At 39.5% G+C, this 45,406-nt stretch carries 36 protein-coding genes (1 of these 36 running past the window's edge); 29 read left to right on the top strand and 7 right to left on the bottom strand.

What is annotated here, in order from left to right; all coding sequences use genetic code 11:
• Window positions 1-718: KxYKxGKxW signal peptide domain-containing protein (locus tag O3670_RS03770; RefSeq protein ID WP_371595808.1), on the bottom strand; the 718-nt coding region annotated here is incomplete at its 3' end.
• A gap of 1,015 nt (window positions 719-1,733) precedes the next feature.
• Between O3670_RS03770 and O3670_RS03765 the strand changes: the two genes are divergently transcribed.
• The 7 genes from O3670_RS03765 (at window position 1,734) to O3670_RS03735 (ending at window position 17,738) form a co-directional block, all read left to right on the top strand.
• Window positions 1,734-6,467, top strand: a complete 4,734-nt coding sequence (locus tag O3670_RS03765; RefSeq protein WP_201061400.1) for a glycoside hydrolase family 70 protein — start codon at window positions 1,734-1,736, stop codon at window positions 6,465-6,467.
• Window positions 6,468-6,948: 481 nt separating this feature from the next.
• Window positions 6,949-8,934, top strand: a complete 1,986-nt coding sequence (locus tag O3670_RS03760; protein ID WP_371595807.1) for a KxYKxGKxW signal peptide domain-containing protein — start codon at window positions 6,949-6,951, stop codon at window positions 8,932-8,934.
• 771 nt (window positions 8,935-9,705) lie between these two features.
• Window positions 9,706-14,472 (top strand): glycoside hydrolase family 70 protein, encoded by a 4,767-nt coding sequence (locus tag O3670_RS03755; RefSeq protein WP_371595806.1) that lies wholly within the window; start codon window positions 9,706-9,708, stop codon window positions 14,470-14,472.
• 128 nt (window positions 14,473-14,600) lie between these two features.
• Window positions 14,601-16,055: an HNH endonuclease gene (locus O3670_RS03750; protein ID WP_371595805.1), complete on the top strand. Its 1,455-nt coding sequence runs from the start codon at window positions 14,601-14,603 to the stop codon at window positions 16,053-16,055.
• On the top strand, window positions 16,055-16,477 hold the full coding sequence (locus O3670_RS03745; RefSeq protein ID WP_371595804.1) for a P-loop NTPase family protein: 423 nt from the start codon (window positions 16,055-16,057) through the stop codon (window positions 16,475-16,477). Before O3670_RS03750 ends, O3670_RS03745 begins: the two co-directional genes overlap by 1 nt.
• Before the next feature lie 191 nt (window positions 16,478-16,668).
• Window positions 16,669-17,085 (top strand): hypothetical protein, encoded by a 417-nt coding sequence (locus O3670_RS03740; RefSeq protein ID WP_371595803.1) that lies wholly within the window; start codon window positions 16,669-16,671, stop codon window positions 17,083-17,085.
• Window positions 17,086-17,111: 26 nt separating this feature from the next.
• Entirely contained in the window at window positions 17,112-17,738 is a 627-nt protein-coding gene (locus tag O3670_RS03735) for an AAA family ATPase (protein ID WP_371595802.1), read from the top strand.
• Window positions 17,739-17,851: 113 nt separating this feature from the next.
• Here the strand turns inward: O3670_RS03735 and O3670_RS03730 are convergent, their stop codons facing one another.
• The 3 genes from O3670_RS03730 to O3670_RS03720 are packed head-to-tail and all read right to left on the bottom strand — an operon-like array spanning window position 17,852 to window position 18,971.
• Window positions 17,852-18,136, bottom strand: a complete 285-nt coding sequence (locus tag O3670_RS03730) for an integrase core domain-containing protein (RefSeq protein WP_371595801.1) — start codon at window positions 18,134-18,136, stop codon at window positions 17,852-17,854.
• A gap of 13 nt (window positions 18,137-18,149) precedes the next feature.
• Window positions 18,150-18,692, bottom strand: coding sequence for a DDE-type integrase/transposase/recombinase (locus O3670_RS03725; protein WP_371595800.1), 543 nt, complete (start codon window positions 18,690-18,692; stop codon window positions 18,150-18,152).
• Window positions 18,693-18,971 (bottom strand): hypothetical protein, encoded by a 279-nt coding sequence (locus tag O3670_RS03720; RefSeq protein ID WP_371595799.1) that lies wholly within the window; start codon window positions 18,969-18,971, stop codon window positions 18,693-18,695. It lies immediately after the preceding gene.
• Window positions 18,972-19,131: 160 nt separating this feature from the next.
• Here O3670_RS03720 and O3670_RS03715 point away from each other — a divergent pair, with 160 nt between their 5' ends.
• The 4 genes from O3670_RS03715 (at window position 19,132) to O3670_RS03700 (ending at window position 22,731) form a co-directional block, all read left to right on the top strand.
• The gene (locus tag O3670_RS03715; RefSeq protein WP_371595798.1) at window positions 19,132-19,299 is read left to right on the top strand and encodes a YlcI/YnfO family protein; all 168 of its coding nucleotides are present in this window, start codon (window positions 19,132-19,134) and stop codon (window positions 19,297-19,299) included.
• 101 nt (window positions 19,300-19,400) lie between these two features.
• Window positions 19,401-20,381, top strand: coding sequence for an ABC-three component system protein (locus O3670_RS03710; RefSeq protein ID WP_371595797.1), 981 nt, complete (start codon window positions 19,401-19,403; stop codon window positions 20,379-20,381).
• Window positions 20,365-20,838: a hypothetical protein gene (locus tag O3670_RS03705; RefSeq protein ID WP_371595796.1), complete on the top strand. Its 474-nt coding sequence runs from the start codon at window positions 20,365-20,367 to the stop codon at window positions 20,836-20,838. The genes O3670_RS03710 and O3670_RS03705 overlap by 17 nt, the downstream gene beginning before the upstream one ends.
• Window positions 20,839-22,731 carry an AAA family ATPase gene (locus tag O3670_RS03700; RefSeq protein ID WP_371595795.1) on the top strand — a complete coding sequence of 631 codons (1,893 nt, stop codon included), beginning with the start codon at window positions 20,839-20,841 and terminating at the stop codon, window positions 22,729-22,731. It begins immediately after the preceding gene.
• Window positions 22,732-22,922: 191 nt separating this feature from the next.
• On the opposite strand, the gene O3670_RS03695 is transcribed toward O3670_RS03700, so the two are convergent.
• Window positions 22,923-24,188, bottom strand: a complete 1,266-nt coding sequence (locus O3670_RS03695) for a threonine/serine exporter family protein (RefSeq protein WP_014632906.1) — start codon at window positions 24,186-24,188, stop codon at window positions 22,923-22,925.
• A gap of 326 nt (window positions 24,189-24,514) precedes the next feature.
• Here O3670_RS03695 and dhaK point away from each other — a divergent pair, with 326 nt between their 5' ends.
• The 6 genes from dhaK (at window position 24,515) to O3670_RS03665 (ending at window position 29,378) form a co-directional block, all read left to right on the top strand.
• Entirely contained in the window at window positions 24,515-25,504 is a 990-nt protein-coding gene (gene dhaK, locus O3670_RS03690; protein ID WP_225745248.1) for a dihydroxyacetone kinase subunit DhaK, read from the top strand.
• Between the two features lie 31 nt (window positions 25,505-25,535).
• Entirely contained in the window at window positions 25,536-26,111 is a 576-nt protein-coding gene (dhaL, locus tag O3670_RS03685) for a dihydroxyacetone kinase subunit DhaL (RefSeq protein WP_155213201.1), read from the top strand.
• 3 nt (window positions 26,112-26,114) lie between these two features.
• Window positions 26,115-26,489, top strand: a complete 375-nt coding sequence (gene dhaM / locus O3670_RS03680) for a dihydroxyacetone kinase phosphoryl donor subunit DhaM (protein WP_013990335.1) — start codon at window positions 26,115-26,117, stop codon at window positions 26,487-26,489.
• 14 nt (window positions 26,490-26,503) lie between these two features.
• Window positions 26,504-27,487, top strand: coding sequence for a Gfo/Idh/MocA family protein (locus tag O3670_RS03675; protein WP_371595794.1), 984 nt, complete (start codon window positions 26,504-26,506; stop codon window positions 27,485-27,487).
• Between the two features lie 152 nt (window positions 27,488-27,639).
• Window positions 27,640-28,731 carry a glycerol dehydrogenase gene (locus O3670_RS03670; RefSeq protein WP_037602248.1) on the top strand — a complete coding sequence of 364 codons (1,092 nt, stop codon included), beginning with the start codon at window positions 27,640-27,642 and terminating at the stop codon, window positions 28,729-28,731.
• 302 nt (window positions 28,732-29,033) lie between these two features.
• Window positions 29,034-29,378: a hypothetical protein gene (locus tag O3670_RS03665; protein ID WP_037602246.1), complete on the top strand. Its 345-nt coding sequence runs from the start codon at window positions 29,034-29,036 to the stop codon at window positions 29,376-29,378.
• Between the two features lie 221 nt (window positions 29,379-29,599).
• On the opposite strand, the gene O3670_RS03660 is transcribed toward O3670_RS03665, so the two are convergent.
• Window positions 29,600-31,084 carry a DUF1846 domain-containing protein gene (locus O3670_RS03660; RefSeq protein ID WP_037602244.1) on the bottom strand — a complete coding sequence of 495 codons (1,485 nt, stop codon included), beginning with the start codon at window positions 31,082-31,084 and terminating at the stop codon, window positions 29,600-29,602.
• 306 nt (window positions 31,085-31,390) lie between these two features.
• On the opposite strand from O3670_RS03660, the gene O3670_RS03655 reads away from it, so the two are divergent.
• The 6 genes from O3670_RS03655 (at window position 31,391) to dexB (ending at window position 38,560) form a co-directional block, all read left to right on the top strand.
• A complete protein-coding gene (locus O3670_RS03655; RefSeq protein ID WP_371595793.1) occupies window positions 31,391-32,650 on the top strand; it encodes an ABC transporter permease in 1,260 nt (419 codons plus the stop codon).
• Window positions 32,651-32,665: 15 nt separating this feature from the next.
• On the top strand, window positions 32,666-33,298 hold the full coding sequence (locus O3670_RS03650) for an ABC transporter ATP-binding protein (RefSeq protein WP_048790034.1): 633 nt from the start codon (window positions 32,666-32,668) through the stop codon (window positions 33,296-33,298).
• Between the two features lie 13 nt (window positions 33,299-33,311).
• Window positions 33,312-34,688, top strand: coding sequence for an ABC transporter permease (locus tag O3670_RS03645; RefSeq protein ID WP_048790035.1), 1,377 nt, complete (start codon window positions 33,312-33,314; stop codon window positions 34,686-34,688).
• 71 nt (window positions 34,689-34,759) lie between these two features.
• Window positions 34,760-35,413 (top strand): response regulator transcription factor, encoded by a 654-nt coding sequence (locus tag O3670_RS03640; RefSeq protein WP_048790036.1) that lies wholly within the window; start codon window positions 34,760-34,762, stop codon window positions 35,411-35,413.
• Window positions 35,410-36,714: a sensor histidine kinase gene (locus O3670_RS03635; protein WP_371595792.1), complete on the top strand. Its 1,305-nt coding sequence runs from the start codon at window positions 35,410-35,412 to the stop codon at window positions 36,712-36,714. Before O3670_RS03640 ends, O3670_RS03635 begins: the two co-directional genes overlap by 4 nt.
• Before the next feature lie 235 nt (window positions 36,715-36,949).
• Complete coding sequence (dexB, locus tag O3670_RS03630) at window positions 36,950-38,560, top strand: glucan 1,6-alpha-glucosidase DexB (protein ID WP_070575686.1); 1,611 nt, start codon at window positions 36,950-36,952, stop codon at window positions 38,558-38,560.
• A 57-nt stretch (window positions 38,561-38,617) separates the two neighbouring features.
• Here the strand turns inward: dexB and O3670_RS03625 are convergent, their stop codons facing one another.
• Window positions 38,618-39,613 carry a LacI family DNA-binding transcriptional regulator gene (locus O3670_RS03625; RefSeq protein WP_073949634.1) on the bottom strand — a complete coding sequence of 332 codons (996 nt, stop codon included), beginning with the start codon at window positions 39,611-39,613 and terminating at the stop codon, window positions 38,618-38,620.
• A gap of 140 nt (window positions 39,614-39,753) precedes the next feature.
• Here O3670_RS03625 and O3670_RS03620 point away from each other — a divergent pair, with 140 nt between their 5' ends.
• From O3670_RS03620 to O3670_RS03595, 6 genes are all read left to right on the top strand, one after another.
• Window positions 39,754-40,920, top strand: coding sequence for a galactokinase (locus O3670_RS03620; protein WP_045768551.1), 1,167 nt, complete (start codon window positions 39,754-39,756; stop codon window positions 40,918-40,920).
• 19 nt (window positions 40,921-40,939) lie between these two features.
• A complete protein-coding gene (gene galT / locus O3670_RS03615) occupies window positions 40,940-42,421 on the top strand; it encodes a UDP-glucose--hexose-1-phosphate uridylyltransferase (RefSeq protein WP_371595791.1) in 1,482 nt (493 codons plus the stop codon).
• A 43-nt stretch (window positions 42,422-42,464) separates the two neighbouring features.
• Window positions 42,465-43,466, top strand: coding sequence for a UDP-glucose 4-epimerase GalE (galE, locus tag O3670_RS03610; protein ID WP_195187497.1), 1,002 nt, complete (start codon window positions 42,465-42,467; stop codon window positions 43,464-43,466).
• A 134-nt stretch (window positions 43,467-43,600) separates the two neighbouring features.
• A complete protein-coding gene (locus tag O3670_RS03605) occupies window positions 43,601-44,443 on the top strand; it encodes an aldo/keto reductase (protein WP_371595790.1) in 843 nt (280 codons plus the stop codon).
• Between the two features lie 104 nt (window positions 44,444-44,547).
• The gene (locus tag O3670_RS03600; protein WP_070849476.1) at window positions 44,548-45,234 is read left to right on the top strand and encodes a DUF1275 family protein; all 687 of its coding nucleotides are present in this window, start codon (window positions 44,548-44,550) and stop codon (window positions 45,232-45,234) included.
• 92 nt (window positions 45,235-45,326) lie between these two features.
• Window positions 45,327-45,406, top strand: partial view of a nitroreductase family protein gene (locus tag O3670_RS03595; RefSeq protein WP_195187495.1) — the beginning only. Its footprint extends 553 nt past the window's final position; 80 of the gene's 633 nt are visible here — the first part of the coding sequence; it begins with the start codon at window positions 45,327-45,329; its stop codon lies off the right edge, out of view.

Below are 45,406 nucleotides of genomic sequence, written 5' to 3'. Positions count from 1 at the left end.
AGTTTCCCTTATATTCTAGATAACGTTTGGTTTGTAGTTGACCAGTATTATCATCAAAATAACGGTATAGTTTGTAATTTACGATTTGTGGTCCTTTAATTTGTTTTCCGTCCTCCCAGAAGGAGACTCTTACGTTATCAATCGTTTGGTCTCCAGTAAGTTTTTTCCCATTAGCATCTTCATAGTACCAATTCCCCTGTTTATCACTGTAGTAGTGACCGCCAGTGATATTATTTTCAGCAGAGGGAACTTGAGAATTAGGGGTATCAGTATCACTAGTTGTTGGTGACGAATTCTCAGTTGTAACACTCTCACTAGTCGTTGCACTTACCTCAGAATGTGTAGTTTCAGAATTAGCTGCTTCCGAACTAGCTGTGCTTGTGACTTCAGAGCTTGGTTTTTCAGAGACTGTTTCTGTTGAAGGAACTTCTAAGGTAGCTACTGGTGCTTCTGATACTGTAGCAGTCTCGCTAGAAGGGGTAGCAGGTGTATTTTCTGTAGGTTTAGTTGTGGCTTCATTACTTGCTGGAGCCTCAACGTCAATAGCGCCTTCTTTGATGATGGCTTCAACAGTTGCTTCATTAACAGGTGTAGGTTGTTCTTCAGCTGAAGCGTAGCTGAGTCCTGCAAAACTCAATCCCAAAGCAAGTCCTGTCACTGCAATAGTTACCCAATGTTTTTTAACTTTGTGAAGTTTAAAATGTACTTTCTTTTCCATGGTAATTCTCCTTTCATTTTAAACTTTTTACATACTGCAAAATAAGGGCTGTCATGAGAGTTTATGAAAAGTGAGCATTGGGGAGGAGTCCCTAACGATGTAAGTTAATCTTTTTGTGACAATCCTTATTTCTCCAAGCCTCCTCAATTTCTATATTACGAGACTGTTCGAGGCAAACATGAGTCCTGACGAAATGATTCTAGAAAAACGAGAGCCGTTCGGAATTTTCCTCCTTTCTAAGCATGGAAGATCTCGTTTATTTTGGGCTTCTAAGACACAAAAAACTAGAGCTTACTAGTATGAGGCGTCCCCTCTAGAGCTCTAGTTTGAAATGATGCTGTATTCTTTTTATGAGCCCTAGTTTGATGGTTCAAAGTGACTCAGGAATGGTTATCCTACTATAATCCTTATTTAGGCATTAGGTAACTAATGTCAATCTTTTAGATAATCCCCCAAGTGTCCTTTAAAGCAAAATTAAAACGCTTACATATTCACCTAGCTTCATTATAATCCTTTTTTAAGAATAAACAACAGAAACTAACGGAATTATCAAAAATGTTAAAGAACTGACATAAAAGATTCTATATTTAGTTTCGTTAGTCAAATAAGAATTCACCTGTGTAAATCATTTATATTTTTAATTTTTGTTCCTCATAGACAGACCACGATCTTAGTCAGATGAAAAAATAGAGTCTTTCTATCTAAAATTTTCTTTTCAGAATTGTCTTTTTAGGGGCTACTTCTCTCATAGTTTTGCTATCTCTTAAGGTTAATTGAAGCTTGCTTTAATCTTCAAAAGCCTTTGAAGATAAGCACTTGAAGGAGTTTGAGAAGCAAAAAAACTCTATTTAGGACCTTACATATGGTGTAAGGTCTCATTTTTACAAATCAAAGTTAATAATAGGAAGCGTCCGGCAGAGATTCATGAAAATAAGATGACTTTTTCCTATTTGTAATTTGTCTGAATATATCATAGAGTAGAGAAAACAATAGAAAAAAAGGATGATTGTTATAGATGGAAAATAAGGTACGTTTTAAACTACATAAGGTTAAGAAAAACTGGGTAACTATCGGGGTGACTACCCTCTCAATGGTTGCCTTGGCGGGTGGAAGCCTCCTAGCTCAAGGAAAAGTAGAGGCCGATGAGACGAGCGCACCTAATGGTGACGGCTTGCAGCAACTGAGTGAGGATGGTACTGCCAGTCTAGTGACGACAACAACTGTTACTGAGCAAGCTAGTGCTCAAGCAAGTGTGGCAGCAGTAGCAACAGCCAGCGTAAGTCACGAAACAAGCTCTCAGGCGACGACAAGTGCGGTCGCTCAAGAGGCAACTGCTCAAGCACAAAGCAGTCAAGTTATCGATCAAGAAGTGGCAGTTTCTTCGCAAACTCAAGCTAGTGCCCAAGAGACACTGACTACGGAACAGGCCTCACAAGGTCAGGCTACGACTCAAGTAGCTGGGCAAACAAGTGCTCAGTCTACTCCAAGTGTGACAGAACAAGCAAGACCTAGAGTCTTGACCAATGCTGCACCAGCAATCGCCACACGCGCTGCTGATAGCACTATTTGTATCAATGCCAACCGTAACACCAACATCACGATTACGGCCAGCGGTACGACACCAAATGTCACCATTATCACAGGGCCAAACACTCCTAAGCCAAACGTGACGGTGACAAGTCCAAATGGCACAAGACCAAATGTGACTATTGTAACGCAGCCAAATCAACCAAACAAACCTGTTCAACCAAGTCAACCGTCTCAACCTAACAAGCCAGTCCAACCAAGTCAGTCAAGTCTTGACTATAAACCAGTAGCTTCCAACTTGAAGACGATTGATGGCAAGCAGTATTATGTTGAAAATGGCGTTGTGAAAAAGAACACAGCGATTGAACTTGATGGTCGTCTTTATTATTTCGATGAGACTGGGGCGATGGTAGATCAAAGTAAACCTTTGTATCGTGCCGATGCCATTCCAAATAACTCTATCTATGCGGTTTATAACCAGGCCTATGATACGTCAAGCAAGAGTTTTGAACACTTGGACAATTTTTTGACGGCTGATAGCTGGTACCGTCCAAAACAGATTTTGAAGGATGGGAAAAATTGGACAGCTTCAACTGAGAAAGATTATCGTCCCCTTTTGATGACTTGGTGGCCAGACAAGGTGACACAGGTCAACTACCTCAACTATATGAGCCAACAAGGGTTTGGTAATAAGACCTATACGACAGATATGATGAGCTATGACTTGGCAGCTGCTGCCGAAACGGTTCAACGAGGAATCGAGGAACGTATTGGTCGTGAGGGCAATACCACTTGGCTTCGCCAGTTGATGTCAGACTTCATCAAAACACAGCCTGGCTGGAACTCTGAGAGTGAGGACAATCTCTTAGTTGGTAAAGACCACTTGCAAGGAGGCGCTCTGACCTTCCTAAATAATAGTGCGACAAGTCATGCCAATTCAGATTTCCGCCTCATGAACCGCACACCGACTAACCAAACGGGGACACGCAAATATCATATTGACCGTTCAAATGGTGGTTACGAGTTGCTCTTGGCTAACGATATCGACAACTCTAACCCAGCTGTTCAGGCAGAGCAACTAAACTGGCTCCACTACATCATGAACATTGGTTCTATCCTTGGCAATGATCCAAGTGCCAACTTTGACGGTGTTCGTATCGATGCGGTGGACAATGTGGATGCGGATCTCTTGCAGATTGCTTCTGATTACTTTAAGGGAAAATACCGTGTGGCTGATAATGAGGCCAACGCCATTGCTCACTTGTCAATCCTTGAAGCTTGGTCTTACAACGATCATCAATACAACAAGGATACCAAGGGTGCTCAGTTGTCTATCGACAATCCACTACGTGAAACGCTTTTGACAACTTTCTTGCGTAAGACCAATTACCGTGGCAGCTTGGAGCGCGTGATTACTAACTCTCTTAACAATCGTTCAAGTGAGCAGAAACACACGCTACGTGATGCCAATTATATTTTCGTGCGAGCCCATGATAGTGAAGTGCAAGCTGTTTTGGCTAATATCATCAGCAAGCAGATTAATCCAAAAACAGATGGTTTCACCTTCACTATGGATGAGCTCAAACAGGCTTTTGAAATCTACAATGCGGACATGCGCAAGGCTGATAAAAAGTACACCCAGTACAATATCCCAGCTGCCTATGCCACAATGTTGACCAACAAGGATAGTATCACTCGTGTTTACTACGGAGATCTCTTTACCGACGATGGCCAATACATGGCTGAAAAATCACCATACTATAATGCCATCGATGCCCTGCTTCGTGCTCGCATTAAATATGTAGCAGGTGGTCAAGACATGAAGGTCACTAAGCTTAATGGCTATGAAATCATGTCATCTGTGCGTTATGGTAAGGGGGCAGAAGAAGCCAACCAGTTTGGTACTGCCGAAACACGCAACCAAGGAATGCTCGTCCTTACAGCCAACCGTCCAGATATGAAGTTGGCAGCTAATGACCGTCTAGTGGTCAATATGGGAGCCGCCCACAAAAATCAGGCTTACCGCCCATTGCTTCTCAGCAAATCGACAGGTCTTGCGACCTACCTCAAGGATTCTGATGTGCCAGCTGGATTGGTTCGCTATACGGATAATCAAGGGAACTTGACCTTCACGGCAGACGATATTGCTGGTCATTCAACCGTTGAAGTTTCAGGTTATTTGGCAGTTTGGGTGCCAGTAGGTGCTTCTGAAAACCAAGATGCCCGCACCAAGGCTTCGACAACTAAGAAGGGTGAGCAGGTCTTTGAATCATCAGCAGCTCTTGATTCACAAGTCATTTACGAAGGTTTCTCAAACTTCCAAGATTTCGTTAAGACACCAAGTCAGTACACCAACCGTGTTATTGCTCAAAATGCCAAACGCTTCAAAGAGTGGGGAATCACTTCCTTTGAATTTGCGCCACAATATGTGTCTAGCCAAGACGGCACTTTCTTGGATTCTATCATTGAAAATGGCTATGCCTTCGAAGACCGTTACGATATTGCCATGAGTAAGAACAACAAATACGGTTCGCTCAAAGACCTCATGGATGCCCTTCGTGCCCTTCACGCAGAAGGTATCTCAGCCATTGCTGACTGGGTTCCAGACCAAATTTACAATCTTCCTGGAAAAGAAGTGGTAACAGCTTCTCGTACCAATAGCTACGGAACGCCACGTCCAAATGCTGAAATCTACAATAGCCTCTACGCAGCTAAAACACGTACCTTTGGAAATGACTTCCAAGGCAAGTACGGTGGTGCCTTCCTTGATGAATTGAAGGCAAAATATCCAGCAATCTTTGAGCGCGTGCAGATTTCAAACGGCCGTAAATTGACTACCAATGAGAAAATCACGCAATGGTCAGCCAAGTATTTCAATGGAAGCAATATCCAAGGTACTGGAGCTCGCTATGTTCTACAAGATAACGCTACAAACCAATACTTCAGCCTTAAGGCAGGTCAAACCTTCCTTCCTAAACAAATGACTGAAATCACAGCAACTGGTTTCCGTAGGGTTGGAGATAAGGTCCAATACTTCTCAACGAGTGGTTACCTTGCCAAGAACACCTTCATTCAAGTCGGTGCCAACCAGTGGTATTACTTTGATAAGAATGGCAACATGGTCACAGGTGAACAGGTCATTGATGGTAAGAAATACTTCTTCCTAGACAATGGTCTCCAGCTACGTCATGTCCTTCGCCAAGGCAGTGATGGTCACGTCTATTACTACGATCCTAAAGGAGCTCAGGCCTTTAACGGATTCTATGACTTTGCGGGTCCTCGCCAAGACGTTCGCTATTTCGATGGCAACGGTCAAATGTATCGTGGCCTCCACGACATGTATGGGACAACCTTCTATTTTGATGAAAAGACTGGTATTCAAGCCAAAGACAAGTTCATCCGTTTTGCGGACGGACGCACGCGTTACTTCATCCCAGATACAGGAAATCTCGCAGTCAACCGTTTTGCGCAAAATCCTGAGAACAAGGCTTGGTATTACCTCGATAGCAACGGTTATGCCGTGACAGGACTCCAAACCATTAACGGTAAGCAGTATTACTTTGACAATGAAGGCCGTCAGGTTAAAGGACACTTTGTCACTATCAATAACCAACGTTACTTCCTTGATGGCGATAGTGGTGAAATTGCCCGTTCACGCTTTGTGACGGAAAACAACAAGTGGTACTATGTCGATGGCAATGGTAAGTTGGTTAAAGGTGCTCAAGTCATTAATGGTAATCACTATTATTTCAACAATGATTATAGCCAAGTCAAGGGTGCCTGGGCCAACGGCCGTTACTATGATGGTGACTCGGGTCAGGCCGTAACCAACCGCTTTGTCCAAGTTGGTGCCAACAAATGGGCTTATCTCAACCAAAATGGTCAAAAGGTAGTTGGTCTCCAACATATCAATGGTAAACTTTACTACTTTGAAGGCAACGGTGTCCAAGCTAAAGGGAAACTTCTGACATACAGAGGCAAGAAATACTACTTTGATGCCAATAGTGGTGAAGCCGTAACCAATCGCTTTATCCAAGTTTCTCGTGGTGTTTGGTATTACTTTAACGCCTCAGGTCAAGCCGTAACGGGTGAGCAAGTCATCAACGGTCAACACCTCTACTTTGACGCTTCTGGCCGTCAGGTCAAAGGCCGTTACGTCTGGGTTAAAGGCCAACGCCGTTACTATGACGCCAATACTGGAGCTTGGGTCAGAAAACGATAAAGGGCAGAAGAAAATGTGATTTTGGGACTATCCTAGATGCTTTTAGATTAAAATTCAGTAGGTACCTTCCCAGTCTCACCGCTTTTAAGCACTTGAAACATTTTGTTTCAAGTGCTTTTCTTTTATTACTATCTCTTGATATGCCAAGCAGATTGTAAGCAAAAAATGAGTTTGATTAAGAGAATCGTCAATAGACTGCTTACTTTAGCTTTAAATTATGCTCAGTCATTCTAATGAAGAAGGTGGTGAAAGTGCTAAAAGTCGGAGTTTCTGTGTGAATTTAAGAAAATCTGAACGTTTTTTGGAAACGGTTTCTAACATATAAAAGCTATAGCTATATATCTTAGGCTTGTTTTTTCAAATAGATTATGGGTAGAAGGTTAGTCTTATGAGACTAGGGTTATGCATCTGTAATTGTATTCGCTCCCAAAATCCCTTAACATAGAATAGAGAAATAAAGTTATATTGAAAGGTGTATGTTATGGAAAAGAAAGTTGGATTTAAGTTGCACAAGGTCAAGAAAAACTGGGTGACTATTGGAGTTAGTACGCTGTCGATGGTTGCACTTGCGGGTGGAGCCCTTTTGGCAGACCAATCGGCACAAGCAGATGAAGTGTCACTACCTAATGGTGATGGTTTTGAACAAACGGATGCTGGGATTGAATCAAGTGCATCATTGATTAATGAAAGCTATTCACCAACCTTAACAGAAGATGCCACTTACGTGTCAGCAGTGCCATCGAACTCTGGAAGTCAAACAAGCACAGGCTACGAGTCGTCATCATCTGTTTCAACAGGAGGCTCATCTCAGACTGTAGTTGGTGGTGGAGCTGGTCAAGTTAGTTCATCACAAACTTCACAAGTAGTAGGAACACAAAACTCTAATTCATCACAAACGGGTTCTGCTTATCAATCAAGTAGCAGTTCGTCATCAGTAAGTGCTAGTGCATCAAGTTCTTCAAGCTCATCAAGCTCTGCTTGGTATTCTTATTCGTCGTCATCATCATGGTCATCATCATCGTCAGCTAGCGGTTTTGCGACAATTACAACGAGTTCGTCTGACTCAAACGGCATTCATTGGAATGGTGGTCGAAACACGACAATCACCATCACGGCTTCAGGAACAACGCCGAATGTTACTATCGTTTCGAATTCTAATAAACTGTTTCCAAACCTGACAGTTGGTCATTCGAACGGTTCAAATGCTAATGTCACTATCATTTCGCAAGGAAATCAGCAAAATAACTCAGGTTACCAAATCATCTCAGGTGAGACTAAGCCAAGTGTTGATTCGAACAATGCCAAGTCTTCATTTGTTCGTGTAGGCGAAAATCAATGGTATTATTACGATCAATATGGTCAAAAGGTCAAAGGCGAAAAGGTTATCGATGGAAAGGCTTATTACTTCCTTGAAAATGGTCTTCAAGCTCGTGACTCCCTTGTTAAAGGTAGCGATGGTTACACCTATTACTATGATAAAAATGGCGTGAAGGCTATCAATGGCTTCTACGATTTTGCAGGTTACCGTAAGGATGTACGCTATTTCGATTGTTATGGTCACATGGCTACTGGTCTCCTTGAAATGGGTAGCACAACCTTCTACTTTGATACACAAACAGGTATCCAAGCTAAAGACAAATTTATTCGCTTCTCAGATGGCCGTATCCGTTACTTCATCCCTGATACTGGTAATATGGCTGTAAATACCTTTGTTCAAAATAAAGAAAACCAAGCTTGGTACTACCTTGATGAACATGGTTACGCTGTGACAGGAAAACGTATCATCAATGGTAAAGAATACTGCTTTGACTCAGAAGGCCGTCAAATCAAAGGTCAGATGATGCAACAAGGCAACAAGCAATACTACATTTCTGCCCAAACAGGTGAAATGGCTGTGTCACGCTTTATCTTTGAAAACAACAACTGGTATTATGCGGATGCTTTTGGTTGCCTCGTTCAAGGTGCCAAAGTGATTGATGGTAAACTCTATTACTTCAACAAAGACCACAGCCAGCTAAAAGGTGGCTGGGCTGAAGGACGTTACTATGATGCCGTCACTGGTCAAGCAGTCATCAACCAATTCATTCAAATTGCGGCTAACCAATGGGCGTACCTTAACCAAGATGGTCACAAAGTGACAGGTCTTCAAAATATTAACAATAAAGTTTACTACTTTGGTAGCAATGGTGCTCAAGTCAAAGGTAAATTGCTCACTGTCCAAGGTAAGAAATGTTACTTTGATGCCCACACTGGTGAGCAAGTGGTAAACCGCTTTGTCGAAGCTGGACGTGGTTGCTGGTATTACTTCAACGCAGCAGGTCAAGCAGTGACTGGAAAACAGGTTATCAATGGCAAACAGCTTTACTTTGACGGTTCAGGTCGTCAAGTGAAAGGACGTTATGTTTATGTAGGTGGCAAACGCCTCTTCTGCGATGCCAAAACTGGTGAATTGAGACAGCGTCGTTAATTACTATGTACTTAAAAATCTAGAGCGAATTTTTCCTTTTCCTATCTAAATTATTATTATTTCCTATCATAACTCTAGATGATTAAATAAATGAAAAAACCAGCTGATGCTGGTTTTTTGAGTTGTTTTAGAGAAACTGTCAGTGTACGCTCAGATGCTTTTTCACGCTTAAATCCTAATAATTTTGTCCCTCTCATATTCACAAGAAGAAGCCATAGCCGTGTTATAATTGGTATTATATTTGCATGTAGGAAATAGAGTTAGAGGTAGTTATGGGGAACTATTTTCATTAAACTCGAGGTGTAATCGACTTTCTAAAGGAGAGAAATCATGCTTATCTTAGCTTTGAGTGTTACTGTCATATTATTTATCTTCATTTCGAATTACTACTTTTATAAAACAGACTTCAGAAAACGAAAATACCCATTACTCTATGCGATTATTGAAACCATAGCTGATTTGTTCACTAGGTAATATCTCTAACCCAAGCCTTTATTTCATCTTAGAAATGAAGGTTTTTTTATTTAAATTTACATTAATTTTGTAGGATGATTCTATCGTCTAAAAAAGTCTAAATCCTAACGATTTTAGTTGGTTTTATGTTATCCTTAGTGCATTTGTTCACAAGGTGTATTTATTAGGCAGATTATTAAAGGACGTTTTCTGAGAAAACGAAGGTAGATACATTAAACTGATATTACAGTTGTGTAATTGTATTCCCTTGTCAAATAGCTTATGATAGAAGTAATATAAGGGAAAAAGGTAAATATTATGGAACAAAAAGTACGCTTTAAACTGCATAAAGTGAAGAAGAATTGGGTAACTATTGGGGTGACAGCACTCTCAATGGTTACTGTTGCTGGTGGAACTTTGTTGGCGGATCAACAGGTTCAGGCCGATGAGCAAAATCCTGCGAATCAGTCAGGTGATAGCAGTCAGAATCTGCTTCAAGAAACGCCAGCTACAACTAATGATGCAGCAACTACAGTAGCACCAACTATCTCAGCAGATGCTAATACTGCGAGCGTGGCTATTCCTGTCGCAGATGCGACTAGCACGACAACCGATGTTACAGATAGGGCAGCGGCACCTGCTGCAAACGCAGCGACAGTGGAAACTAACTCAGGTCAAGCATCACCAAGTACAAATGTGCAAGCAGCTGCAGCTGATACGAGTGCCACAACAACTGATACAAATACAAATACTAACGCTGCAGTAACTGGAACGGATCGTGCAACAGCTACTACAGACCGTGCAGCAACAACTGATACGGCAAATACAGAAGCTCGTACACGTAGCCGTCGTGCCTTGGCAGAAACTCGTGAAGCCAATACCAATACAGCGACTGGTATCCAATGGATTAACGGCAAACAATACTATGTCAATAGTGACGGTAGTGTGCGTAAGAACTTCGTCTTTGAGCAAGATGGTAAGTCATATTATTTTGATGCTGAAACAGGGGCTCTTGCGACTAAGTCACAGGATGAATTTTCAACTAAACCTATCAAGGCGACCGTAGATTTTTCATCTGGAAATCAGCTCTACAAAAACGATAACAAATCTTTGGACCAACTCGACACCTTCATCACTGCGGATGCTTGGTACCGTCCAAAGAGTATTCTCAAGGATGGTAAGACTTGGACAGCTTCAACTGAAGCGGATAAACGTCCACTCTTGATGGTTTGGTGGCCTGACAAATCGACTCAGGTTAACTACCTAAACTACATGCAAAATCAAGGTCTTGGTGCGGGATCATTTTCAACCAACTCTAGCCAGGAAAGTCTAAATCTAGCTGCTAAAGCGGTTCAGACTAAGATTGAAGAGCGTATTGTGCGTGAAGGCAATACCAACTGGTTGCGTACAAGTATCGACCAGTTCATCAAGACTCAGCCAGGTTGGAATAGTAGCACTGAAAATAGTTCATACGACCACTTGCAAGGTGGACAGTTGCTCTTTAACAACAGTAAAGGTGATACTGGTAATCGTACCAACTACGCCAACTCTGATTATCGTCTACTTAACCGCACACCGACTAACCAGACGGGTACACGTAAGTACTTCAAGGACAATTCTATCGGTGGTCTTGAGTTCTTGCTTGCCAACGATATTGATAACTCAAACCCAGCTGTTCAGGCGGAGCAACTTAACTGGCTCCACTTTATGATGAATATCGGAAGTATCATGGCCAACGATCCAACAGCCAACTTTGACGGTTTGCGTGTCGATGCTTTGGACAATGTGGATGCTGACCTTCTCCAAATCGCTTCTGATTACTTCAAAGCAGCCTATGGTGTTGACAAGTCTGAAGCGAATGCAATTAAACACTTGTCATACTTGGAAGCTTGGTCTGCCAACGACCCATATTACAACAAGGATACTAAAGGGGCACAACTGCCGATTGATAATGCCCTTCGTAATGCTCTTACCAATCTTTTGATGCGTGATAAAAATACACGTATGCAGCTTGGAGACATGACTGCTTTTATGAATAGTAGTTTGAATCCACGTGGTGCTAACGATAAAAACGGTGAACGTATGGCCAACTATATTTTCACCCGTGCCCACGATACTGAAGCGCAAACCATTATCCAACGTATCATCCGTGATCGTATCAATCCAAATCTGTTTGGTTACAATTTCACCCGTGATGAAATCAAGAAGGCCTTCGAGATTTACAATGCGGATATCAATACAGCTCACAAGACTTATGCGTCTTACAACTTGCCATCTGTCTATGCCCTCATGTTGACCAACAAGGACTCTGTAACACGTGTTTATTATGGAGACCTCTACCGTGAGGATGGTCACTACATGGCCAAGAAGACGCCTTACTTTGATGCCATCGATACCCTTTTGCGTGCCCGTATCAAGTATGTAGCTGGTGGTCAAGACATGGAAGTGAAGAAAGTCGGAAATGACGGCCTCTTGACATCAGTTCGTTATGGTAAAGGTGCCAATAACAGAACTGATTGGGGAACTGCTGAAACCCGTACGCAAGGGATGGGTGTCATCATGACCAACAACTATGATTTCCGATTGGGTAGCAATGAAACTGTAACGATGAATATGGGTAGAGCCCACCGTAATCAGCTTTACCGTCCATTGCTTTTGACGACTAAGGATGGTCTAGCAACCTACCTCAACGATTCTGATGTCCCTTCAAACCTTCTTAAGCGAACAGATCGAAACGGAAACTTGACCTTCAATGCCAATGATATTTTTGGTGTGGAAAACGTGCAAGTATCAGGTTACCTCGGTGTCTGGGTACCAGTCGGGGCTAAGGCTAACCAAGACGCACGTACACAGCCAAGTAACCGTGCCAATAGTGACGGACAAGTTTATAAGTCTTCAGCAGCTCTTGATTCTCAAGTTATGTATGAAGCCTTCTCAAACTTCCAAGCTTTTGCGGACGATCAGCCAGAACTCTACATGAACCGTGTCTTGGCTAAGAACACTGACTTGCTCAAAGCTTGGGGTATTACGTCTGTTGGACTTCCACCACAGTACGTTTCAAGTAAGGATGGTACCTTCCTTGATTCAACGATTGACAATGGTTATGCCTTTGATGACCGTTATGATATGGCCTTGAGTCAAAATAACAAGTACGGATCACTTGAGGATCTCCTTAACGTCCTTCGAGCTCTGCACAAAGATGGTATTCAAGCCATTGCTGATTGGGTGCCAGACCAAATCTATAACCTTCCTGGTAAAGAAGTAGTTAACGCTACACGTGTAAATGGTTACGGTTATCATCAGGCAGGCTACCAAATTGTTGACCAAGCCTATGTGGCCAATACCCGTACAGATGGTACAGACTATCAAGGCAAGTACGGTGGTGCCTTCCTTGATGAACTAAAAGCTAAGTACCCATCTATTTTCAATCGTGTACAAATCTCAAATGGTAAGCAGTTACCTACGAATGAAAAGATTACCAAATGGTCTGCTAAGTACTTCAACGGAACCAACATCCTTGGACGAGGTATCAACTTTGTCCTTCGTGATGATAAGACCAACCAGTACTTCAATACTTCAGCCAACAGCCAACTCTTGCCAACACCACTTCGTGACACAGGTGCCATCACAAGCACTCAAGTCTTCCAACGTCGTGGACAAGACGTTTACTTCCTTCGTGATAACCAAACCGTTAAGAATGAATTTGTTCAAGATGGTAGTGGTAACTGGTATTACTTCGGTGGTGACGGTAAGATGACCAAGGGTGCTCGAAACATCAATAACAAGGATTACTATTTCTTTGACAATGGTATCCAATTGCGTAACGCCCTTCGTCGTGCTAGCAACGGCTATACCTACTATTACGGTCTAGACGGTGCCATGGTTAAGAATGCCTTCGTTGATTTTGATGACAAGCATAAGCAGGTCCGTGCCTTTACGACTCAAGGAACAATGGTAGTGGGTAACCTTCATTGGAGTGGCCACCATTTCTACTTTGACCGTGAAACGGGTATCCAGGCTAAGGATCGCGTTGTTCGTACAGATGATGGCAAATTGCATTACTATGTTGCTGAAACTGGTGACATGGGACGTAACGTCTTTGCGACAGACAGCAGCACAGGTAAACGTTATTACTTTGACGCTGATGGTAACACTGTGACTGGCTCACGTGTCATTGACGGTAAGACTTATTACTTTAACCAAGATGGTAGTGTCGGTACGGCCTACAGCAATCGTGCAGATTCTATTATCTTTGAAAATGGTAAGGCTCGCTACATCACACCAGCAGGCGAAATCGGACGTAGCATCTTTGTCTACAACCCAGCAACTAAGGCATGGAACTACTTTGATAAAGAAGGTAACCGTGTCACAGGACGCCAATACATTGATGGTCACCTCTATTACTTCAAGGAAGATGGTAGCCAAGCTAAGGGTGAAATTATCGAGGAAAACGGCATTAAGTATTACTATGAGCCAGAATCAGGTATTCTTGCTAGCGGACGCTACCTCCAAGTTGGTGATGACCAGTGGATGTACTTCAAACAAGACGGTTCACTGGCTATCGGCCAAGTTCGTGCTGATCATGGATACCTTAAGTACTTTGATAAAAATGGTATCCAAGTCAAGGGTAAAACCATTGTTGAAGATGGTAAGACTTATTACTATGATGCCCACAGTGGAGCTCTTGTCACAAGCAGCTTTGCTGAGATTGCACCAAACCAATGGTCTTACTTCAATACTGATGGCCAAGCCCTTAAAGGCAAGTGGACTATCAATGGCAAGGAATACTACTTTGACCAAAATGGTATCCAATACAAGGGCAAAGCCGTTAAGGTCGGTAGTCGTTACAAGTACTATGACGAAAACGATGGTCAACCTGTAACCAACCGCTTTGCTCAAATCGAGCCAAACGTTTGGGCTTATTTCGGAGCTGATGGCTATGCCGTAACAGGCGAACAAGTCATCAATGGCCAACACCTTTACTTTGACCAATCAGGTCGCCAAGTTAAAGGAGCCTACGTCACAGTCAATGGCCAACGCCGTTACTACGATGCCAACACTGGCGAATATGTCCCAGGAAGATAAGCAGTAGTAGCTCATGTGACTGACCAGAGAACACACAGCCGAGAATGAGGGAAAATTCTCAAGAAGAAAGATCGTGAAAACGGTCTTTTTTTGATAAAATGGTAAGCAAAAAGAAAGGATAAAAGTGTATGATACCAATTGAAAAGAGTGATGAGAGATTAGTAGGAAGGTATATCTTATCTTCATATAGAATGCTTAAGAAGAATAAGGACTTTTTTAATGAATTGAATAATTTTGTGTATGATCAATTTTGTGGTGTAAAGAGAAGCGATAGTTCAATTATTTTTGAAAACAGAGAGCGGTCTATGTTAAAATTACTGACTTTAAACTATTCAGATTTAAGGTTAATAAAAGATAAAATTGATAGTACGGTTAATAAAGATTTTGAGGTAGTACAAGAAGTTCGTTTAAAAGTAAAAAATGTATTGAAACTAGTATATAAATATTTAGCTAGTAATGTACTTTTAGAGTGTGAAGAGTGGTATGTTAAAAATAAAGATGTATTGACAAAGGAAGTAAGTAAAAATTTTGAAGTAAGCGCAATTATAACAAGTTATGTTAGCGATATTCAATTAAAAAAAATAAGGAAAGCAATACAAGAAGGTCAGATAAGTAACAATAGTGAAATAAACAGCCTACTAAAAAAATTTGAAGATCCGGATAAATATATAAGTTTTTTAGTTGACAATATTGATGAAAATTTTAAAGATACTCTAGATGTTTTTGTAAGATGTAATACTAACGATAGCTACGACTTAACTACTTTTTTAAGATATACCTTAAAAGAACATTCTGGAGTCAATTTATTTAATAATAGCGTTGGAAATTTTTCTTACAAAACTGACCTAAAAAAATATCTGGTTTTTAAATATAAAAAAGAATTTTCTAAAATTTATGACAAGATTGATAAAAAAGAACTTGTAAGAATTACTGGTGTAACGGTCTGCCCATACTGTAATCGTAATTTTGTGAATGTAACGAATGAAGCAAATACAAGTCAATTAGACCATTTCTTTCCTAAGAGTGAGTATCCTCTATTCGCGTTAAGCTTTTATAATCTAATTCCATCGTGTTATGGGTGTAATAATAGAAAGAGTAATAGTCAATTTAATATCTCACCATATGATGAAACAATAGAAAATATGGATGAACTTATTAAATTTACATATGAAATATCAAATGCGGATTTTTTTACGAACAAAAATAGTATTCAGATCATATTAGGATCAGTATCAGAGGTTGAGAATGATTTATTTAATGACAAAAAATTACTTGATTTACCTAATTTATATAGATTACATAATGATGTTGTTCAGGAGATTCTTTGGAAGTCTTCAATATATACAAAAGAATATAGAAATAGTATAGATAGATTACTAAATCCCACGACAGAGGTTATAAGAGAAAATGATGAAGTAATTTCAAAAGATGAGAAAGATAAAATAAAAAAATATATTACAGGTGACGATTTAAATAGAATTATTACTGGAGCATACACTACCTCAAAAGATTTTGGGAAAAGGCCATTGTCAAAGATGATTACAGATATTAGTAAAGAAATTGGTTTAATAGGAGTGGAGTAATGAAGTTAGTTGCACTAATTATTGAAGAATATAAAGAGCTATTTAAACATCAAATAATTAATTTTTCTGATGAGTATGAGGTTGAGTTTGAATTTTATAATGAAAAGCATGATAGTGATGAAGATTATATTCCAAAGTTTACTTTTAAAAAGAGAGACCAGTATATAGAAAATTTTTATCAGTCTAACATAGAGAATTTTTCAATAATTGCTGGAGTTAATGGAACAGGCAAATCAAGTATATTGAATATGCTTATTCATTATGATGTTCTTTACAATATTAAGAGCGATCATAAAAATTTGTCGTACTGCCTTGTATTCAAAGATGGTGATGATGTTTGTTTAGAATATTCTGAACATTTTTTTTCAATAAGACTAAAGCTCAAATTGAGATTGAAGATAATATATTTGAAATACAGCTAGAAAAGAAAAATGGAATTTCAAGATGTTTATCCAATCCTGAATATAATTTTGAAACCAGAATTGGATTTTTAGCTTCCGAATTCGATAAGAATTTTGCAAGGTCAAGTTCTTACGATAGGAATACAAAAGAAATTTTCCCTAGGAAATATGATCCACTCTACCCTATAAATATATTGAGAGCATACTGTCACTTGAAAGAGAGTAGTTTTATTCAATCGGATTTGAGATTGAAGTTAGAGATACGTTGGAAAAATTTCTCAGACATTTTTGAGGATAAAGAAATAACTCAAGAAAATCGGGAAAAGAAAAATAAAGTTTCCATTTCTCAGATGAAATATTTTGAAAAGAATATGCATAAGATTATAGTGGAGAATAGGGAGAAATTTAAAAACGAAACAATTTATAAAGTATGGAAAAATATTGATAAATTATATAGAGAAGGAATGGTCAGTGTTGATCATTATGATAACAATGGAAGTCAGGTTTTTTTAACAACCTATATAGTTTTCAATGGAATAGAAAAACAAAAGTTTTTTGAGGATTTTTTAATTTCATATGGAAACTACTTAGATTATAAAAAAAGAGTGGAGGAAATGAAAAAAGCATAAAAGATTTTCCTGATATTGAAATCAGTATGTCTAAAGGAGAAACGAATGTATTACTACTTATTAGTCAGATTTTACAAATTTTCTCGTATGATAGTGCTTCTGGTGATTATATCGTATTAATTGATGAAATTGAGACAGGTATGCACCTAGAGTGGTCAAGAAGAATCTTAGGATTTGTAGTAAACTATATAAAAAATGAAATCTCTGAAAAAAATTCTAATGTTAGTTTTCAATTTGTTTTTACGACTCATTCACCATTTATGTTATCAGATATTAAACCTGGTAATGTAGTCAGTCTTGAAAAAGAGAAAGGTAAAACGTTTGTTAGAGAACATACAAATACTTTTGCTAAAAATATTCAAGAAATTATGAATGAGGACATGTTAATTTCTAATATTTATGGAGACTTTGCTCTTTTAAAAATTAATTCATTAATTAATAAGTTGAGGGAAGATAAAATAGAAAATAAAGAAGTCTTTCTGAAAGAAATCAAGATGATTAGTGAGCCTATTCTTCGAAATAAACTTTTAGACATGTATCATCAAAAGTTTGATACATCGGAGGATTTGAATCGTACATTACTAGATAAAATGAACTTAACTACTGAAGAACGACAAAAAATTCTAGATATACTTGATAAAAAGAATAATTGATTAGTTGTTATAGTAAATAGTGATATGCCCCCTGTCAAGTAGACAGGTTAAATATCTAATAATAGTGTCTGTTTTATAAGGTCAATCGTACAAAATAAATGTACGGCTGTTTTTTATGCAGACCACTTAGACTTGTACTGTTCAATTTTGTTATTCTTAGCGATTGGGTATGACAAAGGATGTTCTGATGTTAAGGCAGCGTTTCTTACTTCCCAAGGCGTTTTACAGTCGTATCTACTTTGTGGTCGCTCATGACTATAAAAACGGATATAATCTTTGATGGCATATCGGAGGGAATTCTCATCTGAAATCTCATACATCTGATACATTTCTGATTTTATAATTCCCCAAAAACCTTCTATTGGCCCGTTATCAATACAATGGCCTACTCTTGACATGGATGGAATCATATCAGTATCTTTCAGCTTTTTTTTGAAAGTGCTTATTAGTATATTGAAACCCTCTATCGCTGTGAAATATAGGCTTAGCTGTAGGATTTTTTTCAATGGCTTTGTCAAATGTTTTGAAGACTAACCGATTATCATTTCGACCACTTATGACAAAAGCAATAGGATAACGATCATATAAATCAAGTATGGCACTATGATAGAGTTTCTTATGAGAGTTAGGGATCTTAAACTCTGTAACATCTGTTACCCATTTTTTGTTCGGAGCAGTCGTATAGAAGTTCCTTGATAACTTATTTTCTGCAGTTTCTTCAGGCTTAGCAGTCTTATATTTTTTCCTTTTCTTACGGATAAAAGCGTGAATATCGAGTATTTTCATAATTCGGTGAATTCTCTTTCTTGAGTAATTCGTATGATTGAAATGATTGATCCAATCGGTCATTATTCGGTATCCCAAGATATGTGAAAAACGTTCATCATATTCTTTAGTTAATTCCGCATTTCGCTGTTTAATTGTTCCTGTTCTGGAACTATTCGATGTTTCCATTTATAAAATGCAGACCTTGTAATTCCAAGCTTTTTCACTTCGTTCATCTATAGTACCTTGGTAGCGAGCAGCTTGTTCTGCTGGAAATTCTTCATAAATTTTATTTAAGCTTGTCTTGAGTCTTTGTTCTGATAGAGTATTGCCATCTGTTTTACTTGAAGATATTTTAGTTGAACTTTTTTCTACTGAGGTTGCGGAGTTAGGTTTACTTTGACACGCAATTAACAAAGTTTCGGAAGCTAGTAATGTAATACCTAAAAGGAAATGTTTTTTCTTCATAATATTAGCTGACTATGTTTTTATCATTTTGTGCTAGAAAGCCACTTATATTATAACTCATAAGATTGCAAAAAAGAACATGAAACGCAATGCATAACGCAATGCATAATTGTTGTGCAATATGTTTTATTCTATAGATAGAATGAATAGGAGGGAAGATATGGCATTTCAACTAAAATCTAATCGTAAAGAGACTGAGAATAAAACGATTCGTTTTCCTCTTCCACTAATAGAAGAAATTGAAAAGGTTATTCAAAATGAAGATGTCACTTTTTCAAGTTTTGTAATTCAAGCTTGCGAGTATGCACTAAAAGATATGGAAAAATAGACAAGTATTAGTTTGAGATTAAATTTTAGAGTTTTTAGCAATCTAAAAAGGAAATTAACATTGGTAGAAACAGAATTAAAATATTTGGTTGGGGAGGAAATATGGAGTATGATTTTAAATATTTAGTCACTAAGTATGGATTAGCAGGAGCAAGGGAAAAATTTGAAAAGATATGTATTGAGGTATTTCAAGAAGAATTTGGACCTTTAGCGAAGGAGGTTGCGGTATCACAAGGTGATGATGGCATCGATGTTCTAGTTGGCGACTTAGATGACAGACCATCAATTTATCAGTGTAAATTTTTTATTGATGGGATTGGAGATTCACAGAAACAACAAATTAGAGAATCGTTTAGAAAAGTGGTTACCAAGCATCCCAATATTTCTTCTTGGTATTTATGTGTACCACTAGGCCTAAAAATTAATGAGCTATTATGGTGGTCAAGATGGAAAAGTAAAATGAAGGCTGAACATAAAATAAAGATAGAAGTGCTTGATGGAGCTTATTTACTAAAAGAATTTAAGAAATGTGGCAGTTATAAATCAACATTTGATGATGATATCAGAAATGATTTAGAACAGATTAAAGTGTCTATTGAAGCCAGTAATAAAAGGGTTTACGAAGAAATATTGTACGGAGAAGATGAGATAGATGAAATATCAGAAATGTACAATGATACTATATTTGTATCAATGTTGAAAAGTGCAAAAATAACCGAAATTGACGATTTCAAAGTTGATTTTTATAATGCAGAAATTGCTAGACATGAGTCTCTTAGCAAAGATGACATCAATGGGAAAAAACAGTATGATAATTTAAGAAAGAAGATACATTCTATTTGGGAAACCCAATATCGTCTATACAAGCAACCTAACGATGGTAATTGTTTAATAAATCAAACTTATCTTAGAATCGAAGATTTAGATTCTAGCACTTTAGGGAGCCCGATAAGTGATTTTAATTTATTAGCTAAAAAGGGCATTTTACATCAGCTTGCTGATGATAAGAAATTAGGCTGGGTTGATAATTTTATAGCAGTGTTGGAAAAATATATGGAGGGAAATGATGTTGGAGATAATTGAGAATATAAGTTTCCAAGAATATTGTTTGACCCGAAATAGGGTTGCGATACTGTTGAATATTTTAGGAAAAGAGCACAAAAAAGATACAACTCAAGAAAAATTGATTATTAGTGATTTTTTTCTAAAATTTCCAGAATTAATATCTGATGAAATAGAGCTTGGAAGATTTGATATAAAGTACTCTTATTTCCATTGGAAACCTAATTATAAACTGTATAATGCAGTTCTTGCAGATTTATTAGCTAGAAATATTATTACATTTAACTCTTTGAGTAACAGATATTTCATTACAGATAAAGGAGAGAAATTTGTTATTGAACTATTTAGTGAAGAAGGGATAGATTGGAGCAAGATACTACAGTCTTGTGATTTTATAGTTTCTAAAGTGTTAAATAAAACAGTATCAGCTGGACAGACAATGATACAGAATAAATTAGACCGTATACGAGGTAATTAAATGAAATTATTGTTAAAGACACTTAGATTAATAGGTGTGAGGAAAAATTATGAGGTTCATTTTCATAAAGGATTAAATTATATTTCGGGACCAACTTCAACGGGAAAAACTGCAATTTTAGAATTAATAGATTATGCTTTTGGGAAAAAGAATCATAAATCGTATATAGAAATTGGAGAAAGTTGTACGGATGTGGAATTAGAATTTTATATATCAGAGAATCTCTATAAAATTAAAAGACCATTATCAGCTTTTACAGAACCTGTTCTTTTACAGACTTATGATAGTGTCAAAGAAAAATTTGCACAAGCGCGTGCCTTGGAAATTGATATTCCTTCAAATGAAAAATCATTATCATACTTTTTATTATCGAAGCTTAATCTAACTAATTTAACCATTAGAGGGAACGATTTTAGTTTTAGAGATTTATTTAAATTTTCCTATTTAAAACAGACAAAGATTGATAATGAAAATATTCTTAATGAGCAGAGCTGGGTGCATAATGGAAAAGAAAAAGCAACATTTGAGATTATTTTAGATATCTATGATAGTTTTCTAGCTGACCTGCAACAGAGTCTTAAAATTGAAAAAGAGAACTTAAAGGTAAAAGAAATTAGATATGAAGCTGTAAGAGAATTTCTAAAAACTGCAGAGATTGAGAACTATGAAACAGTGCAAGCGAAATCTGTTGACATTGATTCCAAACTAGAGGATATTAATTCTAAAATAGAAAAATATAAATCGGATATTCTGAAAACAGAAGTGGGAAATGATGTCAATGAATTGGTAGTATTTATTAGTGATCAAAAAGAAAAGCTAAGTAATCTAAGAAATAAGTTTTCAGATCAAGAACAGTATATACAAAAATTACAGTTACTAGAAAATCAATATTTTTCAGATATTAAAAAAATTAATGAACAGGTAGCAGGTATCAAAGCTATTAATAAATACGAATACTTGTATTGTCCAAATTGCTTACGACCAATTTCACTTCACGAAGAAGCAAGTTGCTTATTGTGTCATCAGAATATGGATGATATTGTAATTGAAATCAACGATTTGAAAAAGGAGCAAAGAAAACTTACAAAAAAGAAAAATGAGCTTCACAATTATATTGATTCAGAAAAGGAAAAGAATATTAGAGTAGACTTAGAAATAAAAAAATTACAGGATAATATTAACTCAGATGAAGAAAAATTAGATAGTTTAACCAGACAATATATCAATCCCTTAGCTACAGAAATTAGTTTGCTATCAATTAAAAGCGGTCAATTATATGAAGAAAAGAAGTCTTTAAATAAGAGCCTGAAATTTATTGAGGAACTTACAAATTTGGAAATGTTGCTTTCTGAAAAGAGGATAGAAGTTGAGGGGATAAAAGAACAAATTGAACGTCAAAAATATAAAGATGCCAAAGAGGACAAGTTGAAACAACTGTCTGAAACATTTTCAACTATATTATCATCTTTTGAGTTTCCAAATCTATATGAAGCCTATATTGATACAAAGAGTTACTTACCTTATGTGAGGGGACGTAAATACAGTGATTTAGGTAGTTTAGGAGCTGTGACTCTGATAACAATGGCATACTACCTATCAATAATGATTTGTTCAGATGTGCAAACTGGTAACCATTTAGGGTTGTTGATGATTGATACGCCTAGGAAAAACTTAGGGGCTTCCTCGACAAGTACAGAGTTTAGAGACGAAAAAATCTACGAATCTATAATTAATTATTTTCTTCAACTTGGAAAAGAATGTGAAAATGATTTTCAGTTAATTATTGTAAATAATGGTTATCCATCAGATTTTCCACGCGATTATATTGTTAAAGAATTCTCTTTCGATGGTCATGACGGGTTGATTGATGATTATAATGTGACTGATGAATAGAGAAGAGTTTGAGACAGATACCCATAATGGCTGAGAATTCACCCGAAATGCAATGTAATCATAGAAGATTGCGTATAAAAAAATTCCAACCCAAGGAAAACGGATAAGCCCAGTTTAAGATCTTATCCGTTTTTCTAGTTTTCGTGAGACAAAAAAACCACTGGCATACAAAACCACTGGCTTTCAAAAATTTATTTTTTCTTCCCTAGTACAAAATAGCGGCTAGGGATTTGTTGTGTCAAACTGACGGCGATGGCGATGGTAAATGAGGCCAGGAAACAAGCACGTAGGAAGCTGAGGCCTAGGTCTGCATTTCCAATCAAGAGGAAGTAGACAGCACGGTAGAAGCTCATCCCTGGGATGAGTGGGAACATACTTGAGGCTAGGAAGACTGTAGCTGGACATCTACGGTAGTGGGCCAAAAAGCGTGAGGTGATAGTGACTAATAGGGCAGGGAAGAGGATGGCGAGGACCTCGTGATGGGTATTATTCCAAATCAAGAGGTAGAGGAGCCATGAGCCCGCTCCTAGGGTTCCGAGGTCTAAGAAGTATTTCTTAGGCACTCGATAAAGCACGGAGAAGGCTGCTGTCCCTAGTCCTGCCATGAAGGTCTGAATCAAGACCCCCAGCCATGAGGTTGACGGTGTTGAGAACATGCCTGATAACTGTTCCGCAAAGGGAAGAATGGAAATCATGGCAAGAACACCGACAGAGATAGACAGGCAGGTGGAGACCCCTGACAGCATCAGTGCCAGACCACTGTAGTAGTTGTTCTGGGTGAACTCTCGAATGGCATTTACAAAGTAGGCCCCAGGAATCAAAATCATTAGGGTTCCTAGAATAATCACGCTGCGATGTTGCCCGATACCCAAATAATAGAGAATATTAGCTGATAAAGCGGCAATGGCACTAGAGAGGATAATCTGCAAGAAACTGGTATGAATATAATGGGAAAAGATCTGCATACCAATCCCCACAAAAAGTCCCGATATAGCCGCAGCAGTCCCATCAATCCAGCTACTTCCAAGGGCTAGCGAGAAGCTCCCTGCACCAATGACACAGGCTATAATATCCTCTAAAGGACGATAGAAAGTCTTCTGCTCAATGGTTTTCAGCTTTTGAAAAATGCTAGAAACAGGCTGATTTGGCTGTTCTGCCAGTTCTCGAGACAGGCGGTTTACTTCCTCTAGTTTACCTAGATGGATAGACGGGACTGAGGTAGCTAGGACACGAGACTCTTTAAGACCTGAGCGGTTGAGTCCAGAAATCATGACTCCTCGATTGACCACATAAGTGGAGAAGTCTCTGATACCAAGAGACTTGGCCATGTGTCCCATGGTGTCTTCGATACGGTAAATCTCGGCACCGCTCTCCATAAGGACACGGCCTGCCTGAAGGACGGCATCCATTTCATTTTTGGTTTCTATTTCTGTCTCTCTTGGAAAATCGATGGTCATTTGAACCTCCTTATCGCTTAATTCATCATTCCATTATAAGGCTTGAATGGTGGTTTTTCAATAGCTTTGACGACTAAAATAGAACTTTCTATGAGATTTTTCTTCTACTTAATGATAGGGGGCAGGAAAATGGGGGGCTTGCCTTTTGCCTTGCTATTGGTAGAGGCAAATGCTACAATTAAATTATAAAATGTATGCGTTTACATGTTTTTACGCTACCTTTCCTAAAAAGCCTTGCAGTCCTTTATTTATAGAGGTCTTAGCAATTAAAGAAGGGAACAAATGTAAGTGCAAATAGATGATACCTTTGAAAAGGAGGCAATTCCATGAAAAAAATTATCAATAAACCTGAAAATGTTGTGACAGAGATGCTAGATGGTTTGGTTTATGTTCACAGTGATTTGGTGCATCGTGTTGACGGCTTTGACATCATTGTAAGAAATGAGCAGGCTGCTGGTCAAGTTGGTCTCATTTCTGGTGGTGGAAGTGGTCATGAGCCAGCCCATGCTGGCTTTGTAGGTGATGGTATGCTTTCAGCAGCCATCGCAGGTGCAGTGTTCACATCACCAACACCTGATCAAATTTTGGAAGCCATCAAGGAAGCAGATCAAGGGGCTGGTGTCTTCATGATTGTTAAAAATTATTCTGGGGACATCATGAATTTTGAGATGGCTCAAGAATTGGCTGAGATGGAAGGTATCGAAGTTGCCAGTGTTGTTGTGGACGACGATATTGCTGTGGAGAATAGCCTCTATACTCAAGGTCGTCGTGGGGTTGCAGGTACTATTTTCGTGCATAAGATTCTAGGTCATGCGGCTCGCGAAGGTAAGTCTCTGGCTGAAATCAAAGACTTGGCTGACAAGATTGTTCCTAATATCCACACCATTGGTTTGGCCCTTAGTGGTGCGACGGTTCCTGAGGTTGGTAAACCTGGTTTTGTCCTAGCAGAGGATGAAATAGAGTACGGTATTGGTATCCATGGTGAACCAGGCTATCGCAAGGAGTCTATGCAACCTTCTCGACAGTTAGCTGAAGAATTGACAGGGAAGCTCCTTGAAGCCTTTGAGGCTAAGTTAGGTGAACGCTATGCCCTTCTCATCAATGGTATGGGTGCGACACCTCTCATGGAGCAGTATGTCTTTGCTAATGATGTAGCAAGCATTCTTGGAGATGCCGGACTAGATGTGGCATATAAAAAATTAGGTAATTACATGACATCTATTGATATGGCAGGCCTCTCATTGACTCTGATGAAGATTGAAGATGAGACTTGGCTTGAGGCTTTGGAGAGTCCAGTTAAGACTATTGCTTGGTAGTCTGACGTGAGAACTAGAAATTAGGTATATTATGGATAAAACAGTTGCAGTAAAATGGATGCAAGGCTTTGACCAAAAAGTTGAAGCAGAAAAAGACCACTTGTCTGAATTAGACGGTCCTATTGGAGATGGTGATCATGGTGCTAACTTGGCGCGTGGTATGGCAGCAGCCGTTGAAGCTATTAAGAGCACGGAACCACAAAGTGCAGCAGAAGTGTTTAAGGCAGTCTCAATGGCCTTGATTAGCAAGGTTGGTGGTGCCTCAGGTCCGCTTTATGGGTCTGCCTTTATGGGCATGATGAAGGCTGAACAAGCTGGACAGGATTTGGCAGGAGTACTTGAGGCAGGTCTCGAGATGATTAAAAAACGAGGCCATGCACAAGCTGGTGAAAAGACCATGGTGGATGTTTGGCATCCGGTTGTTGAAGCTGTCAAACAAGGTCAACTAACCAATGATGTCATTGACCAAGCTGTTCTTTCAACCAAGGAAGTTGCGGCTACAAAGGGGCGTGCCTCTTATGTCGGTGAGCGTTCAATTGGTCACATTGACCCAGGTTCCTATTCGTCTGGCTTACTCTTCAAAGCCCTACTAGAAGCGGAGGAATAGGACATGCCAGAACTTGGAATTGTGATTGTATCCCACTCTGCTGATATCGCTAAAGGTTTGGTGAGTCTGATTCGTGAAGTTGCGCCAGATATTCCTCTGACGGCTACAGGTGGTCTTGAAGATGGTGGCTTGGGTTCTAGTTTTGACCATGTTCAAGTAGCAGTGGATAGTCAGCCTGCTAACCGTCTCTTGGCCTTTTATGATCTGGGCAGTGCTCGCATGAATTTGGAGATGGTTGAAGAATTTTCAGACAAGGAAATCCTTATTCAGCAGGTACCTCTCATTGAGGGGGCCTATGCGGCATCAGCCTTGCTTCAGGCAGGAGCGAGTGAAGTTGAAATCTTATCACAGATAAATGAATTAACCATTCAAAAATAGAATAAAGGAAAACTATGACAAATCAAATTAAGTATAAATGGGCTACTCTTGGGACGGGTGTTATTGCCAATGAGTTGGCACAGGCTTTAGAGGCTCTAGGTGGTAAACTCTATTCCGTTGCAAATCGTACCTATGATAAGGGAGTGGCCTTTGCTGAGACATATGGTATTGAAAAGGTTTATAAAGAGATTGATGAAGTGTTTAAAGATCCTGAAGTGGATATTATCTACATTTCAACGCCTCACAATACGCATATCAATTTTCTTCGCAAGGCACTCGCAGCAGGTAAACACGTCCTCTGTGAAAAATCTATCACCTTAAATAGTGAGGAATTGGCAGAAGCTATCCAGCTCGCTGAAGAAAACCATGTCAAACTGGCAGAAGCCATGACCATTTTCCATATGCCTATTTATCGAAAACTCTCTGAAATCGTGGAAAGTGGTAAGTTGGGACCTCTTAAGGTTATCCAGATGAACTTCGGTTCTTATAAAGAATATGACATGACCAACCGCTTTTTCAATCGTAACTTGGCTGGTGGAGCTTTACTTGATATCGGTGTCTATGCCCTTTCCTTTGTACGTTGGTTCATGACGTCGCAACCGACAGAGATGGTTTCACAGGTTAAATTAGCTCCAACTGGTGTTGATGAACAAGCGGGTATTCTCCTTGCCAATGCAGAAGGGGAAATGGCAACGGTGACGCTAAGTCTTCACGCCAAACAGCCTAAACGTGGTACTATCGCCTATGATAAGGGCTATATCGAACTTTATGAATACCCACGTGGGCAAAAGGCGGTCATCACCTATACGGAAGATGGCTCACAAGAAGTCATCGAAGCAGGAGAAACCGCTAAAGCCCTCCAGTATGAGGTCCTCGATATGGAAGCAGCTGTTGCAGGCGAGGATGATCATACCTACCTCAATTACAGCCGAGATGTCATGGATCTCATGACACAACTCCGTAAAGACTGGGGTTTGACCTACCCAGAAGAAGAGTAGGAGTTTTGAAAACAGAGTAAAAAATTAGACTTATGTACTGACTCCAAATAGATATGCTGTCAATTAAAGTGAGTTTTTAGCTCTATATTCCATAGAAGTAAGGTCGTTTAATTGATTCTATATAAATACATTTATGTCAAAGGAGAAAGACTATGAGAAATTTTGCAAGTCCGTCACGTTACATTCAAGGTGAAAATGCCTTATTTGAAAATGCAAAAACCATTTTGGAATTGGGAACTCATCCTGTTTTACTATGTGACTCAGTAGTTTATGATATTGTAGGTAAACGTTTCGAAGAATACCTTGTTCAAAATGGACTCACAGTTGTACCAGTCTTCTTTAATGGAGAAGCATCGGATAATGAAATTAATCGTGTGGTCAGCCTAGCCAAAGAAGAAGGCTGTGATTTAGTTATTGGACTCGGTGGCGGTAAGACTATCGATAGTGCTAAAGCTATTGCAGACCTTCTACAATCGTCAGTTGTTATTGCCCCAACTATCGCATCTACAGATGCTCCAGTTTCAGCTTTGTCTGTTATCTATACTGACGAGGGTGCCTTTGAGCGCTATATCTTCTATTCTAAGAACCCAGAGTTGGTTTTGGTTGATAGTAAGGTTATCTCTCAAGCGCCAAAACGCTTGCTCGCTTCTGGTATCGCAGATGGCTTAGCAACTTGGGTAGAAGCTCGAGCAGTTATGCAAGCAAATGGTAAAACCATGCTAGGCAAACACCAAACACTTGCTGGTGTTGCCATTGCTGAACGCTGTGAAGAAATCCTTTTTGCAGATGGTCTACAAGCCATGGCCGCTTGTGAAGCTAAAGTGGTAACGCCTGCCCTGGAAAATATTATTGAAGCTAATACCCTTCTTAGTGGTATTGGATTTGAAAGTGGTGGTTTGGCTGCTGCTCATGCCATCCATAATGGTTTCACAGCTCTCACTGGCGATATTCACCATTTGACTCATGGTGAAAAAGTAGCCTACGGAACTCTTGTGCAATTGTTCTTAGAAAATCGTCCAAAAGAAGTTTTGGATAAATACATTCGCTTCTATCAACAAATTGGCATGCCAACTACTCTTAAAGAAATGCATCTTGAAAATGCAAGCTATGAAGATCTTCTCAAGGTTGGTCAACAAGCAACAATCGAAGGAGAAACTATCCATCAAATGCCATTTGAAGTGAAGGCTTCTGATATTGCGCAAGCCATCGTTGCTGTAGATGCTTATGTTCATGGATTAGCCTAAGTAAATTTGCTCTTTTGTAGGGAAAGTGCCACCATTCCCGTATAGGAATATTATCCCCCTCAGGCACTTATCCCAACAGGATAGTCAAATTCTTATAGGAAAGGGTTCAGTTCTGTATTAGATAGGACTGAGCCCTTTTTACTATTTAAAATCCAATATTTCTAAAGTTAATCAAAGCGGTTTAAGAACTTTTGAAAACATAAAACATTTTCAAGAAATCCTGATTTAACAGTCATTTCACTTGTGTAAGCGTTTCAAAAAGTGTATACTATAAGTAGAAAGATAGGAAAAGGAGATGACTAGTGGCTAGTATAACAATTGAAGCGAGCAAGGTAGCTAGAAAGAGTCCTATTCGCGTAGACAGTAGTCTTGTGGGGACAGTTTCTGGAGTGGAAGACGTGAGCGTTTCCCTACCATCGTCGAAAGCTCGTTTGAGTGTCGGAAAGTTGGGTTACAAGTCTAACACCATTTCTGTCGAGGACGGACAAACCGTTCGTGTTACTAGCAATTTTCTAAATCGTTTCATAGCGATAGCGCCGTTGTTACTCTATCTTGTTGGAGGTCGTTACCTCCCACTCGTGGCAGTCCTATCTACTATAATTTTGCTTTTTAGCTTACCTTTTCTCAAGTTAGAAATCGTAGGCTGATTAGAATTGGGAGTGGCTTAGCCCTCTGTTTGATACCTTTAACTCACTTTTTCATAATAATGCTAGGCCACTCCCTTTTCATTGGGAACGGGTCGAGACGAAAGAGTGGGTTATCAAAAAGGGAACTCGATAGAGTTTCCCTTTTTTCTTTCTCAAGTTAAATTCAGTTCTAAAAGACCTCAGTTGCTAAATCTGAGGTCTTTGTTGTTTCTAGTGATCTATTATTTACGATACAATTTGTCGTATTGATAGTAAGGGTCGAAGGTCACATTGATACCAAGCTTACGGAGAACATTTTTATCTTCATCAGTAAGGATGATAGTTGAGTGGGCTTCAGAACCCTTGAGGTTACCAAGTTCCTCCATGGCACGCGCCGCATCCGCATTGTTGGCAGCTGTAATGGCCAAGGCGATAAGGATTTCGTTGGAGTGGAGACGAGGATTACGGCTACCCAGATGGTCAATTTTCAGACCTTGGATAGGTTTAACCACTTCAGGCTCGATAAGTTTAGTATCCTTATCAATACCTGCAGAAGTCTTGATAGCATTAATCAAAGCAGCTGCAGTTGGACCAAAGAGTTCTGAATTCTTACCAGTGACGATTTGACCATTTGGCAATTCGAGGGCAAGAGCAGAACCACCTGTTTCTTCAGCCTTAGTGCGTGCTGCAACAACCACTTGGCGATCTTCAGGAGTAATACCAAGGTCATTCATGAGCAACTCAATCTTCTTGACAGCAGTCTCAGGAACACGTTCATTTTTGAAATCAAGGACGGTTTGATAGTAGCGACGGATGATTTCTTGTTTAGAAGCTTCTTTGGCTGCCTCATCATCCGTAATGGCAAAACCAACCATGTTAACACCCATATCCGTAGGTGAAGCGTAAGGTGACTCACCAAGGATGCGCTCAAGCATACGTTTGAGGACTGGGAAAATCTCGATGTCACGGTTGTAGTTTACCGTAGTTTTGCCATAAGTTTCCAAGTGGAATGGGTCAATCATATTGACATCATCAAGGTCGGCAGTGGCAGCTTCATAGGCCAAGTTGACTGGGTGATGAAGTGGCAAATTCCAAACTGGGAAGGTTTCAAATTTTGCATAACCTGATTTGATGCCATTGATTTGGTCGTGGTACATGTTAGACATACATGTCGCCAATTTACCAGAACCAGGACCAGGAGCAGTAACGACGATAAGGTTACGGCTAGTCTTGATATAGTCATTTTTTCCCATACCTTCAGGAGAAATGATATGGTTCATATCCGTTGGATAGCCCTTGATAGGGTAATGGATGTAAGACGTGATGCCATTTTTTTCCAGTTGGTTACGGAAGGCATCAGCCGCAGGTTGACCTGAATACTGCGTAATAACAACAGAACCCACATAGATATTGAGCTCGTTGAATTTATCAATCAGACGAAGGACCTCTTGGTCGTAGGAAATGCCAAGGTCACCACGAGCCTTAGAGTGCTCGATATTGCTAGCATTGATGGCGATAACCACTTCAACCTGATCTTTAAGCTCTTGAAGGAGCTTGATTTTATTGTCAGGCTCATAACCAGGAAGGACACGAGCAGCGTGGAAATCCTCCAACATTTTACCACCAAACTCCAAGTAGAGTTTCCCGTCAAACTGGTTAATACGCTCCAAAATATGGTCGCGTTGCAGATTCAAATACTGTTCAGAACTAAAAGCTTGTTTCTTCATAAATAAAAATACCTCTGAGGAAAATTATATCAAATGCCGAGGGTAAATGCTATTGGCGAGAGACGATTTATGGGAGAAAAAGAGGTGAAGTCAATCATGAAACGAATTTTTTATGATAGTCCTTTAGAGTTATTATTTAATTGGAGTTCTCATCTCAGCAGTTAGATTTTTAGATAACAATCACTTTAGAATATTGAATTTCATAAAGGTTTCACATTTGTCGTCTATAATTGGGATAAGAAAAATGAAGAGTCCTCATTTATCTTTGGTGTAGCTGAGGGCCAATGTCTTAAATGGAGGTGGAAGATGGTTCTCTTACAACAGGCAGTTGCTTATATTTTCCGCAAAAAAACGCGGAATTTTATTCTTTTTCTTATTTTATTTTTGATATTATCTTGCTTGTATTTTTGTTTTTCTCTTATGCAAGTTGGTGGAGGAATGGAGGCACAAATCAGGAAGTCAAGTGGGGCCAGTTTTGATCTGGTAAGTAAAGAAAGAGGGAGTGCCTTTTCCTGGAAAGAGGGGGAAAAGATTAGTCATCTATCTGATGTGATGACAACGATACCTGAATATATAAGCCCAGTACGACTAATCGATAAGAAGATCGTTACAGGAAAACAAACGGTGGAACGTGATGACCTTGATAATGAGGCTAATCAAGCCTTGGGAGCGACTTTCACTAAGGAAACAGGCCAAAGTGTTGATTTTCGGAGTGGTGCTTTTCAACTCCTTAAAGGGAAGCACTTATCTGCTAAAGGGCAAATTATGATTCATGAATCGCTTGCTAGGAAAAATAAGCTAAGCGTCGGAGACAAGCTGACCTTGTCCAATTTTCAGATGACTGAAAGTGGAGCTAAGGAAATGACCTTTGATATTGTTGGTATTTTTTCTGGCAAGAAGGAGGAGACATTTACTGGAATGTCCTCAGATTTAAGTGAAAATCAAGTCTTCCTCCATTATGAGGACTCTAGCCAGTTGCTTAATTTGACTGATAAGTTAGTGACAAAATTATCCTTTGGTATTAAGAATCCAGATAGAATCGACCAAGTCATTAAACAAGTGAAACAATTAGATATCGATTGGTATCGTCTACGTTTGGACGAGGACCGAAAAGCTTTTGACTCCTTGAAGGAATCGTCTCAAGCGCTACAAGGAATCGTCAGAACGATGTTGATTAGTTTAATTGTTACAGGAGTAGGTATCCTCTCGTTTTTAATGGCACTATGGACGCGTGAGCGAAATCATGAGATAGGTATTCTTTTAGCAATTGGGAAGAGCAAGGGACGCATTTTTGTTCAATTTCTTGTGGAGATATTGTTGGTGTCGCTTATGTCTTTGCTACCAGCCCTTGCTATTGGACGACTACTAAGTCGACTGTTTTTGCAAGAATTTATAGGACAGCAAGGACAGCAGCAGGCTCTTCAGTTATTAGATCACATTCCTCAGGGACTACCTTTAGGGCTATCTTATCTATGTCTTCTAGTCTTGGTAATATTATCGCTCGGTGTGACAACAGGTCTCATTTGGCGCAAAACTCCAAAAGAAATCTTATCTAATATGAGTTAAGGAGAAAGGAACACTATGTTAGAACTCAAAGATGTTACGTATAGTTATCAAAATAAAAGTGAAGCTATCTTCTCGAAGGTGAATTATCGTTTCGAGAAAGGTAAATTTTATAGTATTATTGGGCAATCTGGAGCGGGAAAAACGACCTTACTTTCCCTTTTGGCAGGTCTTGATTATCCCAAGAAGGGGCAGGTCTTGTTTAACGGAGAAAATATCAAGAAAAAAAGCTCTAGTTATCATCGTAGACACCATGTTGCGCTTGTTTTTCAAAATTACAATCTCATTGATTATCTTACACCTTTAGAAAATGTACGACTTGTTAATAAAAATGCCGATAAGAAGATACTTTCTGAATTGGGATTAGATGAAAAACAAATTAATCGAAATGTCCTGCAACTTTCAGGTGGGCAACAACAACGCGTAGCTATTGCACGGGCTTTGGTTTCAGAGGCTCCGATTATCTTAGCAGATGAACCGACAGGAAATCTAGACGACGAAACTGCCAAGGATATTATTGCTATCCTTAAAAGAATGGCCTTAGATCGCCAAAAATGTGTTATAGTTGTCACGCACAGTAAGGAAGTTGCTCAGGCATCTGATGTGGTTTTAGAGTTGAATAAGAAACAACTCATAGAAAAGAAAAAATAAAGAAAGGGCTCTTATGTTTCGAAACGCTTTTGCATATATTACACGAAAATGGTCAAAGTCACTATTACTGTTAACTATTATTCTTTTGATGAGTACTCTTAGTTTGTTAGGACTTGCTATGCGAAGTGCAACCCAAGAAGCTGCATCCAAGAGTCTAGGGGCAATTACCAATAGTTTTTCAATGCAGATTAATCGTAACACGAATCCTGGAACTCCTCGAGGGGCTGGAAATCTTAAGGGAGAAGATATTAAAAAGATTAGTGAGACTAAAGGAATTGTTTCGACTATTAAACGGATAAATGGTATTGGTGATTTACTAGATTATGAGATTATTGAAACAGAGCAAACGCTACAAAATCAATCGCCAGAACGTGCTAAAAATTTTAAGTCTACCTTAATGTTGACAGGAGTCAATGACTCATCAAAAGAAGATAAATTTGTTTCAGGTGCTTATAAACTAGTTGAAGGAGAACATCTAACCGATAAGGACCATAATCAAATCTTGATGCACGAAGGTTTAGCTAAAAAGAATGGTCTTAATGTAGGAGATAAAGTCAAGCTTAAATCTAATCTTTATGATGCTGATAACGAAAAAAGGGCTGATGAAACAGTAGAAGTGACTATCAAAGGTTTATTTTCTGGTCAAAATCAAGCTGCCGTTACCTATGCTCAGGAGTTGTATGAAAACACCCTCATCACTGATCTAGACACAGCTGCAAAACTCTATGGTAATACCGTAGAAACTGCCACTTATGAGGATGCCACTTTCTTTGCTAAAGGTGATCAAAATATTGATTCCTTGATAGCAAAGATTCAAAAGTTGGACATTAACTGGACCCTCTACGATCTTGTTAAGAGTTCATCAAACTACCCTGCTTTACAGGAATCTATTCTTGGGATGTATCGTGTGGCAAATCGTATGTTTATTGGAAGTCTCATTTTTACAAGTTTATTGCTAACCCTTCTGTTGATTTTATGGTTAAATGCTCGTCGTAGAGAAGTTGGTATCTTTTTGGCCTTGGGACTTAAAAAGACACAGGTTGCGGGTCAATTTTTAATGGAATTACTGATGATTGCCTTACCAGCCTTTCTTTTATCATATGGTTTAGCGAGTTTCTTTGCCGAAAAAGTTGGTAAAACAGTCCTTTCCAATGTTACGGAAGGTATCAATAAGCAAATGACAAAAGAATCTCTAGCTGCAAATCTCGGTGGAGGGGCTGAGGCAGAGAGCTTCAGTAAGACTCTGACTCAGATTCATATGACAGTCCAACCTAAGCAACTTTTGGTAGTCATTCTAGTCGGTGGCTTTATCTTAAGCTTGGTATCCTTGATTTCTTCTCGCTGGCTTCTTCACAAGAAACCCAAAGACCTCTTAGTTGATGTTGAATGATAAGTTTGCTGCACCTATAAAAAGCGGTATAATGAAAGAAAGCGACTATATATAGATGAAAAGGATAATGTATGAAGATACTAATCGTAGAAGATGAGGTCCTGATTCGAGAAGGGATGAGCGACTATCTCATGGAATGTGGCTATGAGGTCTTTGAAGCAGGCGATGGGCAGGAGGCCCTGGATCTCTTTCACAGAGAGACGCCAGATCTAGTCTTACTGGATATCCAGCTTCCTATCCTCAATGGCTTGGAAGTCCTCAAGACTATTCGGAAGACTAGCTCAGTCCCTGTCCTCATGCTGACGGCCTTCCATGACGAGGACTATAAGTTGACGGCCTTTGGAGAGTTGGCAGATGGCTATCTGGAAAAACCCTTCTCCTTGTCCCTCTTGAAGGTCCGTATCGAAGCTATTTTTAAAAAGCTTCAACCTTCCCGGGTCTTCACCTATGGAGAGGCACGGGTGGATTTTGAGAGTTACACAGCCAGCCTAGCAGGCCAAGCCATTTCCATGAATGCCAAGGAGTTGGAAATTTTGGAATACTTGCTCCAGCATGAAGGCAAGGCCCGGACCCGCTCTCAGATCCTCGATGCCGTCTGGAAGGAGACGGAGGAGATTCCATTTGACCGGGTGATTGATGTCTATATCAAGGAACTACGAAAAAAACTAGAGCTGGACTGTATCGTCACGGTGCGCAATGTCGGCTATAAATTGGAGAGACCATGACCAAACGGAGTATCTTTGCAAAGATCTTTCTGATCACCTTTGCCCTTTTCAGTAGCTTAGTCATCCTTCTACACGCTTCGGTTTACTTTATTTTCCCGTCGACCTATATCGAGTCTCAGCGCCAGACGATTTTGAAGAAATCACAGGCCCTGGCCAAGAGTTTCCAAGGTCAGGAAGAAGGGACCATTGAGTCCGTCATCGACCTTTATTCCAAGACCAATGATATCAAGGTCTCGATCAAGGGCAAGGAAAAACAGAATGCCCTAGAGGTCAAGGATGACCTGCTCGTGAACCCTGACAGCCAGAATAATTCTCTGGTCATTGAAGAGCGAAAGATCCAGACAAAAGAGGGAAAGAACTTGACCTTGCAATTCTTAGCAACCGTCGATTCCCAAAAGGAAGCGCGGGACATCAGTCTGGGCTTTCTCCCCTATAGTCTCCTTGCTTCCTTTGTCCTGTCAGTGATTGCCTCCTATCTCTATGCCCGCCTGATTTCTGCTCCGATCCTTGAGATCAAGCAGATGACCAAGCGGATGAAGCGCTTGGATCGGACAGCCAGTCTTCCTATTCACTCTCAGGATGAGATCGGCGTTCTCAAGCAACAGATCAACGACCTCTATCACCATCTCCTAGAAGTAATCGACAATCTAGAGCAGCAGAAACAGGAAAATCTGAAGTTGGAGCAGATGAAGGTGGAATTCCTACGGGGGGCCTCGCATGAGCTCAAGACGCCTCTGGCCAGCTTGAAGATTATCCTAGAAAATATGCGAGATAAAATTGGTCGCTACAAGGATCGGGACCGCTACCTATTAGTTTCTCTTGACATCGTCGATGAGATGAACCAGATTGTCCTAGAGATCCTGTCTTTATCTTCTGTTCAAGAATTAGGTGGTGATAAGGAGTGGATTCAGTTAGATGATGTGGTAAATCGCATACTCACTCAAAATCAAGTGTTGGTTGAGAATCGCTCCCTATCAATTGACAATTATCTTCCGGCAACTAGTATTTTCATGAATTTACCTATTTTGAAATTGGTTCTCTCAAATATTATCAGTAATGCAGTCAAGCATTCTGATAAGGGTGGAGTGATTCGAATAGGTTTAGAAAATGAAGGAACTGATTTTGTCATTGAAAATACGAGTGTATCTAAAGAAAATATTTCAACTAAAGCTCAGTCTAAGAAAGAAGGAGGATTAGGCCTTTTTGTGGTCAAATACCTTTTAGAGCATGAGGAACTTAGCTATAGATTTGAAGAAAGTTCTACGGGGAGGCGCTTTGTTATGGTCTTGCCCAAAAAGTAAAAAGCGATGGTTAAGGTATTAACCATCGTTTTTTTTTTTTGTATTGTTAAAATAAGCAAAGGCTAACCTTACATTTCAACTCTATTATTTTTCAATATTACCAAAATTTTAAGGAGTCTGGAGTATAGGTCATTGAAATGTTTTAAACAAAAAAGAAAACGCTTGCATAACTTCTAGAAAAACGTAAAATAGAACTATCAGACTCACGATGATAATAAAAACGAGGAGTAGAATCATGCAAAAACATTGGTGGCATAAAGCTACGATTTATCAAATTTACCCTAAATCTTTTATGGACAAAAACGGTGATGGCATTGGTGATTTGAAGGGGATTACCAGTAAGTTAGACTACTTGCAAAAACTTGGAATAACAGCCCTATGGCTTTCGCCTGTCTATGACAGTCCAATGGATGACAATGGCTATGACATCGCTAACTATGAGGCTATTGCAGATATTTTTGGAGACATGAGTGACATGGATGAGCTTTTGGCGGAAGCCAAGAAGCGTGATATTCAAATTGTTATGGACTTGGTGGTTAACCATACGTCTGATGAGCATGCATGGTTCATCGAAGCGCGTGAAAATCCAGAAAGTCTTGAACGAGATTTCTACATCTGGCGAGACAAACCTAATGAGTTAGTATCTATCTTTAGTGGCTCTGCTTGGGAATATGATGAGACCTCAGGGCAATATTATCTGCATTTCTTTAGTAAGAAACAGCCAGACCTCAATTGGGAAAATCCACAGTTGCGCCAGAAAGTTTATGACATGATGAATTTCTGGATTGATAAGGGAATCGGTGGTTTCCGCATGGATGTGATTGATATGATTGGTAAGATCCCAGATCAACTGATTGATACAAACGGTCCAAAACTTCACGATTATATCAAGGAGATGAACCAGGCAAGCTTTGGAAAGCACGACCTTCTAACCGTTGGTGAAACCTGGGGAGCAACACCTGAAATTGCTAAACAGTATTCAAATCCTGATAATCAAGAACTTTCTATGGTTTTCCAGTTTGAACATATTGGACTTCAGCATAAGCCAGATAGCCCTAAATGGGAGTATGAGAAAGAGTTGGATGTTTCAGCACTTAAGACTATTTTTAATAAATGGCAAACCGAGTTAGAGTTGGGACAAGGATGGAACTCACTTTTTTGGAATAATCATGATCTGCCTCGTATTCTCTCAATGTGGGGAGATACTGGTGTCTATCGTGAGAAGTCAGCCAAGGCCTTGGCTATCCTCCTTCATCTGATGAGAGGAACACCTTACATTTATCAAGGTGAAGAAATCGGCATGACCAATTATCCTTTTAGAACTTTGGAAGAATTGAATGACATTGAATCTCTCAACTATGCCAAAGAAGCTCTCGAAAAAGGGGGATCGATAGAAGTTATCATGGACCAAATCCGTCAGGTGGGTCGTGACAATGCTCGAACACCAATGCAATGGGATACGTCTAAAAATGCTGGATTTAGCATATCGGATAAGACTTGGTTACCTATTAATCCAAACTATAAGGACATAAATGTTGAATCAGCCCTTGCCAATCCAGAATCAATTTTCTATACATATCAGAAGCTCGTAGAGCTTCGTAAGACTCAAGATTGGTTGGTGGATGCTGACTTTGAACTCTTGGAGACAACTGACAAAGTCTTTGCTTATATTCGGAAAACCAAAGATAGCAGTTATCTGGTTGTAGTCAACCTATCAGACCAAGAACAAGACTTCTATTATGATTTCGAAAGAGCAGAAGTTGTCATTGCAAATACCGAATTAGAGCCAATTACAGACCAAGGCAAACTCCAAGCCTGGGATGCTATTTGTGTGAAAGTGAAATAAAAAGAAAAGTGGTTGTCAACTAACTGTTGGCGACCACATTTTTCTATTAAATAGTTGTTATTTCGTACTTTCTCTCAGAGTCAGTTTAGTGCCTAACATAGTAAGTGTCGGGATTTCTCTTGGAGCCAAGACTTGTTTATTGAGGACGTCCATGGCAGTTCGCCCCATTTCTTCGGTGTAGACAGTGACACAGGATAAGGGTGGAAATACCTGTCTTGCCATGATTGTATCATTAAAGGAAATGATTTGAATCTGATCTGGAACAATGAGGCCAGCTTCTTGAAAAGCTCTGAGTGCCCCAATAGCTAGGCTATCACTTGCGGCAAAAAAGGCATCTGGAAGTTTCTCCTCTGTCTCTAGTTTAGCTTTGATAAGTTCATAACCAGATAGTGCACTAAAGTTTCCTATCAATATGAGGTTAGCGTCGTAAATTCCCTCTTCAATACAAAAATTGCGATAGGCTCGCCGACGTGAATCAGGAATAATTTCTTGAAAGTCGGTTGTCTTCTCCTCACCTGTTAAAAGTCCGATTGATTGACACCCTTGGTTTTTTAAATATCGGAGGGCAGACTGAACAGCATTTTCAAAATCGGTCGTGATACAAGGGTGTCCCTGGGTTAAGGTATCGCTATCCACAAATACAAGGGGTTTCCCCAGTGCTTCAAAATCAGAAATTTGAGATTTACTGAATTTTCCGATACAGATTACCCCTATAACTTCCTCAGCCAGGTTAAAGGGGATATCGTTAAAATATCGTAGAATCTCGTAGTCGAGTTCCTGAGCCCTTTTTTCAATGCCGAGTCGAATATTATAATAGTAGATGTCATCTAATTCGTCTTCTTCACTTACCCATTGGATAATTGCCACTTGATGTTTTTCTTTTTTCAAGTTTCCGATTTTCTGATGTTTGGTATATCCGATTTCATCTGCCGCAGTTAAAATACGGTGCCTGGTTTCTTCAGTAACGGAGAGGTTTTCATCTTGGTTGAGAACACGTGAAACAGTTGCGATTGATACATCAGCCAATTTTGCGATATCTTTTAATGTAGCCATATTGTTCTCCTTTCATCCAAAGTATATCATAAATTCTAAAATTTTACCTATTTTTTACTAAAAAAACAGTAAAAATATTGATTTTCCTTGTGAAAGGGGTTACACTGTTAGTGTAAAAAAGAATAAGCGAGGTACATCCTATGAAGACATCACAGTTAAGAGAAAAGTTTAAAGAAGTCTTTGGAGTAGAAGCAGATCATACTTTCTTTTCACCTGGTCGTATTAATTTGATTGGTGAGCATACGGACTACAACGGTGGTCACGTCTTTCCAGCAGCCATTACTCTAGGTACTTACGGAGCAGCCCGTAAACGTGATGACAAAGTTTTGCGTTTCTTCTCAGGTAACTTTGAGGATAAAGGCATCATCGAAGTACCACTTGAAAATCTTCGTTTTGAAAAAGAACACAACTGGACAAACTATCCAAAAGGTGTTCTTCATTTCTTGCAAGAGGCTGGTCATACGATTGATTCAGGTATGGATATTTACATCTATGGTAACATTCCAAATGGATCAGGCTTGTCATCATCATCATCTTTGGAATTGTTGATTGGTGTTATTGCTGAAAAACTTTATGACCTTAAATTGGAACGCCTTGACTTGGTTAAAATCGGTAAGCAAACTGAAAATGACTTTATCGGCGTTAACTCTGGTATCATGGACCAATTCGCTATTGGTATGGGAGCTGATCAACGTGCGATTTACTTGGATACAAATACTTTAGAGTATGACTTGGTACCACTTGACCTTAAAGACAATGTTGTTGTTATCATGAACACTAACAAACGTCGTGAATTGGCTGATTCTAAATACAATGAACGTCGTGCGGAATGTGAAACAGCAGTATCTGAACTCCAAGAAAAACTTGATATCCAAACACTTGGTGAATTGGACCTCTGGACATTCGATGCATACAGCTACTTGATTAAAGACGAAAACCGTATCAAACGTGCCCGTCACGCAGTTCTTGAAAATCAACGTACACTTCAAGCCCGTAAAGCTCTTGAATCAGGAGATTTGGAAGGCTTTGGTCGTCTTATGAATGCTTCTCACGTGTCATTGGAACATGATTACGAAGTTACAGGTCTTGAACTTGATACTTTGGCACACACAGCATGGGAACAAGAAGGTGTTCTTGGAGCTCGTATGACAGGAGCGGGCTTTGGTGGATGTGCCATCGCACTTGTAAACAAAGATAAAGTTGAAGATTTCAAAAAAGCAGTTGGTCAACGTTATGAAGAAGTCGTTGGTTATGCACCAAGCTTCTATATTGCTGAAGTAGCTGGCGGTTCACGAGTACTTGATTAATGAGAAAGAAGTAAAGATTATGGCTGAAAATTTAGTAAACACTTTTGTAACTCTGGTTATTGAAAATAGTGATTATGAGGAATTGGACCGTATCTATTTGACAAACAAAGTTTTTGCTTTGGTTGGAGAAGGAGTTGCTGATGTTGAAACTGAAAGCTCTGAATTGATTGACCTTAAAGACCAGTTGCTTCAAGCGGGTGTAAAAGCTGGTTTCGTAGGTGAACTTAATGAAGAGCAAGATATCATCGGTGCTCAACTCATGGACCTGATTACACCAAGCCCTAGTGTTGTCAATCGTAACTTCTGGGATACTTATAAATCAAACCCAGAGCAAGCAATTGCTGATTTTTATGACCTCAGTAAACGCAATGATTATGTTAAGGTAAAGGCAATTGCTCAAAATATAGCTTATAAGGCTCCAACAAAGTATGGTGATTTAGAAATTACTATCAACCTTTCGAAACCTGAAAAAGATCCTAAGGCTATTGCGGCTGCTAAGAATGCGGTAGCTTCCGATTATCCTAAGTGTCAGCTTTGTATGGAAAATGAAGGTTATTTGGGTCGCATTAATCACCCAGCCCGCAGCAATCACCGTGTTGTTCGTTTCCAAATGGAAGACAAGGAGTGGGGCTTCCAATACTCGCCTTATGCCTACTTTAATGAACACTCTATTTTCTTTTATGGCCAACATGAACCTATGAAAATCAGTGACTTGACTTTTGAACGTCTTCTATCCATTGTTGAGGAATTTCCAGGGTATTTTGCGGGATCAAATGCTGACCTTCCAATCGTTGGTGGTTCGATTTTGACACATGAACATTACCAAGGAGGTCGTCATACTTTCCCTATGGAGATTGCTGGAGTCGAAGAGACGTTTAGCTTTGAAGGATTTCCTGAGGTTGAAGCAGGTATTGTTAATTGGCCTATGTCAGTTATTCGTATCAAGAGTAGACAAAAAGAGCCACTTTTAGCTTTGTCTTCTAAGATTCTGGCAGCATGGCGTGCTTACTCAGATCCAGAGGTGGGAGTTCTAGCTGAATCAGATGGCACACCTCATCATACGATTACTCCTATTGCGCGTATGCGTGATGGTCAGTATGAGTTGGATCTTGTTCTTCGTGACAACCAAACTTCAGATGAACATCCAGATGGTGTATATCATCCGCATGCTGATGTGCAACATATCAAGAAGGAAAATATCGGTTTGATTGAGGTCATGGGCTTAGCCATTTTACCCCCACGACTTAAGAGCGAATTAAAAGAAGTTGAAGACTTTCTTTTAGACAAATGTGAAGCTGTTGCACCTATTCACCAAGAATGGGCAGAACAACTCAAAGAAAATCATCCAGAGGTGACAGCTGCAACCGCAGAAGCACTCGTTCGTCAATCTGTAGCAGATATCTTTGCCCGTGTATTGGAAGATGCAGGCGTTTATAAGACTAATCAATCTGGACGTCAAGCCTTTAAACGCTTCCTTAATCAAGTTGGTCTTGTAGACTAGAATTATGTTATAATAATAGAAAAATAAGAAAAAGGTAAATTTTATGGCAATCTTAGTTTTAGGTGGGGCTGGTTACATCGGTTCTCACATGGTGGACCGTTTGGTTGAAGCGGGTCAAGAAAAAGTCGTTGTCGTGGATAACTTGGTGACAGGTCACCGTGCGGCAGTCCATCCAGACGCTGTATTCTACCAGGGGGACTTGGCAGATCAGGACTTTATGCGTAAGGTCTTTAAGGAAAATCCTGATGTCGATGCGGTTATTCACTTTGCGGCTTACTCACTTGTGGCTGAGTCTATGGAAAAACCACTCAAGTATTTTGACAATAATACAGCTGGTATGGTGAGGTTGCTTGAGGTTATGAACGAATGTGGTGTCAAATACATTGTCTTCTCATCAACAGCTGCAACTTATGGTATTCCTGAGGAAATTCCAATCCTTGAAACCACACCACAAAAGCCAATCAATCCTTACGGTGAAAGCAAGCTCATGATGGAAACCATCATGAAGTGGTCAGACCAAGCTTACGGCATCAAGTATGTCCCTCTTCGTTACTTTAATGTGGCGGGGGCTAAGCCTGACGGTTCTATCGGTGAGGACCATGGTCCTGAAACCCACCTCTTGCCAATTATTCTCCAAGTGGCTCAAGGTGTTCGTGAGAAAATCATGATTTTTGGTGACGACTACAATACTCCAGACGGAACTAATGTTCGTGACTACGTGCATCCATTCGACTTGGCAGATGCCCATCTTTTAGCAGTGGAGTATCTCCGCAAAGGTAATGAGTCAACAGCCTTCAACCTAGGATCTTCAACTGGATTTTCAAATCTCCAAATCCTTGAAGCAGCTCGTAAGGTAACAGGTAAGGAGATCCCAGCTGAGAAAGCTGATCGTCGTCCTGGTGATCCAGATACGTTGATTGCATCCTCTGAAAAGGCTCGTACGGTGCTTGGCTGGAAACCACAATTTGACAACATCGAAAAAATCATCGAAAGTGCCTGGGCATGGCATTCAAGCCATCCAAAAGGCTATGATGATAGAGATTAATTATAAGGGATAGAAAGCTCCATTTGGTCATAAACTACCACTTGGAGTTTTTTCCTATGCATCGTAGCAAATCTTTGCATTTTTATCTTATATTTTTTAAGATAATTCTGTTACAAATTGAAAAGGAGAACAGGATGGAAACATATACACTTTCAAATGGCGTTACGATTCCTAAAATCGGTTTTGGGACTTGGCAGATTCCAGAAGGGGAAGAAGCCTATAACAGCGTCAGTTTCGCACTTAAGTCTGGTTATACACATATTGATACAGCGCAAATCTACGGTAACGAGGTTTCTTTAGGTAAGGCGATTGCTGATAGTGATGTGGCGCGTGAGGATATTTTCCTAACAACAAAACTTTGGAATGACAAGCACGATTACGAAATGGCTAAAGCCTCTATCGACGAGTCACTTGAAAGATTAGGTGTGGATTATTTGGATCTTTTGCTCATCCACTGGCCAAATCCTAAGGCTCTTCGTGAAAATGATGCTTGGAAGGCTGGCAATGCAGGCGCTTGGAAGGCAATGGAAGAAGCCTATAAAGATGGTAAGGTGCGTGCTATTGGGGTATCTAACTTTATGCAACATCACCTTGAAGCTCTCCTTGAAACGGCTGAAATTGTGCCACATGTCAACCAAATTCTCTTGGCTCCAGGTTGTGCTCAAGAAGATTTGGTTGCTTATTGCCAAGAACGTGACATTCTTCTTGAAGCCTACAGTCCACTAGGTACTGGTAGCATTTTTGGAAATGAAGACGTTGAAGCAGTAGCTGAACGAAACGGAAAATCTGTTGCTCAAGTTGCCTTACGTTGGAGCCTTCAAAAAGGTTTCTTGCCACTACCTAAGTCAGTGACACCAAAAAATATCGAAGCCAACTTGGATATCTTTGACTTTGATTTGTCAGAGGAAGATATGGCAGTATTGGATAAGATTCAAGGCATCAAAACTCAGGATGACCCTGACACAGTTAATTTTTGATAGGGTAGAAGCAACTCGTGAGGGTTGTTTTTTTATACTGTATATGCTCGAATTTGCTATAATAAGGCTATCCTATCAATCACTATTAGAAGGGAAGTTATGCTATGGAATCGCGAAACCTTCTTCCTCAAAATACGCGTCTGATGGCTAATTTGTTGAGTTTCTCAGGAGGGGCTTTGGATGTCTTTTGTCATATGTACTACCATAGTTTAGTTGCCACACAGACTGGGAATATCCTTTTGTTGGTCGCTGACTGGCGAAACAGTAGTATGTACTATAACTTATTGCGTTGCTTTTCAATCTTTTTCTTTTCTTTAGGCTTTCTTTTTGGCATATGGTTTAAAGACCATCGTAAGAATGCCTATTGGCGTGTTTATGGTCTGCTTCCTCTTTGTGTGATGACAGCCATCCTGCCTTTCCTACCTTCAAATGCCTTGATTGAGCTCCCGATTATCGCTTTTTCTGCAGGTATCATGATGAAGACCTTTACTGGCAGTCAGATTGAGAATCATCCTTTCGTGATTTTTATGACTTCAGGAAATTATCGAAGGATGTTAACGGCCATCTATTATGCCATTCAGGGAAGTGGTGATCAGAGAGAATATCGTCGTCAGGCTATCAATTATAGCTTTGTCGTGGGAAGCTTTGTCGTTGGTGCTATTATCTCAGCCCTTCTGATGCATTTTATCCACATTTGGTCAATCTGGCTAATCACACTCAGTCTCATTACCATCATGGTTTACTATTCCTCTGAAGTGAAACGCCTAGGACTCAAGGAGACCAATCTTTAGGCACCTTTGTAGCAAATATTTTTGATAACAATTGTCTTGTGTTATAATTTTGATTATATTATTTTCATTTAATCAAAAAAAGGAGACATAAGATGCCTGTAGTAAGTAATGATTTTTCAGATATTGTTTATAACCGTCGTTCCATTCGTAACTTTGATCCATCTGTTAAGAT

Origin of the sequence: Streptococcus sp. 27098_8_74 (assembly GCF_041431705.1) — a bacterium.
In the GTDB taxonomy this organism is placed as follows: Bacteria; Bacillota; Bacilli; order Lactobacillales; family Streptococcaceae; genus Streptococcus; species Streptococcus salivarius_E.
Note: the sequence above shows the minus strand (reverse complement) of the source record. Positions and strands in the feature narration are given on the sequence as shown.

What these genes read in the sequence shown, in the direction of transcription:
- O3670_RS03700 (WP_371595795.1), top strand. Translation starts at nt 20,839, where the DNA reads ATGAAATTATTGTTAAAGACACTTAGATTAATAGGTGTGAGGAAAAAT.
- O3670_RS03710 (WP_371595797.1), top strand. Translation starts at nt 19,401, where the DNA reads ATGGAGTATGATTTTAAATATTTAGTCACTAAGTATGGATTAGCAGGA.
- O3670_RS03755 (WP_371595806.1), top strand. Translation starts at nt 9,706, where the DNA reads ATGGAACAAAAAGTACGCTTTAAACTGCATAAAGTGAAGAAGAATTGG.
- dhaL (WP_155213201.1), top strand. Translation starts at nt 25,536, where the DNA reads ATGGATAAAACAGTTGCAGTAAAATGGATGCAAGGCTTTGACCAAAAA.
- O3670_RS03625 (WP_073949634.1), bottom strand. Translation starts at nt 39,613, where the DNA reads ATGGCTACATTAAAAGATATCGCAAAATTGGCTGATGTATCAATCGCA.
- O3670_RS03620 (WP_045768551.1), top strand. Translation starts at nt 39,754, where the DNA reads ATGAAGACATCACAGTTAAGAGAAAAGTTTAAAGAAGTCTTTGGAGTA.
- O3670_RS03705 (WP_371595796.1), top strand. Translation starts at nt 20,365, where the DNA reads ATGTTGGAGATAATTGAGAATATAAGTTTCCAAGAATATTGTTTGACC.
- dhaM (WP_013990335.1), top strand. Translation starts at nt 26,115, where the DNA reads ATGCCAGAACTTGGAATTGTGATTGTATCCCACTCTGCTGATATCGCT.
- dhaK (WP_225745248.1), top strand. Translation starts at nt 24,515, where the DNA reads ATGAAAAAAATTATCAATAAACCTGAAAATGTTGTGACAGAGATGCTA.
- galE (WP_195187497.1), top strand. Translation starts at nt 42,465, where the DNA reads ATGGCAATCTTAGTTTTAGGTGGGGCTGGTTACATCGGTTCTCACATG.
- O3670_RS03655 (WP_371595793.1), top strand. Translation starts at nt 31,391, where the DNA reads ATGGTTCTCTTACAACAGGCAGTTGCTTATATTTTCCGCAAAAAAACG.
- O3670_RS03660 (WP_037602244.1), bottom strand. Translation starts at nt 31,084, where the DNA reads ATGAAGAAACAAGCTTTTAGTTCTGAACAGTATTTGAATCTGCAACGC.
- O3670_RS03735 (WP_371595802.1), top strand. Translation starts at nt 17,112, where the DNA reads ATGTCTAAAGGAGAAACGAATGTATTACTACTTATTAGTCAGATTTTA.
- O3670_RS03675 (WP_371595794.1), top strand. Translation starts at nt 26,504, where the DNA reads ATGACAAATCAAATTAAGTATAAATGGGCTACTCTTGGGACGGGTGTT.
- O3670_RS03640 (WP_048790036.1), top strand. Translation starts at nt 34,760, where the DNA reads ATGAAGATACTAATCGTAGAAGATGAGGTCCTGATTCGAGAAGGGATG.
- O3670_RS03725 (WP_371595800.1), bottom strand. Translation starts at nt 18,692, where the DNA reads ATGGAAACATCGAATAGTTCCAGAACAGGAACAATTAAACAGCGAAAT.
- O3670_RS03650 (WP_048790034.1), top strand. Translation starts at nt 32,666, where the DNA reads ATGTTAGAACTCAAAGATGTTACGTATAGTTATCAAAATAAAAGTGAA.
- dexB (WP_070575686.1), top strand. Translation starts at nt 36,950, where the DNA reads ATGCAAAAACATTGGTGGCATAAAGCTACGATTTATCAAATTTACCCT.
- O3670_RS03715 (WP_371595798.1), top strand. Translation starts at nt 19,132, where the DNA reads ATGGCATTTCAACTAAAATCTAATCGTAAAGAGACTGAGAATAAAACG.
- O3670_RS03645 (WP_048790035.1), top strand. Translation starts at nt 33,312, where the DNA reads ATGTTTCGAAACGCTTTTGCATATATTACACGAAAATGGTCAAAGTCA.
- O3670_RS03635 (WP_371595792.1), top strand. Translation starts at nt 35,410, where the DNA reads ATGACCAAACGGAGTATCTTTGCAAAGATCTTTCTGATCACCTTTGCC.
- O3670_RS03720 (WP_371595799.1), bottom strand. Translation starts at nt 18,971, where the DNA reads ATGAAGAAAAAACATTTCCTTTTAGGTATTACATTACTAGCTTCCGAA.
- O3670_RS03670 (WP_037602248.1), top strand. Translation starts at nt 27,640, where the DNA reads ATGAGAAATTTTGCAAGTCCGTCACGTTACATTCAAGGTGAAAATGCC.
- O3670_RS03745 (WP_371595804.1), top strand. Translation starts at nt 16,055, where the DNA reads ATGAAGTTAGTTGCACTAATTATTGAAGAATATAAAGAGCTATTTAAA.
- O3670_RS03750 (WP_371595805.1), top strand. Translation starts at nt 14,601, where the DNA reads ATGATACCAATTGAAAAGAGTGATGAGAGATTAGTAGGAAGGTATATC.
- O3670_RS03600 (WP_070849476.1), top strand. Translation starts at nt 44,548, where the DNA reads ATGGAATCGCGAAACCTTCTTCCTCAAAATACGCGTCTGATGGCTAAT.
- O3670_RS03765 (WP_201061400.1), top strand. Translation starts at nt 1,734, where the DNA reads ATGGAAAATAAGGTACGTTTTAAACTACATAAGGTTAAGAAAAACTGG.
- O3670_RS03760 (WP_371595807.1), top strand. Translation starts at nt 6,949, where the DNA reads ATGGAAAAGAAAGTTGGATTTAAGTTGCACAAGGTCAAGAAAAACTGG.
- galT (WP_371595791.1), top strand. Translation starts at nt 40,940, where the DNA reads ATGGCTGAAAATTTAGTAAACACTTTTGTAACTCTGGTTATTGAAAAT.
- O3670_RS03605 (WP_371595790.1), top strand. Translation starts at nt 43,601, where the DNA reads ATGGAAACATATACACTTTCAAATGGCGTTACGATTCCTAAAATCGGT.
- O3670_RS03730 (WP_371595801.1), bottom strand. Translation starts at nt 18,136, where the DNA reads ATGTCAAGAGTAGGCCATTGTATTGATAACGGGCCAATAGAAGGTTTT.
- O3670_RS03695 (WP_014632906.1), bottom strand. Translation starts at nt 24,188, where the DNA reads ATGACCATCGATTTTCCAAGAGAGACAGAAATAGAAACCAAAAATGAA.